At 66.1% G+C, this 55,539-nt stretch carries 57 protein-coding genes and 1 tRNA gene (1 of these 58 only partly in view); 27 read left to right on the forward strand and 31 right to left on the reverse strand.

Annotation, left to right across the window (positions count from 1 at the left end):
- Positions 1–905, forward strand: a 905-nt coding sequence (locus ABC977_RS11590) for an amino acid ABC transporter ATP-binding/permease protein (protein WP_369667424.1), incomplete at its 5' end; no start/stop codon positions are given.
- Between the two features lie 17 nt (positions 906–922).
- Here the strand turns inward: ABC977_RS11590 and glgX are convergent.
- Positions 923–3,001 carry a glycogen debranching protein GlgX gene (gene glgX / locus ABC977_RS11595; protein WP_369667425.1) on the reverse strand — a complete coding sequence of 693 codons (2,079 nt, stop codon included), beginning with the start codon at positions 2,999–3,001 and terminating at the stop codon, positions 923–925.
- 212 nt (positions 3,002–3,213) lie between these two features.
- On the opposite strand from glgX, the gene chlG reads away from it, so the two are divergent.
- Positions 3,214–4,125, forward strand: a complete 912-nt coding sequence (gene chlG / locus ABC977_RS11600; RefSeq protein WP_369667426.1) for a chlorophyll synthase ChlG — start codon at positions 3,214–3,216, stop codon at positions 4,123–4,125.
- Between the two features lie 36 nt (positions 4,126–4,161).
- Complete coding sequence (locus ABC977_RS11605) at positions 4,162–5,349, forward strand: geranylgeranyl diphosphate reductase (protein ID WP_369667427.1); 1,188 nt, start codon at positions 4,162–4,164, stop codon at positions 5,347–5,349.
- 48 nt (positions 5,350–5,397) lie between these two features.
- Here the strand turns inward: ABC977_RS11605 and ABC977_RS11610 are convergent, their stop codons facing one another.
- The 4 genes from ABC977_RS11610 to ABC977_RS11625 all read right to left on the reverse strand — a co-directional run bounded on the left by ABC977_RS11610 (position 5,398) and on the right by ABC977_RS11625 (position 10,683).
- Positions 5,398–6,417, reverse strand: a complete 1,020-nt coding sequence (locus ABC977_RS11610) for a TAXI family TRAP transporter solute-binding subunit (protein ID WP_369667428.1) — start codon at positions 6,415–6,417, stop codon at positions 5,398–5,400.
- 162 nt (positions 6,418–6,579) lie between these two features.
- Positions 6,580–7,017 (reverse strand): universal stress protein, encoded by a 438-nt coding sequence (locus tag ABC977_RS11615; RefSeq protein ID WP_369667429.1) that lies wholly within the window; start codon positions 7,015–7,017, stop codon positions 6,580–6,582.
- Between the two features lie 12 nt (positions 7,018–7,029).
- A complete protein-coding gene (locus ABC977_RS11620) occupies positions 7,030–9,234 on the reverse strand; it encodes a TRAP transporter permease (RefSeq protein WP_369667430.1) in 2,205 nt (734 codons plus the stop codon).
- Positions 9,235–9,432: 198 nt separating this feature from the next.
- Complete coding sequence (locus tag ABC977_RS11625) at positions 9,433–10,683, reverse strand: AmpG family muropeptide MFS transporter (protein ID WP_369667431.1); 1,251 nt, start codon at positions 10,681–10,683, stop codon at positions 9,433–9,435.
- Positions 10,684–10,763: 80 nt separating this feature from the next.
- Between ABC977_RS11625 and ABC977_RS11630 the strand changes: the two genes are divergently transcribed.
- Positions 10,764–11,729, forward strand: a complete 966-nt coding sequence (locus tag ABC977_RS11630) for a recombination-associated protein RdgC (protein ID WP_369667432.1) — start codon at positions 10,764–10,766, stop codon at positions 11,727–11,729.
- Here the strand turns inward: ABC977_RS11630 and ABC977_RS11635 are convergent.
- The 5 genes from ABC977_RS11635 to zapD all read right to left on the reverse strand — a co-directional run bounded on the left by ABC977_RS11635 (position 11,717) and on the right by zapD (position 15,617).
- Complete coding sequence (locus ABC977_RS11635; protein ID WP_369667433.1) at positions 11,717–12,724, reverse strand: NAD-dependent epimerase; 1,008 nt, start codon at positions 12,722–12,724, stop codon at positions 11,717–11,719. The genes ABC977_RS11630 and ABC977_RS11635 overlap by 13 nt on opposite strands.
- 80 nt (positions 12,725–12,804) lie before the next feature.
- Complete coding sequence (locus tag ABC977_RS11640) at positions 12,805–14,160, reverse strand: FGGY-family carbohydrate kinase (RefSeq protein ID WP_369667434.1); 1,356 nt, start codon at positions 14,158–14,160, stop codon at positions 12,805–12,807.
- Between the two features lies 1 nt (position 14,161).
- Positions 14,162–14,551 (reverse strand): preQ(1) synthase, encoded by a 390-nt coding sequence (gene queF / locus ABC977_RS11645; protein WP_369667435.1) that lies wholly within the window; start codon positions 14,549–14,551, stop codon positions 14,162–14,164.
- A 53-nt stretch (positions 14,552–14,604) separates the two neighbouring features.
- The gene (gene yacG / locus ABC977_RS11650) at positions 14,605–14,826 is read right to left on the reverse strand and encodes a DNA gyrase inhibitor YacG (protein ID WP_369667436.1); all 222 of its coding nucleotides are present in this window, start codon (positions 14,824–14,826) and stop codon (positions 14,605–14,607) included.
- Positions 14,827–14,849: 23 nt separating this feature from the next.
- On the reverse strand, positions 14,850–15,617 hold the full coding sequence (gene zapD / locus ABC977_RS11655) for a cell division protein ZapD (protein WP_369667437.1): 768 nt from the start codon (positions 15,615–15,617) through the stop codon (positions 14,850–14,852).
- Positions 15,618–15,809: 192 nt separating this feature from the next.
- Here zapD and ABC977_RS11660 point away from each other — a divergent pair, with 192 nt between their 5' ends.
- From ABC977_RS11660 to ruvA, 5 genes are all read left to right on the forward strand, one after another.
- The gene (locus ABC977_RS11660) at positions 15,810–17,348 is read left to right on the forward strand and encodes a thymidine phosphorylase family protein (RefSeq protein ID WP_369667438.1); all 1,539 of its coding nucleotides are present in this window, start codon (positions 15,810–15,812) and stop codon (positions 17,346–17,348) included.
- Positions 17,345–18,262, forward strand: a complete 918-nt coding sequence (locus ABC977_RS11665; RefSeq protein WP_369667439.1) for a ribose-phosphate diphosphokinase — start codon at positions 17,345–17,347, stop codon at positions 18,260–18,262. Before ABC977_RS11660 ends, ABC977_RS11665 begins: the two co-directional genes overlap by 4 nt.
- Before the next feature lie 91 nt (positions 18,263–18,353).
- On the forward strand, positions 18,354–19,103 hold the full coding sequence (locus tag ABC977_RS11670) for a YebC/PmpR family DNA-binding transcriptional regulator (protein WP_369667440.1): 750 nt from the start codon (positions 18,354–18,356) through the stop codon (positions 19,101–19,103).
- 5 nt (positions 19,104–19,108) lie between these two features.
- Entirely contained in the window at positions 19,109–19,675 is a 567-nt protein-coding gene (gene ruvC / locus ABC977_RS11675; protein ID WP_369667504.1) for a crossover junction endodeoxyribonuclease RuvC, read from the forward strand.
- Positions 19,672–20,277: a Holliday junction branch migration protein RuvA gene (ruvA, locus tag ABC977_RS11680; protein WP_369667441.1), complete on the forward strand. Its 606-nt coding sequence runs from the start codon at positions 19,672–19,674 to the stop codon at positions 20,275–20,277. The genes ruvC and ruvA overlap by 4 nt, the downstream gene beginning before the upstream one ends.
- A gap of 26 nt (positions 20,278–20,303) precedes the next feature.
- Here ruvA and ABC977_RS11685 read toward each other — a convergent pair whose 3' ends face one another.
- A complete protein-coding gene (locus ABC977_RS11685) occupies positions 20,304–20,873 on the reverse strand; it encodes a Uma2 family endonuclease (RefSeq protein ID WP_369667442.1) in 570 nt (189 codons plus the stop codon).
- 531 nt (positions 20,874–21,404) lie between these two features.
- Here ABC977_RS11685 and ABC977_RS11690 point away from each other — a divergent pair.
- Positions 21,405–21,899 (forward strand): thermonuclease family protein, encoded by a 495-nt coding sequence (locus tag ABC977_RS11690; RefSeq protein WP_369667443.1) that lies wholly within the window; start codon positions 21,405–21,407, stop codon positions 21,897–21,899.
- Positions 21,900–22,073: 174 nt separating this feature from the next.
- On the opposite strand, the gene ABC977_RS11695 is transcribed toward ABC977_RS11690, so the two are convergent.
- Complete coding sequence (locus ABC977_RS11695) at positions 22,074–22,637, reverse strand: hypothetical protein (protein WP_369667444.1); 564 nt, start codon at positions 22,635–22,637, stop codon at positions 22,074–22,076.
- Positions 22,638–22,661: 24 nt separating this feature from the next.
- Between ABC977_RS11695 and ABC977_RS11700 the strand changes: the two genes are divergently transcribed.
- Positions 22,662–22,940: a hypothetical protein gene (locus ABC977_RS11700; protein WP_369667445.1), complete on the forward strand. Its 279-nt coding sequence runs from the start codon at positions 22,662–22,664 to the stop codon at positions 22,938–22,940.
- 71 nt (positions 22,941–23,011) lie between these two features.
- On the opposite strand, the gene ABC977_RS11705 is transcribed toward ABC977_RS11700, so the two are convergent.
- From ABC977_RS11705 to ABC977_RS11735, 7 genes are all read right to left on the reverse strand, one after another.
- Positions 23,012–23,521, reverse strand: a complete 510-nt coding sequence (locus tag ABC977_RS11705) for a hydrogenase maturation protease (protein ID WP_369667446.1) — start codon at positions 23,519–23,521, stop codon at positions 23,012–23,014.
- A gap of 2 nt (positions 23,522–23,523) precedes the next feature.
- On the reverse strand, positions 23,524–24,951 hold the full coding sequence (locus ABC977_RS11710; RefSeq protein WP_369667447.1) for a Ni/Fe hydrogenase subunit alpha: 1,428 nt from the start codon (positions 24,949–24,951) through the stop codon (positions 23,524–23,526).
- Between the two features lie 131 nt (positions 24,952–25,082).
- On the reverse strand, positions 25,083–25,634 hold the full coding sequence (locus tag ABC977_RS11715) for an NADH-quinone oxidoreductase subunit B family protein (RefSeq protein ID WP_369667448.1): 552 nt from the start codon (positions 25,632–25,634) through the stop codon (positions 25,083–25,085).
- The gene (hoxU, locus tag ABC977_RS11720; protein WP_369667449.1) at positions 25,631–26,362 is read right to left on the reverse strand and encodes a bidirectional hydrogenase complex protein HoxU; all 732 of its coding nucleotides are present in this window, start codon (positions 26,360–26,362) and stop codon (positions 25,631–25,633) included. Before hoxU ends, ABC977_RS11715 begins: the two co-directional genes overlap by 4 nt.
- 209 nt (positions 26,363–26,571) lie before the next feature.
- A complete protein-coding gene (gene nuoF / locus ABC977_RS11725; protein WP_369667450.1) occupies positions 26,572–28,185 on the reverse strand; it encodes an NADH-quinone oxidoreductase subunit NuoF in 1,614 nt (537 codons plus the stop codon).
- A 3-nt stretch (positions 28,186–28,188) separates the two neighbouring features.
- The gene (hoxE, locus tag ABC977_RS11730) at positions 28,189–28,677 is read right to left on the reverse strand and encodes a bidirectional hydrogenase complex protein HoxE (RefSeq protein WP_369667451.1); all 489 of its coding nucleotides are present in this window, start codon (positions 28,675–28,677) and stop codon (positions 28,189–28,191) included.
- Positions 28,678–28,830: 153 nt separating this feature from the next.
- Positions 28,831–29,001, reverse strand: a complete 171-nt coding sequence (locus ABC977_RS11735) for a hypothetical protein (protein ID WP_369667452.1) — start codon at positions 28,999–29,001, stop codon at positions 28,831–28,833.
- Between ABC977_RS11735 and pssA the strand changes: the two genes are divergently transcribed.
- Positions 28,990–29,745, forward strand: a complete 756-nt coding sequence (gene pssA, locus ABC977_RS11740) for a CDP-diacylglycerol--serine O-phosphatidyltransferase (protein WP_369667453.1) — start codon at positions 28,990–28,992, stop codon at positions 29,743–29,745. The two genes, ABC977_RS11735 and pssA, sit on opposite strands and share 12 nt — an antisense overlap.
- A gap of 23 nt (positions 29,746–29,768) precedes the next feature.
- The gene (locus ABC977_RS11745) at positions 29,769–30,182 is read left to right on the forward strand and encodes a hypothetical protein (RefSeq protein ID WP_369667454.1); all 414 of its coding nucleotides are present in this window, start codon (positions 29,769–29,771) and stop codon (positions 30,180–30,182) included.
- Between the two features lie 6 nt (positions 30,183–30,188).
- Here ABC977_RS11745 and ABC977_RS11750 read toward each other — a convergent pair.
- Positions 30,189–30,273, reverse strand: a tRNA-Leu gene (locus ABC977_RS11750).
- A 413-nt stretch (positions 30,274–30,686) separates the two neighbouring features.
- Between ABC977_RS11750 and ABC977_RS11755 the strand changes: the two genes are divergently transcribed.
- Positions 30,687–31,262: a D-sedoheptulose-7-phosphate isomerase gene (locus ABC977_RS11755; protein WP_369667455.1), complete on the forward strand. Its 576-nt coding sequence runs from the start codon at positions 30,687–30,689 to the stop codon at positions 31,260–31,262.
- Positions 31,243–32,811 (forward strand): D-glycero-beta-D-manno-heptose-7-phosphate kinase, encoded by a 1,569-nt coding sequence (gene rfaE1, locus ABC977_RS11760; RefSeq protein ID WP_369667456.1) that lies wholly within the window; start codon positions 31,243–31,245, stop codon positions 32,809–32,811. Before ABC977_RS11755 ends, rfaE1 begins: the two co-directional genes overlap by 20 nt.
- A 22-nt stretch (positions 32,812–32,833) precedes the next feature.
- On the opposite strand, the gene ABC977_RS11765 is transcribed toward rfaE1, so the two are convergent.
- Positions 32,834–33,856, reverse strand: a complete 1,023-nt coding sequence (locus ABC977_RS11765) for a DUF21 domain-containing protein (protein WP_369667457.1) — start codon at positions 33,854–33,856, stop codon at positions 32,834–32,836.
- Between the two features lie 92 nt (positions 33,857–33,948).
- The gene (locus ABC977_RS11770; protein WP_369667458.1) at positions 33,949–34,359 is read right to left on the reverse strand and encodes an OsmC family protein; all 411 of its coding nucleotides are present in this window, start codon (positions 34,357–34,359) and stop codon (positions 33,949–33,951) included.
- Positions 34,360–34,593: 234 nt separating this feature from the next.
- On the opposite strand from ABC977_RS11770, the gene ABC977_RS11775 reads away from it, so the two are divergent.
- A complete protein-coding gene (locus tag ABC977_RS11775) occupies positions 34,594–35,040 on the forward strand; it encodes a cache domain-containing protein (protein WP_369667459.1) in 447 nt (148 codons plus the stop codon).
- A 137-nt stretch (positions 35,041–35,177) separates the two neighbouring features.
- Here ABC977_RS11775 and ABC977_RS11780 read toward each other — a convergent pair whose 3' ends face one another.
- Entirely contained in the window at positions 35,178–35,549 is a 372-nt protein-coding gene (locus tag ABC977_RS11780) for a hypothetical protein (RefSeq protein WP_369667460.1), read from the reverse strand.
- Between the two features lie 81 nt (positions 35,550–35,630).
- Here ABC977_RS11780 and ABC977_RS11785 point away from each other — a divergent pair, with 81 nt between their 5' ends.
- Complete coding sequence (locus ABC977_RS11785; RefSeq protein ID WP_369667461.1) at positions 35,631–36,830, forward strand: glycosyltransferase; 1,200 nt, start codon at positions 35,631–35,633, stop codon at positions 36,828–36,830.
- 116 nt (positions 36,831–36,946) lie between these two features.
- Here ABC977_RS11785 and ABC977_RS11790 read toward each other — a convergent pair whose 3' ends face one another.
- Genes ABC977_RS11790 through ABC977_RS11800 form a run of 3 tightly spaced genes read right to left on the reverse strand, consistent with a single transcriptional unit; the run spans position 36,947 to position 39,809 of the window.
- Entirely contained in the window at positions 36,947–37,270 is a 324-nt protein-coding gene (locus ABC977_RS11790; protein WP_369667462.1) for a chaperone modulator CbpM, read from the reverse strand.
- 4 nt (positions 37,271–37,274) lie between these two features.
- Positions 37,275–38,201, reverse strand: coding sequence for a DnaJ C-terminal domain-containing protein (locus ABC977_RS11795; RefSeq protein ID WP_369667463.1), 927 nt, complete (start codon positions 38,199–38,201; stop codon positions 37,275–37,277).
- Between the two features lie 57 nt (positions 38,202–38,258).
- Entirely contained in the window at positions 38,259–39,809 is a 1,551-nt protein-coding gene (locus tag ABC977_RS11800) for an AAA family ATPase (RefSeq protein ID WP_369667464.1), read from the reverse strand.
- Between the two features lie 224 nt (positions 39,810–40,033).
- On the opposite strand from ABC977_RS11800, the gene ABC977_RS11805 reads away from it, so the two are divergent.
- The 5 genes from ABC977_RS11805 to ABC977_RS11825 all read left to right on the forward strand — a co-directional run bounded on the left by ABC977_RS11805 (position 40,034) and on the right by ABC977_RS11825 (position 45,456).
- A complete protein-coding gene (locus ABC977_RS11805) occupies positions 40,034–41,584 on the forward strand; it encodes a 2-isopropylmalate synthase (RefSeq protein WP_369667465.1) in 1,551 nt (516 codons plus the stop codon).
- An 8-nt stretch (positions 41,585–41,592) separates the two neighbouring features.
- Entirely contained in the window at positions 41,593–42,402 is an 810-nt protein-coding gene (locus ABC977_RS11810) for a uracil-DNA glycosylase (protein ID WP_369667505.1), read from the forward strand.
- A 378-nt stretch (positions 42,403–42,780) separates the two neighbouring features.
- Positions 42,781–43,914 carry a cobalamin B12-binding domain-containing protein gene (locus ABC977_RS11815; protein WP_369667466.1) on the forward strand — a complete coding sequence of 378 codons (1,134 nt, stop codon included), beginning with the start codon at positions 42,781–42,783 and terminating at the stop codon, positions 43,912–43,914.
- Positions 43,901–44,848 carry a GGDEF domain-containing protein gene (locus ABC977_RS11820; protein ID WP_369667467.1) on the forward strand — a complete coding sequence of 316 codons (948 nt, stop codon included), beginning with the start codon at positions 43,901–43,903 and terminating at the stop codon, positions 44,846–44,848. Before ABC977_RS11815 ends, ABC977_RS11820 begins: the two co-directional genes overlap by 14 nt.
- Positions 44,849–45,075: 227 nt before the next feature.
- Positions 45,076–45,456 (forward strand): sulfur globule family protein, encoded by a 381-nt coding sequence (locus tag ABC977_RS11825; protein WP_369667468.1) that lies wholly within the window; start codon positions 45,076–45,078, stop codon positions 45,454–45,456.
- Between the two features lie 308 nt (positions 45,457–45,764).
- Here ABC977_RS11825 and ABC977_RS11830 read toward each other — a convergent pair whose 3' ends face one another.
- Positions 45,765–47,057, reverse strand: coding sequence for an arsenic transporter (locus tag ABC977_RS11830; RefSeq protein ID WP_439849186.1), 1,293 nt, complete (start codon positions 47,055–47,057; stop codon positions 45,765–45,767).
- 75 nt (positions 47,058–47,132) lie between these two features.
- The gene (locus ABC977_RS11835; protein WP_369667469.1) at positions 47,133–47,618 is read right to left on the reverse strand and encodes a CBS domain-containing protein; all 486 of its coding nucleotides are present in this window, start codon (positions 47,616–47,618) and stop codon (positions 47,133–47,135) included.
- 243 nt (positions 47,619–47,861) lie between these two features.
- Here ABC977_RS11835 and ABC977_RS11840 point away from each other — a divergent pair, with 243 nt between their 5' ends.
- From ABC977_RS11840 to nifM, 5 genes are all read left to right on the forward strand, one after another.
- Entirely contained in the window at positions 47,862–48,392 is a 531-nt protein-coding gene (locus ABC977_RS11840) for a disulfide bond formation protein B (protein WP_369667470.1), read from the forward strand.
- 210 nt (positions 48,393–48,602) lie between these two features.
- Complete coding sequence (nifV, locus tag ABC977_RS11845; protein WP_369667471.1) at positions 48,603–49,847, forward strand: homocitrate synthase; 1,245 nt, start codon at positions 48,603–48,605, stop codon at positions 49,845–49,847.
- 23 nt (positions 49,848–49,870) lie between these two features.
- Entirely contained in the window at positions 49,871–50,215 is a 345-nt protein-coding gene (nifW, locus tag ABC977_RS11850; protein ID WP_369667472.1) for a nitrogenase-stabilizing/protective protein NifW, read from the forward strand.
- Positions 50,199–50,660 carry a nitrogen fixation protein NifZ gene (locus ABC977_RS11855; protein WP_369667473.1) on the forward strand — a complete coding sequence of 154 codons (462 nt, stop codon included), beginning with the start codon at positions 50,199–50,201 and terminating at the stop codon, positions 50,658–50,660. The genes nifW and ABC977_RS11855 overlap by 17 nt, the downstream gene beginning before the upstream one ends.
- Positions 50,657–51,553 (forward strand): nitrogen fixation protein NifM, encoded by an 897-nt coding sequence (nifM, locus tag ABC977_RS11860; RefSeq protein WP_369667474.1) that lies wholly within the window; start codon positions 50,657–50,659, stop codon positions 51,551–51,553. Before ABC977_RS11855 ends, nifM begins: the two co-directional genes overlap by 4 nt.
- A gap of 103 nt (positions 51,554–51,656) precedes the next feature.
- Here nifM and ABC977_RS11865 read toward each other — a convergent pair whose 3' ends face one another.
- The 3 genes from ABC977_RS11865 to ABC977_RS11875 form a co-directional block, all read right to left on the reverse strand.
- A complete protein-coding gene (locus ABC977_RS11865) occupies positions 51,657–52,310 on the reverse strand; it encodes a cytochrome b/b6 domain-containing protein (protein WP_369667507.1) in 654 nt (217 codons plus the stop codon).
- On the reverse strand, positions 52,297–53,895 hold the full coding sequence (locus tag ABC977_RS11870) for a tetrathionate reductase family octaheme c-type cytochrome (RefSeq protein ID WP_369667508.1): 1,599 nt from the start codon (positions 53,893–53,895) through the stop codon (positions 52,297–52,299). Before ABC977_RS11870 ends, ABC977_RS11865 begins: the two co-directional genes overlap by 14 nt.
- Positions 53,896–54,349: 454 nt before the next feature.
- Positions 54,350–55,539, reverse strand: partial view of an MFS transporter gene (locus ABC977_RS11875; RefSeq protein ID WP_369667475.1) — the 3' portion only. 148 nt of this gene lie beyond the right edge of the window; the window shows 1,190 of its 1,338 coding nt (coding positions 149–1,338); the start codon falls outside the window, past its right edge; the stop codon is at positions 54,350–54,352.

Here is a 55,539-nt window from a genome sequence, read left to right on the forward strand (position 1 = left end):
TGGTCGTGCTCGTCGTCCTTGCGGTGTTTGGATTGAGCGAGGCCGTGGGCCTGCTGCCGGGCGCCTATCAGCGCGTCGGCCAGATGCGGCGCGCCGCGCAGCGCCTGCGCGAGGTCGCCGAGACCCGCCCGGCCCTGCCGGAACCGGCGGTCGCCAGTGCGCCGGGCGCGACACCGGATCTCCACTTCGAGCAGGTCCGCCTGCGCTACCGTGCCGATGGCCCACTGGTCCTCGATGGGATCGATCTCGCGATCCCTCCTGGCGAGACGGTCCTGATCACCGGGCGCAGCGGCGCCGGCAAGACGAGCCTGGCCGCCGTGGCCCTGCGCCTGGTCGCGCCGGAAACCGGCGAGGCCCGAGTTGGCGGCGTGCCGGTTGCACAGCTGCGCTACCATGACCTGTATGCGCAGTTCGGCGCCCTGACCCAGGAGACGACCCTGTTCGCGGACAGCCTAGCCGAGAACCTGCGGCTGGTGGATCCCGACGCCACCGACGCGGCACTGCGGGCGGCCTTGTTCACGGCTGGTCTCGACGATTTCGTCGCGACGCTGGCCGACGGCCTCGACACCCGCGTCGGCGAGGGCGGGGCCAAGCTGTCCGGCGGTCAGGCCCGCCGGCTCGCGCTGACCCGCGTGATCCTGCGCGATCCGCCGCTGGTGATCCTCGACGAACCCTTTCGCGGGCTCGACCACGACACCATCGCCCGATTGCGCGAGCGCCTCGCACCCTGGCTCGCAACACGCGCGGCGCTCATCATCGCCCACGACACGAGCACGGCCCCGCCGGCCACCCGACACTACCGTCTTCGCGCCGGCCGCCTGGTCGAAGCCGCGCCGTCTCGCGACGGGCCACCGCCCACTGCCGCGAGGTCGATCGCAACGGGTTCGCCGCCACCGACCGGTTGACAAGCCGATACCGCCGATCAGCCGCGACGCGCCTCCAGCACGACCAAGCTCCTAGCGCCAACCGGGTAGCGATCGCCGTCGACCGGAGCCTGCTCAGCGGGCGCCCGCGGTGGGTCGCCGCGCGCGGTATCGACGGCCAGGCCCCAACGCAGGCCCGGGAGGCGGGGCAGCGCGAAGCGGACCTCCGCGTCGGACATGTTCAACATCACGTGCAGCGGCGCTTCGTCGTTCGTGGTCCCGGCGAGTGTGAAGGCCAGCGTCCGGGCCTCCGGGTCATCCCACAGCGGGGCTCCGAGCTCCGGACCGTGCCACTGGATATCCGGCAAGGCCTGGCCGTTGGTGACCTGACCGGTCAGAAAGCGCGTCCGGCGCAGGTTTGGATGGCGGCGACGCAGCGCGATCAACCCGCGCACGAAGTCGAGCATGTCATCATTGCGCTCGAGCAACCCCCAATCGAGCCACGACAAGGGGTTGTTATGACAGTAGGTATTGTTGTTGCCCTTCTTGGTCCTCAGCACCTCGTCACCGCTCAGCACCATCGGCACGCCCTGGCTCAGCATCAGGATCGCGATGAAGTTTCGTGCCTGGCGGCGACGCAGTTGGTTGACCGCTGGGTCATCGGTCTCTCCCTCGACACCGCAGTTCCAGCTCAGGTTATGGTTGTGGCCATCCTGATTATCCTCGCCATTGGCGAGGTTGTGCTTGTCGTTGTAGCTGACCAGATCGTAGAGGCTGAACCCGTCATGGCAGGTGACGAAATTCACCGAGTTGAACGGCAGGCGCCAACGGTGCGCGTACAGGTCGCTACTGCCGGCGAGCCGGGTGGCGACCTCCGCGGTCAGGCCCTTGTCGCCGCGGACGAAGGACCGAATCAGGTCGCGGTAGCGGCCGTTCCATTCCGCCCAGCGGAAACCCGGAAAGTCGCCGACCTGATAGAGGCCGGCGGCATCCCAGGCCTCGGCGATCAGATGGGTGCGCGCCAGTCCCGGGGTCAGCTCGGTGCTCCAGAGCACCGGCGCGTGGTATTGCGGCCGGCCATCCTCGCCGCGGGCCAGGGCGCTCGCGAGATCGAACCGGAAACCGTCGACATGCATCGTGCGCACCCAGTACAACAGGCAATCGAGCAGGTAACGGGTCACGAGCGGGTGGTTGCAGTTGACGGTATTGCCGCACCCCGTGTAATCACGGTACCGGCGCTTGTCGAGGAAATCGAGGTGGTAGAAGATCTCGTTGCCGATGCCCTTGAAGCTGATCGTGGGTCCACCCTCCCCCCCTTCGGCGGTATGGTTGAACACCACATCCATGATCACGCCGATGCCGGCCCCGTGCAGGGCCTTGACCATGCTTCGAAACTCATCCCGCGCCCGCGAGGGCTCAACGCTGTAGTTCGGGTGCGGGGCAAAGAAGCTATGGGTGCTGTAACCCCAGTAGTTTTCGAGCCCGAGCGAGGCCGTGTGCGGCGGGACGTCCTGGGTATCGAAGGCCATCACCGGCATCAATTCGACATGAGTGATCCCGAGTGACTGCAGATACGGGATCTTTTCGACGACACCGAGGAAGGTCCCGGGATGCCGAACCCCGGAAGACGGATGACGGGTGAAGCCACCGACATGCAACTCGTAGATGATCGCATCGTGCAACGGGATGTGCAGCCGGCTGTCATCACCCCAGTCGAAGGTGTCGCGCACCGCCTGCGAGCGCATCGCCTTCGCCGTGTTATCCCCCTCCCGACAGGCCGCACCCCGGTCCCACAGCCGATGACTGACCGTCGTGCCCCAGGGATCGATCAGCGCCTTGTCGGGATCGCAACGACCACCACTGAACTGGGTGTCGTTCGCCCCGGTGACCCGCCAGCCGTAATAGATGCCGTCGGGCAGCCCTTCCACGAACACATGCCAGAAGAAGAAGGTCCGGTTGACCGCCGGGTCCAGCACGACGACCTGAAATGGAACAAGACTGTCGTCCTGCTCGAACAACAGGAGCTCGACATGGGTCGCCTGCCGGGAAAAGATGCAGAAATTGACGCCTCGATCAGAAAACACGGCGCCCGCCTGGTTCCAGTTACCAGGACTTGTCGCGTAGGGAACCGCTACCATGGGGCTTCCTTCTGAAGGCCGAGCGACGGTGCGCTCGGCGTGCTGTCGGTCTTGGAAGGGCGCCGTTCTCTGAATCAGACGGAGCGTCACCCACGAGAAAACGTTAGACCATGTGCGTTGGAAATCCAAATTGGTGGCTCGGATCGGCCTGTCAACTCGCCAAGTGTAAATATGGGTTGACGATCGTCAAGGGTCGCGGGTAACGTTTCCGGATGAACGAGCCGACGCTGAATCCGGAATTGGGGGTACGGCCGCCGCGACCCGCGGCCGTACTCGAACTATTGAAGCCCATCACCTGGTTCCCGCCGATGTGGGCCTTCGCCTGCGGCGTCATCGCCGCCGGCGTGCCGCTCGAGGGGCAATGGTGGCTGCTGGCGGTAGGGGTAATCCTGGCCGGCCCCCTGGCGTGTGGCAACAGCCAAGCGATCAACGACTGGTTCGATCGCCACGTCGACGCGATCAACGAGCCGGGTCGGCCGATCCCATCGGGGCGCGTCGGCGGTCGATGGGGGCTCTATATCGCGATCATCACGAGTCTACTGACGCTGGCCGTCGCGTCGTTTCTCGGACCCTGGGTGTTGGCGGCGACGACCTTGGGCGTCCTGTTGGCCTGGGCCTACAGTGCGCCGCCGATCCGCCTCAAGCGCAATGGTTGGTGGGGCAACACCGCGGTCGGGTTTTCGTATGAAGGGCTGGCCTGGGTCACGGGCACCGCGCTGATGCTCGGCGGGGCCATGCCCGGCTGGCAGAGTGTGACCCTGGCCGTGCTCTACAGCATCGGCGCCCACGGCATCATGACGCTCAATGATTTCAAGTCGGTCGAGGGTGATCGGCGCATGGGGCTGCGTTCGCTTCCGGTGCAATTGGGCGTTACACGCGCCGCCCAACTGGCCTGTTGGGTCATGGCCCTGCCCCAGGTGGTCGTGATTGGACTCCTCGTCGCCTGGGATCAACCCTGGCACGCGGCGGGGGTAGCGGCGGTCCTGGCGGCCCAGGTGGCGCTGATGTTCCGGCTGCTGCAACGCCCGCGCGAACTGGCCCCCTGGTACAACGCCACCGGCGTGACCCTGTACGTAACCGGCATGATGATCAGCGCCTGGGCGCTGCATGTCGCGGCGACCTGATCCTGACAGCGCCGGCCATCCGGCGCGGAGCCCTCGATGAGCAACTCAGAGACCTATGAAGCGGTGGTGGTTGGCGGCGGCCCGGCGGGCGCGACGGCGGCGACCGAATTGGCCCGCGCCGGACGGCGGGTGTTGATGCTGGACCGCAGCGGCCGGATCAAACCCTGCGGAGGGGCCATCCCACCGCGCCTGATGCGTGACTTCGCGATCCCCGAGTCGCTGCTCGCGGCCCGGATCACCAGCGCGCGGATGATCTCGCCGGCCGGCAAGCGCGTCGACATGCCGATCGACGGCGGTTACGTCGGCATGGTCGATCGCGAGGTGTTCGACGAATGGCTGCGCGAGCGTGCGGTAGCGAACGGCGCCGAGCGCGTGAACGGTACTTTCGAACGGTTCGAGCGCGACCCCGATGGGCAAGTGACGCTGCATTACAGAACCGACGATGGCGACGAGCCACGCACGGTCCGCGCACGCGCGCTGATCGGTGCCGACGGCGCGCGCTCGCGGGTCGGTAGCCAGGCCATCCCTGGCGCCGCCGACATCCCCTGTGTCAGCGCCTACCATGAGATCCTGCGCACCCCGGAAGGCGCGGCCGATTATGAGCCTACCCGCTGCGACGTCTACTACCAAGGGAAGCTGTCGCCGGATTTCTACGCCTGGGTCTTCCCGCATGGCGACACCTTGAGCATCGGTGTCGGCACCGCTGAACGCGGCTTTTCGTTGCGCGGCGCCGTCAAGGCATTGCGCGCCGAGACCGGGCTCGCCGAGGCCGAGACCCTGCGCTGCGAGGGCGCACCGATCCCGTTGCGGCCGCTGCGCCGCTGGGATGACGGGCACAACGTGGTGCTCGCCGGTGATGCCGCCGGGGTCGTCGCCCCGGCCTCGGGCGAAGGGATCTACTACGCGATGGTCGGCGGCCAACTGGCGGCCGAGGCCGTGGCCGGCTTCTGTTCCACTGGCGATGCGCGCGAACTGGCCCAGGCCCGGGCGCGCTTCATGAAGGCCCACGGCCGGGTATTCCAGGTGCTTGGGATCATGCAGCGCTTCTGGTACACCAACGACAAGCGGCGCGAACGCTTCGTCGCCATGTGCCGGGACCCGGACGTCCAACACATCACCTGGGATGCCTACATGAACAAGCGTCTGGTCAAGGCCAAACCGGGCGCCCACATACGCATCTTCTTCAAGGACCTCGCCCACCTGCTCGGCATCGCCCGGGTCTGAGATCTTTGCGACACCACGGCCCGGGGCCACCGCCCCGGGCCCTCTTCGTTATTTCTGCGCGTCGGTCAGGGTCTTGCCCTGTTCGACCCAGAAGCCTTGCGCCCCGCCGTGGACCGGCGTGACGACGCCGTTCAAGCCGCTTTCGATCGTCATCGCCTTGGCTGCTTCGGACACCGAATGCATGAAGGCCAAACCCTCGGCCGAGTAGATGGTGCTTACGGCCCGCGCGACCAGATCGTCGGACAAGTGCCGTCCGGCCACCCACAGCGCGCCGTCCTCGATCGTATCCACGTCGTAATCGACACCCGGATAGGTCCCGGCCGGGATCGTGACCTTGACGTAGTAGGGATGCTCGTCGAACAGCGTACCCTGTTGCGCGGCCTCGTAGACTTGGAGCAACCGCACCCGGTTGCTGGTCGCGGCCTGGATCACCGACGCATTCGGGAAGCCGGCGAAGACCCACAGGGCGTCGATCTGACGATCGCCGAGCGCCGAGGCGCCCTGGTTATAGCCGATGAATTGCGGCCGGATCTTGTCCCACAGGCCGAGACTCTCGAAGAAGCGTTGCGCGGAGGCCGCCGCGCCTGACCCGGCCGGACCCACGGCCACGCGCTTGTCGGCCAGTTGCTGCACCTCGTTGATGCCCGAGTCGGCTCGGACCACGAGATGCGCCGGCGCCCCGTAGAGATAAGACACGGCGCGGACATTACGGTAACGCGCCGTGTCATTCGTCAAGTTTCCGGCTATTCCGAGGTACAGATCGCCCGAATAGACGATGCCGAAATCCGCATCGCGCGCATTGACCCGTCGCAGATTCTCGACCGAGCCGGCCGAGGCCATGTTCGAGACATCGACGCCATCGAGGTGGCGCGACAGGTAGGTCGCGATGCCATTGGAGAAGAACTGGAAGGTGCCGCCATCGGGGCCGCCCGAGAAGGCCAGACGCTGGACCTGAGCCGAGCCGAGCAGCGGCACCGCCAGCAAGGCGATGATCGCCGCGGCGGCGAGCAGGCCGCCGACGGCGGACCTGGTCCCCGCTCGGCCGGGGTACTTCTGGTTTTTTTTCATAGTTTCATCCTCTTCGTGGGGGACCTTGAAAGACTGCCATCCGGGCAATCTTTCAAGACGCAAAGCGGGAACGTGCTCTCCGCTTTGCTTCGATGTCAGTCGCTCAGGCGACTGCAAATGGCGTGGCATTCCAGCCGCGCGAAGGCTCGTTGGCTTGGCCCGCTATTCGCGGACGGTCAGAACCGGGATCGGCGAACTGCGAATCACCTTCTCCGCGGTCGACCCGAGCAACATCTTCTCGAGGCCGGCCCGACCATGGGTACCCATGACGATCAGATCGGCCTGGACCTTGTGCGCCTGGCGAATGATCTCGATGTGGGCGCGACCGATCACGATCTCGGTGACGACCGGCGCATCCTGGAAATGCTGGTCGCGAAACCGGTGCATGTCCTCGACGGCATGGCGCTCGACCTCGGCCGTCAGGCGCTCGATAACCTCCGCAGACACGAGCCGGGCGTGGCGATCGGCCAACTCCGTGACCACGTGCAGCAAGACGAGCTCGGCCCCATGGGCCTGCACCAGCGCGCGGGCCATATCGCAGGCGCGCGCCGCGCCCGGCGAGAAGTCCGTGGCGAACAAGATGGTCTTGATCTGGATCATCGTGGTTACCCCCTAATTGGTCGACACCAGCCCGGCTGCCGGTGGCGTTTTGGCATCGCGCTGGAGCCACCAGACGACGGCAACCAGCGCGAGGCCCGCCGCGTCCGACACGAGATTCGGCCAATATAGCAGCAAGGTCGCCGTACCCAGTATCAGCCATTCGTGCAGTCTGGTCCGGCGCCGCAGATAGCCCATCGCGAAGGCACCGAAGGCGATGGTCCCGAGGGTCGCCGAGAAATAAGCGACGATGATCTCGGTTGGCGAGCCGTCGAGCAAGATCGCTGGGACATAGGCAAACAAGAGCGGCATCACGTACAGCATCTTCGCGAAACGGAACGCGGTCCAGCCCGTTTTCCAGGGATCCGACCCGGCGATGGCAGCCCCGGCATAGGCGGCCACGCAGACCGGCGGCGTGATGTTCGAATCCTGCGACAGCCAATAGACGATCATGTGCGCGGCGATCACCGCGACCCCGTAGTTGCCGAGCGCCGGAACGGCGAGCACCGCGATGATCAGATAGGCCGCCGTGACCGGCACCCCCATGCCCAACACCAGCGACGCGATCGCGATCAGGACCAGGGCGACGAACAGGCTGTTGCCGGCAAGCGAAATCACCAAGTCCGAGAACTTGAGCCCCATGCCGGTCAACGAGATGACCCCGACGATGACACCGATGACACCGATGGTCGCGCCGATGATCAGCGTGTTGCGCGCCCCGATCTGGATGGCCTCCCAGATCTCACGCGGTCCCATCCGGGTCTCTGGTCGGACCCAGCTGACCGCGATGCACGACAGCGTGGCCCAGAAGGCGGCATTGCCCGGCGAGCGCCCGCTGAGCATCAAGACTGTGATGATCACCAGCGGCAGCGCGTAGAACCAGCCGTCGCGCAGGACCTGCTGCCAATGCGGAAGACCCTCGTCGGTGAGGCCCGTCAAGCCTTGCTTCTTGGCCTCGAAATGCACCATGAAGAAGACCGACAGGAAGTACAACAGGGCCGGACCGACCGACAAGAGCATGATCTGCGAATAGGGCATGCCGGTCAGCTCGGCCATCAGGAATCCGCCGGCCCCCATGATCGGCGGCAAGAACATCCCGCCGATCGACGCCGCCGGCTCGATCGCGCCGGCGACATGGGGTTTGAAACCGGCGCGTTTCATCATCGGGATCGTGAAGGAGCCGGACGACACCGTGTTGGCGATGGCGCTGCCGGACACCGACCCGAACAGCGCCGACGACATCACCGCGACCTTCGCCGGACCGCCGGCGGAGCGCCCAGTCAGCGCCAGTGGCAGCTCGATGAAGAACTTGCCGGCCCCGGATTTCTGCAGAAAGGCGCCGAAGAAGATGAATAGGATCACATAGGTCGCCAGCACGCTGGCCATGATCCCGAAGACCCCGTTGGTCGTCAGGAACAGCGAGGTCGCCAGCCGCTCGAACCGGAAGCCGCGGTGCGCGAACAGCTCGGGTAGATAGGGGCCAAACAACGCGAAGGCGATCATCGCGATGCCGATCAACGTGATGGCCCAGCCGAGCACACGCCGGCAGACCTCGAGCGCGAGCAGCAGGCCGACGATGCTGACCAGCCGGTCGAGCTGATTCTCGGCCCCGGCGCGGTAGTTCAGCGCCTCGAACTGGCTGATCCAGTAGAGGATGGCCGCGGCGATCACCAGGGCCATGATCAGATCGCTCGCCGTCGGCGCGTGGCGAAAGCGCCGCGACAGCCACTGGTCGAGCGGCCAGAGCACGGCCGCGAACGGCACGATCAGCAGCAGCGACAGGTGCAGATCGCCGCGGTCGTTGGCCCAGGCCTCGGCCAAGCCGTCGTACTCCCAGGTCTCGCGAAACAGCGTGATCTGATCGTAGAAGGCCGTTGGCGAGTCGAAGAGCCAAAAGCTGCTCGCAACGACGGCCAGCAGAGCACCGGCCCACAGCGACATCGCCGCGACCGCAACACGTCCCCCGGCCGGATAGAGCAGGAAGATCAACACGAAGGTGATCAGGACGTAAACACCCAGGTGGTACTGGGTATCCAGTGCCTGAACCCCGGCACCGTAAAAATACGTCAGCACCATGGCGGCGCCGAGCAGCGATGTCAGCCACAGCCAGGGCCCGCGCACCCGACGCTCGGCCTTGACATCCTGCTGCATCAGTTCTTCGACCTTCCTGCGCTCCTCCGGACTCAGATCCGCGAGCGACGATGGGTCCGCTTTCGCCATCAGGGCCTCCCCGGGTTGAGAAGAAGCGGCCGTCCAGCGGGGCTCGCGCCAGGCGCCAGCCCCCGCGTCCGGCCGGGACACGGGGTCGCAAGATCCCGGGCGTCATCACCCTTCGGTGCCGTGCCCATCGGCTTTGTCTGTCCGCGTCATCCGATACGGCCTCCATTGGTCGGGCCGGTGTTCGAGGTGGGCGGTATTCTAGCCACCCGCGCGAGGATCCGCCCAGGATTTGAAATGGCGAAGTATCATCAGGCCCGGGATCGCGACCAGGGTACAGAAGATGAAGAAGCCGATCCAACCGAGACCCTCCGCGAGGAAGCCGGTCGGGGCCGAAGCCAGGACCCGAGGCACCCCCATCAGGCTCGACAGCAAGGCATACTGAGTGGCGGTGAAGCGTCGGTCGGTCAGCGTGGCCATGAAACCGACGAAGGCCGCCGTGCCCAACCCCCCGCTCAGATTCTCGATCGCGATCACGATCGCCAAGGCCGACCCGTTCGGCCCGAGCGTCGCGAGGACCGCGAAGCCGGCGGTCGAGAAGGCTTGCAGCAGGCCGAAGAACCAGAGCGCCCGGTACAGACCGATGCGCAGGATCAGGAGACCACCAATCAACCCGCCGGCGACCGTGGCCCAGAAGCCGAACAGCTTGACGACGGCGCCGATCTCGCTCATCGAGAACCCGATATCGAGCAGGAAGGGGGTCGTCATCGCACTCGCCATCGAATCACCGAGCTTGTACAGCAAGATGAAGGCCAGGATCCACAGGGCGCCGCCACGCCGGAAGAACTCGGCGAAGGGCTCGATGACGGCCTCGCGCAGCGATCGCGGCGTGCCGGCCGTCAGAGGTGGTTCCGGTGCCAGGAGCGTCGTCAGGATGCCGATCAGCATGGTCAGACCGAGCAACAGATAGACGGTCTGGAAGGTCGCGAAATCGGCCAGGATCAGCCCGCCGCCCCCGGCCAGCAGCATCCCGAAGCGATAGCCGTTGACGTACAGCGACGCGCCCAATCCCTGTTCGTCGTCGGCCAAGGCCTCGCGCCGATAGGCGTCGACGACGATGTCCTGCGAGGCCGAGAAGAAGGTCACCAGCAGGGCGCAGAGGGCCACGAGCCAAGGATTGGCAGCGGGACTGGTCAGACCAAGGCCGATGATCGCGAACATCAGCGCGATCTGGAAGACCAACAACCAACCGCGGCGGCGCCCGAGGAACGGTAACTGGAAACGATCGGTCAACGGTGCCCAGACGAACTTCAGCGTATAGGGCAGTTGCACGAGCGCGAACAGCCCGATCGTAGCCAGATCGACGCCCTCCAGCGTCATCCAGGCCTGCAGGACCGACAAGGTCAACAGCAAAGGCAGGCCGCACGAGAAACCCATGACGAGGGCCACCAGCATCCGGGTGCTGACGATGACCCGCAAGGTATCGGCGCGAGTGGTCCGACTCGAGATCATGGTCGGTCCCGTCGAGGGGTTTGGAAAACGACCCGGCCGTGCGCATAATGCGCGGCTTTTGCCATCGCAGGAGGCTTGAGATGTTCAAGAATGCCAGGCTGTATCGGCTGCACGAGCCCTTCCCGCTCGCCGCGGCGGCGCTTGAAGAACGGCTGGCGGCGCGGCGCTTTCGTCCCTGCGGACCACTCGAGACCGCGACATTGGGCTGGACACCACCGTTTCGCGACGGGCCCGATGAACACGGCCGTCTCGTCCACGCCTCGAGCGGTTGTCTCTTGATCTGCGCGCGACGCCAGGAACGGCTGCTGCCGGGCTCGGTCGTGACCGAAGCCCTCGAGGAACGCGTCAGCGAGATCGAAGGCAACGAGGTCCGCACGGTCGGTCGCAGCGAACGGCGGCGTCTGCGCGAAGGGATCCTCGCGGAGCTGCTGCCGCGGGCCTTCACCCGGTCGCGGCGGATCCTCGCCTATCTCGATACCGTCGCCGGCTGGCTGGTCGTCGATGCCGCCAGCGACAAGGTCGCCGAGGACCTGGTCAGCCTGCTGCGCGAGACCCTCGACTCCTTGCCGGCGACGCCGCCTCGGCCGCCCGGCGTGCCCGCGACCCGGATGACCGACTGGCTGAAGGGCGGACGTGGACCCCAGGGATTCGAGCTCGGCGATGCCTGCGAACTGCGCGACCCGCGCGACACCCAGTCGGTGATCCGCTGCCGTGGTCAGGATCTCGCGGGCGAGGAGATCGCCACCCACCTGCGCGCCGGCAAACAGGCGGTCCAGCTCGCGCTCGACTGGCACGAACGGCTGGCCTTCGTGCTCGGCGAGGATCTCGCGCTGAAGCGGCTCCGGCTCGCGGACGAGTTGCTCGAGGGGGCCGAGGAGCAGGACGAAGAAGACCCGCTGGTCCGTTTCGAAGCTGGATTCACGCTGCTGGCCGGCGAACTGCGCGGCCTGATCGAGGAACTCGCCCAGGTCTTCGAGCTGACCGACCAAGGTGCGCAAACCGCACCGCGAGCCGAGGACCAGGCCGCAGCCGGTCAAACCCGATAGTAGTCGCGATACCAGGCGACGAACCGCTCGACGCCGACGGCGACCGGCGTCGACGGCCGATAGCCGGTGTCGGCGACCAGGTCGGCGACATCGGCGTAGGTGTCCGGCACATCGCCGGGCTGCAACGGCAGCAGCCGCTTCTCGGCGGTGCGGCCGAGGCACCGCTCGAGCAACTCGATGTAGTCCATCAACTCGACCGGCTGGTTGTTGCCGATATTGTAGAGGCGGTACGGCGCCAGGCTGGTGGCCGCATCGGGGGCCGCGCCGGACCACGTGGGGTTCGGTTCCGGTGGCCGGTCCAGGACCCGGATCACCCCCTCGACGATGTCATCGACATAGGTGAAGTCACGCCGGTGGCGTCCGTAATTGAAGACCTCGATCGGTTCACCGGCGAGGATCGCCCGCGTGAACTTGAACAGGGCCATGTCCGGCCGCCCCCAGGGGCCGTAGACGGTGAAGAAGCGCAGACCGGTGGTCGGGATCCGGTACAGATGGCTATAGGTGTGGGCCATCAGCTCGTTGGCCTTCTTGCTCGCCGCATAGAGGCTCAGCGGGTGATCGACGTTGTCATGGACCGAAAAGGGCATCCGGGTATTCGCACCATAGACCGAGCTGCTGGAGGCGTACACCAGATGCTCGACCCCGGTCTGCCGGCAGCCTTCGAGGATATGGGCGAAGCCGACCAGGTTGCTGTCGACGTAGGCCATCGGGTTCTCGATCGAATAGCGCACGCCGGCTTGCGCGGCCAGGTTGACGACGCGGTCCGGCCGGTAGCGCTCGAAGGCCGCCGCGACGCCCGCGCGATCCTCGATGTCGAGGCGCAGATCGGTGAAGCACGGATGATCCAGCGTGCGCGCCAAACGGGCGCGTTTCAAGGCCACATCGTAATAGTCGTTGAGGTTATCGACGCCGACGACCTCATCACCACGGTCCAACAGCCGTATTGCCAGCGCCGAACCGATGAAGCCGGCGCTCCCTGTGATCAATACCTTCATGGATGCCCCTGGAACAGGTTGGAAAGGACGGATGGCTCGGATAGGACGGTTACTATAACCGAGTCCAACCTTTGCGCCGCCTAAGACAGGCCGGGAACCGACGCCGGCCGCGATGACCCGCTGCTCGCGGTCAGCGCCAAACGAGCCGCGCCGTAGGCGGCCTCCTGCTGCCGGGCCTGGCCGACCGGCACGCCGAGCTTGCGGGCACGAATCCTCGCCCAAGCCGAGTTGCCGGCGCCGCCGCCGACGGTCAGGATCCGTGTCGGGCGCGGCGCGCCGAGCTCCGCGAGACGTCGATAGCCCGCGGCCTCGATCGCCGCGATGCCCTCGAACAGCCCTTGCAGGAACATCAGGTCGTCGGCCGGGCGCGGCGTCAGCCGCGGGGCACAGGTCGGATCGGCGATCGGGAAGCGCTCGCCCGGCGCCGGCAGCGGATAATAATCGAGCCCGGTCGATCCCTCTGGGTCCATCCGCGCCGACAGCTGCGCGATCCGGTCGTCGTCGAAGAAGCGGCGCAGGACGGCCCCGCCGCTGTTCGAAGCCCCGCCGGCCAGCCACAGATCGCCGAACCGGTGGCTGTAGACACCGCTCGATGGATCGGCGACCGGCGTGCCACTCAGCACCTTGACGACCAGCGTGCTGCCGAGACTGGTGACGGCCTCGCCCGGTGTCGCGATCCCGGTCGCGATGACGGCGGCCGTGCTGTCGGTGGTGCCGGCAACCAGTGCGGTCCCGGCCGCGAGACCGGTCGGCTCGACAAGACGGGGATCAAGCACACCGATCGGCGTGCCGGGCGCGACGACATCCGGCAGGCGCACCGGTGCCAGCGCAAGGCCGTCCAGCCAATCGGGCCAGGCCTCGGCAACCTGGTCGAAGCCGAGCTTCAGCGCGTTGTTCCAATCGCTGATGCCGTAGCGCGCGCCCAAGCGTCCCAGAACCCAGTCGGCCTGGTGCAACACCAGAACCTCCCGATCCACGGCAAGACGCTCGCGCAGATACAACACCTTGGCCAGGCTCGCGCTCGCCCCGCGCGCCGGGCTCGCCGATGGCGCGAGCGCCGCAACCCGCTCAGCCGCGGCCACCGCCCGGCGATCGTCGTACATCAACGCCGACCCCAATGGGTGGCCGTCGGGCGTCGCCAACAGCACCGTGGCCGAGGTCGCATCGACGGATAGCGCCCGGCAGCGGTGGCCCAGCAGCCGCCCCGTCAGGTCACGCAGGACCGCGACGGTCGCGCTCCACCAATCCTCTGGATCCTGCTCGCGGCCGCCGTCGGCACCGCTGCGTGACGGTGGCAACGAGGCTCGGGCCGCGGCCAGGAGCGCGCCCGCCGCATCGATGGCGACGGCGCGACAGCCTGAGGTACCCAGATCGATCCCAATCCAGCAGGGTGCCCGCGCCTCGCCCGCGACGCCGAATCGATCGGCGGCCGGCACCTCAGGGCAGTTCCACGCGTGGCGGGATGGCCCAACCGGCCGCCCGGTGTTCGGCGACAACGGTCGTATAGATGCCGCCGCGGACATTGAAATCGGCGGTCAGTCGCATGAAGCGCGGCGCGATCGCCGCGACCAGATCCGCGAGGATGCGGTTCGTGACGGCCTCATGAAAGGCCCCTTCGTCGCGGAACGACCAGACATAGAGCTTCAGCGATTTCAGCTCCACGCAAAGGGCTTCGGGAACGTATTCGAGCGTCAGCTCCGCGAAATCGGGCTGGCCGGTCTTCGGGCATAGGCAGGTGAATTCCGGCACCCGGATACGGATCGTATAATCACGGCCCGGTTCCGGGTTGGCGAAGGTCTCGAGGTCTCGGCTCGGCGTGCTGGGCATTGCAGGTCTCTCTATTCGGTTACTCGCCGGGCATCGGCGTGATCGCGCCGATATCAGCGACGATCGTCGTCAGTGTCGGCCTCGGGCCAGGACGTCGTGGATTCATCGTCGGACCCCGGTACGGGGATACGCCGCTCTTCATTCAGCCATTCGCCGAGGTCGATCAGCCGGCAGCGCTTGCTGCAGAAGGGCCGCCATGTGGACGCCTCGATCCACGGCACCAACCGGCCGCAGGTCGGACAAGGAACGCTGGCCGGAGTGGTGGTCGAGGTCATCGCGATGAACCGCCGAACGAGGGTCAGAACACGCAGCAGGCCAGGGTAAAGGCCACCTCGTCTCGACACTGGACCGGCTTCTCGCCAGCGGGGGCCTCCATGAAGCGGATGCTGAAGCGGTTTTTATGGCCGCTGATCTCCGGGTACAGGATGCCGTCGCCATCGAGTCCGACGCGCACCATCTGGGCCGGCGCCTGTGGATCCAGCGCCTCTTGGAAGAAGCCCAGAGGCGCCGTCATCGGCCGCGGCGCCGCACTGGTCCTCGTCAGCGACAGGATCAGTTCGATCGCATCGCTGGCCGGGTGCAGATCCGCCATCCAGTCGGCGAGCGCCTGACGCCGCGCCGCAGCCGGTTGCGACAACCAACGGTGGTACAGAGGCAGGTCGAAGCCGCAAGTTCCGCCAGGGATCGCCACGCGCTGGGCGACGCTCTTCAACAGACTGTCCTCGCGCGCGCGCTGACCGAGCTGGCTGGCGCGGTCATGCAGGCGGCTGGTGACGTCACCGAGATCAGCCAGGATCCGGTCGAGCGTCCCCTTGTGCACGCCGGGTTGATGGCGAACCCGGTTCAGCGTGGCGATGAGCCGATCGAGTTCCTTCAACAACTCGTTCCTCACATCGGCGCGGGCGCTGATCGCGACGATGTCGAGCAGTGCCTCGATCGCACCGCGGGTATCCCATGGGTCATCGCCACCCATGAAATGCTGGGTCTTCGCAAACAGATGCTCGAGCCGCAACAGGGTCCGGGTACGTTCGTTGAGCGGGTGTTCGTATACAATCTGTGAGGACACGTGGTCGACCTGCGGTGACTCGGCACGGAGAGGGTTGGTGGGCTGGATCCTGCCTTGGATTCTCCGGAATAATCGGGTCGGGGTAAATAGGGGGGCCTTGGTCAGGGGCACGAGCCGCTCGATGCCAATCGCAGATCATTGGCCCTATTTCGGACGCATCCGAGGCCGACCCGATCCTTAGGAGTACGCTTCATGCCAGAGACCTTGAGGTTGCGCCGAGTCGCGATCGACACCTACCACGAGAACGTCGCCTATCTGCATCGGGATTGTCTAGCCTACCGCAGCGAGGGTTTTCAGGCCTTGAACAAGCTGGAGATCCACGTCAACGGCGATGGGCCACCGGTGCTCGCCGTGCTCAATGTCGTCGACGACCCCGCGATCACGGCCCGCGACGAGCTCGGCCTGTCCGAGCAGGCCTTCGCCCAGCTCGGCGTCGCCGAAGGGACGCCGGCACGAATCGCCCAGGCGCAGCCGCCGGACTCGCTCGGCGCCGTGCATCGCAAGATCCACGGCGAGCGGCTCGACCAGGCCGAGTACCACGCGATCGCCCAAGATATCGTCGGCAACCGCTACTCCAAGATCGAGATGTCGGCGTTCATCGTCGCCTGTGCCCAAACCGGGCTCGAACGCGACGAGGTCCTAGCACTGACCCGCGCAATGCTCGACAGTGGCGAGCGGCTCGACTGGGGCGAACCGCTGGTCGTCGACAAGCACTGCATCGGCGGCGTCCCCGGTAATCGCACGTCGCTGATCGTCGTGCCGATCGTCGCGGCCCATGGCCTCTTGTGTCCGAAGACCTCGAGCCGCGCGATCACGTCGCCGGCCGGCACCGCCGACACGATGGAATGCCTGGCCCGGGTCACGCTGGATCCGCGCGAACTGCGCGCGATCGCGCAGCGCGAACGTGGCTTTCTCGCGTGGGGTGGCACGGCCCGGCTGGCTCCGGCCGACGATGTGCTGATCGCGGTCGAGCGCCCGCTGTCGCTCGATTCGCCGGGCCAGATGGTCGCGTCGATTCTGGCGAAAAAGCTCGCGGCCGGTTCGACGCACTTGATCGTCGACATCCCGATCGGCCCCAGCGCGAAGATCCGCCACACCCGGGATGCGCTGCGGCTGCGCAAGCTCTTCGAGTTCGTCGGCGACAGCCTCGGGCTGACACTCGAGGTCCTGCTGACCGACGGCCGCCAGCCCATCGGTCGCGGCGTGGGGCCGGTCCTCGAGGTCCGCGACGCACTTCAGGTTCTGCGCAACGACCCGCAGGCCCCGGCCGATCTGCGCGCGAAATCGCTGCTACTGGCCGGGCATCTGCTGGAACTGGACCCGCAGGTTCGCGGCGGGGCCGGGCAAGCCCTGGCCGAGGAGATCCTGGTGTCCGGGCGCGCCTGGGCGAAGATGGAGGCGCTGATCGACGCCCAGGGCCGCAACCGCGAGCCGCCGACCCTCGGCGCGTTGCGCCACGAGGTCGTCGCGGACAACGACGGCATCGTCTGCGCGATCGACAACCGCCAGATCGCGCGCATTGCGCGCCTCGCGGGCGCGCCGCTCGACCCGGGGGCCGGCGTCGACCTCTACCGCCGACTCGGCGAGCCGGTCCGCGCCGGCGACGCCCTCTATGCGATCCACGCCGAGTTCCCGGCGGACTTTCGTTTTGCCCGCGCGCAGGCCGCGCGCCATCCCGGCTATCGGATCGGGGAGCCCGGGACCACAATCGCCGAAGAAGGTGTCGCATGACCGCCGGCCACGCCCCCCTGGTCCTCGCCTTCCCCGAAGGGCTCGCCGCCGCGCAGCGCCTCGCACAGGCCGCCGGTGGCCGCTGCGCGGCGATCGGCCACCATCGCTTTCCCGATGGCGAAACCCGTCTGCGGCTGCCGACACCGCTGCCGCCCGACCTGATCTTCTACCGCAGCCTCGATCACCCGAACCCGAAACTGATCGAACTGGCGATCGCTGCGCGGACCGCGCGCGAACTCGGCGCGCGGCACCTGACGCTGGTGGCCCCTTATCTATGCTACATGCGTCAGGACCAGGCCTTCGTCCCCGGCGAAGCGGTCAGCCAGCGCATCGTCGGCGCCTTGCTCGCCGATTGGTTCGACGCGCTGATCACCGTCGATCCACACCTGCATCGAATCCATCACCTGACCGAGGCCGTCCCGCTCGCACGCGCCGAGAGCCTGACCGCGGCCGCGCTGATGGCGGACTTTCTCGACCAACGCTTTCGCGCCGCCGGGCTTCCGCCGCCCCATCTCGTCGGGCCCGATCAAGAATCCGAGCAATGGGTCGCGGCGGTCGCCGCGCCGCATCGGCTCACCTATGGCGTCGGCGTCAAGGAACGCCGTGGCGATCGCGAAGTCGCGATCCGCTTCGCCCGTCAGGATTGCGCGGGACGTCACCTGGTACTGATCGACGACGTCGCGAGCACCGGCCATACCCTCGAGGTCGCGGCCCGGGCGTTGGCCGAGCACCGGCCCGCATCGATCTCGGTCCTGGTGACGCACGCGCTGTTCGTCGACGACGCGGTGGCGCGGCTCGGCACGGCCGGCGTCTCTGAGATCTGGAGCAGCGACAGCATCCCGCACGCGACGAACCAGCTGGCGCTGGCCCCGCTCCTCGCTCGGGCCTTGGTCCCGTCCGTGGCGGTGCGATGATAGAATCGAGTGATTTCCGTATCTGATCACGTCATTGACTGCCGCCGACCCGAGGCCGGGCGCGCGGCCCTGCCAGCACGAGAGAGACACCATGGCCGGTCACAGCAAATGGGCCAACATCAAGCACCGCAAGGCGGCCCAAGACAAGCAACGCGGTAAGGTCTGGACCAAACTGATCCGCGAGGTCACGGTCGCGGCCCGCGAGGGTGGAGCGGATCCGACCGCCAACCCGCGTCTGCGCCTGGCGATGGACAAGGCGTTCGGCGCCAACATGCCGCGCGACACGGTCGAGCGCGCGATCAAACGGGGTGCCGGCGACACCGAGGGCGAGAACTACGAGGAGATCCGCTACGAAGGCTACGGCCCCGGCGGCACCGCGCTGATGGTCGACTGCCTGACCGACAACCGCAACCGCACCGCCGCCGAGGTCCGCCACGCCTTCAGCAAGCACGGCGGCAACCTCGGCACCGACGGTTCGGTCGCCTACCTTTTCACGAAACAGGGCATCATCAGCTTCCAGCCCGGAACCAATGAAGACGCCGTGATCGAGGTCGCCCTGGAGGCCGGTGCCGACGACGTGGTCGTCAACGACGACAGCTCGCTCGACGTGATTACGACGCCGGACGGCTTCGCCGCGGTCAAGGAAGCCCTAACCGCGGCCGGCTTCGACACCGAGGCCGCCGAGATCACCTTCAACGCCTCGACCCAAGCTGAATTGGACGCCGACACCGCCGAACGCCTGCTCAAACTGGTCGAGGTCCTCGAGGATCTCGACGATGTCCAGGAGGTCTATCACAACGCCGACATCGCCGACGAAATCATGGCCGCGCTCGACGCGTGAGCGCGCTGTCCACCTGCGGCGAACCATCGGTGCCGAGCGACCGGCCGCGCGATCTGCGCCACCGTATCCTCGGCATCGACCCCGGCTCGCGCACGACCGGCTACGGGCTCATCGATACCGACGGCCAACGCAGCATCCGACGCGCGAGCGGCTGCATCCGGGTCGGCCATCAGCCTTGGCCGCAGCGGCTCGGGCTCATCTTCGACGCGGTCGCGGCCCTGGTCGCCGCGCACGAGCCCGATGAGCTGGCCGTCGAACAGCTGATCTTCGCCCGCGACCCGACCGCCGCGCTCAAGATCGGCCAGGCCCGCGGTGCGGTGCTGTGCGCCGCGCTCAAAGGCGGCGTCACGGTCCACGAATACAGCCCCAAATCGGTCAAGCTCGCCGTCGTCGGGACCGGCGGGGCCGACAAGCACCAGGTCCAACAGATGGTCCGCATCCTGCTCGCGCTGCCTGACACCCCGGCCGAGGACGAGGCCGACGCGCTGGCGCTGGCGCTCTGCCATGCCCACTCGATGGGGATCCCGGCGCGCCGCCGGGCCGTGGCCTCCTGGCGGGACTGGCGGCCATGATCGGGCGGCTGCGCGGTGAGATCCTCGCCAAACAACCCCCGCTGCTGCTGATCGACGTCCAGGGCGTCGGGTACGAGCTCGAGGCACCGATGACGACCTTCTACGACCTCCCCGCGGTCGGCGAACAGGTGACCTTGGTCACGCATCTGGTGGTCCGCGAGGACGCCCACGTACTGTACGGCTTTCGCAACGAATCGGACCGCACGCTGTTCCGCCATCTGCTCAAGGTCACCGGCGTCGGCGCGCGCCTCGCGCTCGGGATCCTGTCCGGCATGGATGCCCGCCAGTTCGCCCGATGCATCGCCGACGAGGATATCGCGGCCCTGATCAGACTGCCCGGCATCGGCCGCAAGACCGCGCAGCGATTGGTCATCGACATGAAGGAACGGGTCGACGGGCTCGCCGATGGCCTCCCGCCCGCACCTGGCGGCGCAACCGCGCCCTTCGGCGCCGATGCCGACCTCGCCGACGCGATCAGTGCCCTCGTCGCGCTCGGCTACCGACCGCTGGATGCCAACCGCATGGCCCGCACCGCGGCCGAGGGCGCGACCTCGTCCGAGGAGATCATCCGCGCCGCGTTGAAGGCCGTGAACAGCCGGTGAGCGACGCGCGAACGGACCATGTCCCGTCACGGACCGGCGTCGAGCGCGACCTCCTCGTAGATGGTCGCGAGCGGCAGGTCATAGCCGAGGCAATCGAGCCGCACGGCACCGTCCGTGACCAATTCCCCCGCCCAGTCCCGCGCCCGCCGATGGACCCACACCTCCGGCCGATGCTGAGCGATCAGCAGGTACTCTTGCAAGCTGGCGATGGTCTGATAGGCCAAGAGTTTCTCGATCCGGTCGATGCGCTCGGTGGACTCGGAGAGCACCTCGACGATCAGGCACGGCCGCGAGCGAAAATAGACCTCCCGGTCGCTCGGATCGCAGCTCAACAACACATCGGGATAATAGAAGAGGTCATCGGCGCCGACGCGCAAACGCACCTTCATATCGTTGGCAAAGAGCTGACAACCGGTACCTCGGACCCGCGGTCGCAGGGCCGTGGCAATATTGAGCGTGATCAGCCCATGCCGGTCGCTCGCGCCGGTCATGGCGTAGACCTGCCCGGCGATGTATTCGTGGCGGACATCGCTGCCATCCTCGCCGGCGAGGTAGGCATCGACCGTCAGGCTCGTGTGCAAGGCGGGCTGCGTCATCCGGATATCCCCCTGTTGAACCATCAAGGGCCATCATAGCCCAAGCTGCCGCGATGTCAGGAAGCGCATTCGTCGCCTGACGCGTTCGTCGCGAGCGGGGCCGAGTTTGCACAACCGCTTCTCAGGCATGGCGGTCAGCGGGCACCCACCGGTGGCCTTGGTCTCGATGTCATCGAAAATGACACGTCAAAGGGTACGGCATCTTTTTCGTCCTGTTCTGACCGGCCGGCGAGCGGATAAGGCAAGGGCGGCGGCTCGGCAATCTTCTGAGTCCAGAGACTGGCGATGATCTCGTTCAGATCCCCCCAGGCGTGGACGGCCTCGGCGACGCGGGCAAGCTTTACTACAGTCTGCACTGCGATTGACCTCCGTGACACTCATTCACTGAGCAGATCATCATCCGTAAGCGCCCTCGGGGCCAAAGCCACTCATCCTTCAATCAGAATTGGCATGCCGCATGCTGATTATCGATTCAGCCAGTCCCTTCGGCTCCATGTTCGCCACCGTGTCGCTGAGAACGCTCGCGGGCCAGTGAGGACCTGGATCTGCGGAGCGCTCGTCTGCGGGCTTGCCGTCGCCGGATCGAGCGGTTGCGATGTCATCGACTGGGGTCTCGGCGAGCCGCACTCGTGTCGCCTGTCGAGCATCCACGACGGCGACACGGTCAGCGTGCGATGCGCCGGCGACACATTGCGCGTGCGCCTCTATTGCATCGATGCCCCCGAGATGAGTCAGTCCCCGTGGGGCGCGGCGAGTCGCGACCATCTGCGCCGCCTTGCGCCAGAGCGGGTTGACCTGTGGATTCTCGACCGCGACCGCTATGGCCGCAAGGTCGGCGAATTGCTTGATCCGCGCAGCGGACAAAGCCTGAACCTGGCCATGGTCCGGGCCGGACAGGCGGCCGTCTACCGTCAATTTTGCGATGATTGGCACTTTCACATCGCCGAGTTCCAAGCGCGGCGCGAGGGCTTGGGGATCTGGTCGCAACCCGGTCTCCATCCACGGCCTTGGGCGTACCGACGGTAGCCAGGCCGCTGCGATCCGCAACCCGGGATGGAAAAAATCAGGTCGTACCAGACGCCCTGAACTCTCCGTTCGTCGGGCGCGCGACACGCAAGGATTGGGCCTTCCGCGGTCCAGCACCATGATTCCGGGATAGGGCCGTCGACCAACGGGCCATCACCGTGTGGAATGGGTCGGTCACCGCTCCTGACGACGGGGCGGCTGCCACCAGCAAGGATCCGTGACGACGGGTCCTCGGCCGCGCAACTGGTACGCCCGTTGGCCCTGGTGACCTGGATCCCCGGCGCGCGGTCCGCGCTGCCGCGGCTCGCGCGCCCAGACTGGTCGCAGGTCGTCATCGCTTCGCAGGCGGGTCTCCTGGTCGGCGATGGTGACCGTGATGGCGACGAAATGGTCGGGCGGCATCGAGTCGGTGCGAAAGACGCGCGCGGCAATGCGGATGCCATCGTCGACGTTGGTGACCAGGTCGGCGAGAACATCGAAGGGCCCCAGATGGACGTTCAGCGTGCGCCCGTCGTCGGTGTCGACAAACACATGGGCGCCGACATCGGCCCGGCCGGTCGTCTGTTCGCATTGGGCGATCTTGACGTCGCTGACGCGGCCGGCGATGCGTTGTATCGCGGGCTGCTCGGGCCAGCGCGCGACCCCGGTGTCGTCACCAACGCCGCGCTGCGCCCAGGCGTTCACGGCCGCGAAGAGCGCAATTGTGATAGCCACGATAATGAGTGTCGCGTGTTTCATCCGGATCCTCCCTCGTCTCGGAACTTGAACAGAGCCCCAGGCTACCAGGACTTCCTCGAGGTGGTCGAATGGCCACGACCACGTGTCGCAGCCCTGGGGCACGCCGAAGCGCCCTTCTTCGAGCTGTTCCGCACCCTGTGCTTGCCGCCATCGATGGCAGGCGAGAAGATCCGGGCGCCGGCCGAGATGCCCGATGTCGCGACCGATATCCGGGCCGAGATCGAGCAGAAGCAAAGGCAACGCAAATCCCGACCGGCCTCGCGCCACAGCAAAAGGAGCACAAGGAGCACAAGAACCCCATAGAAGGGCACATCGAGCGTGCCGCTTTGCGCGCGGGCCAAGAACGAGAGGATCAGGCAACGAGCCCGGCCAGGTTAGATCGAGGTCCGATCGCCAGGGATGGTGGCATGGTCGTAGCCATCGAGCAAGCTACGGACGTTCCTGATCAAGGCCTCGACGGCGGCAGCGACCGGCGGGCTCAGTTCGGCATGCGAAAAAGCGAACTGCTGGCCGGCCGTCGACACCAGATAGGCGCGCGGGGCGCAGCCGTAGAGCGCCCGCGTCCAGGCGAGTAGTTCGCGCGGGTCGAGAAAGTGGACCAGGGTCGCGGCCGGACCCGGGCGCGGTTCCAGCGGTTGACACAGGATCTCGCCGGGGGTCCCCTGCTCGGCGGCGTCGATGAAGATCACCAGCTCGACCGCGGCAATCTCGGGGGCCAGATCGGGCGTCAGGATATGGCGGGCGTGGACATCGACCCAGGCCGGGACACCGTCACGTCGCAGCCGCTCGGCGAGAAGCGGTCCGAGTGCGTCGTCGCCGCGGATCGGACTGCCGTAGCCGATCACCAGCGCCCGGCGGACCCGGACCACGGGGGAGCCGTCCATCGTCAATCCCGACGTTGGGTCGCCACGAGCCGTCCGGCGGCGTCCCGGAGCTCGATCGACAGTGGCATCTGGCCGAACGCGTGCGAGGCGCAGGACAGGCAAGGATCGTAGCAACGAATCACCGCCTCGACCCGGTTGAGCATACCTTCCGCGAGCTTCGTGCCATCGACATAGGCCGCAGCCACCTGCTGGATGCTCGCGTTCATCGCCAGGTTGTTGTGGCCGGTCGCGATGATCAGGTTCATCCAGGTCATCAGGCCATCGTCGTCGATCTGGTAGTGGTGGATCAGGGTGCCGCGCGGTGCCTCGGCGACACCGATGCCCTCGTTCTGGTTGCTGCGGGCACGGGCGCGGACCCGGTGATCGAGGATCTGCGGATCCTTGAGCAGCCGTTTCATCATCTCGATCGCGAAGATGATCTCGACGAGGCGCGCATAGTGGTAATGGAAGCTGCTGCTGATCGGACCGGATTCCTGAAGCATCCGGAATTCGGCCAGCGCGACATCGGCGAACGGGGTGCCGCAGGCTTCGGCGTTGTTCAGCCGCGCGAGCGGCCCGACGCGATACATCCCGCGCGGGTAGCCATGCGGCTTGTAGTACGGGAACTTCATGTAGGTGAAGTCCTCGACCGCCTCGCCGATCAGGCGCTGATAGTCGCTCGGTGGCACCTTGTCCTCGAGGATCCGGCCCTGGGCGTCGGTGACCCGCAGCACGCCATCATAGTGTTCGAGGTCGCCGTCCGGCGTAACCAGGCTCAGGAACAGCGTCGACAAATCGCCGAAGTGGCTGGCCTCCTGCTGGAACCTGGGAACCAGGGTCTTGTAGAAGGCATAGGTCTCCTTTGCGATCTCGAGCGCCTCCGGCAGCAGCGTCAGCATCTGGTCGCGCTTGAACGCGGTCAGGGGCTCGTTGACGCCACCCGGGACGACCCATGTCGGATGGATCTTCTTGCCACCGAGCGTCTCGATGATCTGCTGGCCGATCTGGCGCAACCGGATACCTCGGCGCGCCAATTCCGGATGACTCTGCATCACGCCGAAGATGTTGCGGCTCACCGGATCGGCATCCCAGCCGAGCAGCAGGTCCGGCGACGACAAATGGAAGAAGGACAGCGCGTGGGACTGCACAAGTTGCGCCAGGTTCATGATCCGGCGCAGCTTCTCCCCGGTCGGCGGGATCGCGACACTGAGCAGATCGTCGCACGCCTTGTTCGAGGCGAGCAGGTGGCTGACCGGACAGATGCCGCAGGTGCGCGCGGTCAGCGCCGGCATCTCGCGATAGGGCCGGCCCTCGCAGAACTTCTCGAAGCCGCGGAACTGCGTCAGATGGAACTTGGCATCGGCGACGCGGCCGGCGTCGTCGAGTTGCAGCGTGATCCGCGCATGACCCTCGATACGGGTCACGGGTTCGATCGTGATGGTACGGCTCATGGCATGTATCCGTTGATCAAGGACCGGATCCGGCCCAGTATCGAACCGACCCCGCTCGGGGCGGCGCGGTGATTGGCAACACCGGCGGGACGGCCCGCCGGCGAGATCCGGTGACTGGGGAATGACCCTCGCTAGGCGCCGAACCGGGTGACCTCGCTCGGATTCGGCGCGCGCCCGGCAAACAACTCGCTCAAGACGTACCAGATGGTGTCGGCCGAAGGCGGACAACCGGGGATGTAGACGTCGACCGCGACGACGCCATGGACCGGCAGGACCATCTTCAAGAGTTTCGGCACGCCCTGGCTCGGCACCATCGGTTGCAGCGTCACGGTCTCGCGGAAGGCACGATCCGTCACCTCGGCGAGCGGAAACCGGTTGCGCAGCGCCGGCACGTTGCCGTTGACCGCGCAATCGCCCAGGCTGACGAGCCGTGTGCAGCGGCGGCGGAAGGCACGCGCCTTCACCAAGTCCTCCTCGGTACTGATCGAGCCCTCGATGATGCCGATATCGACCCGTTCGGGCAGGGATTTTGTGTCGACGAGCGGTCCATGGACCATCTCGACCCGCTGCGCCAGCTCGAACAGCCGCTCATCGAGATCGAGGAACGACATATGGCAGCCGGAGCAACCATCCAGCCAGGTGGTGGCGACCCGGATCTTCGGAGAGGCGCTCGTGCTGCTCATCGGATGTGTCTCCTGCGGGTGATGTAGGGCAGAAAGTGCAGATCCTTGGTCATCTCCCCGACCGAGGTCCCCTGTTTGACCAGGGCCCCGGTCGGACAGGCGTGGACGCATTTGCCACAACTGGTGCAGGTCTCGCTCTGGCCCCAGGGCTGATGCATATCGGTGATCACCAGACAGTCGCTGCCCCGCCCCATCACGTCCCAGGTGTGGGCGCCCTCGATCTCGTCACAGACCCGGACACATCGAGTGCAAAGCACGCAGCGGTTGTGATCGAGCCGAAACATCTCGTGCGACGCATCGACCCGATACGACGCATGGCGGTATGGCACCTGCACATGGTCGACGCCGCAGCGCTGGGCGAGATCCTGGAGCTCGCAATGCCCGTTCGACACGCATACCGAGCAGATATGGTTACGTTCGGCGAACAGCAACTCGACAATCGTGCGGCGATAATGCCGCAGCCGCTCGGTATCGGTCAGAATCTGCATGTCCTCGGCGACACGTGTCGAACAGGCGGCGACCAGCCGGTTCGACCCGACGAGCTCGACGAGACAGAGCCGGCAGCCGCCCCACACGCTCAGCCCCTCCAGGTAACAGAGGCTCGGGATCGGGATCCGGTTCTCGCGCGCGACCTCGATGATGGTCTCGTCCTCGCGGCCCGAGTAGTCCCGACCATCGATCTGGAAGGTGACGACGCGGACGCTCGATTGCGGGACTGGCATGGACATAACGAACTCCAGTGCTCATGGGGACCGGGTGAAATCCCTTGCATGTAAGCGTTCAGGCTGCAATCCGAAGCCGCCACGACTCGACACGCGAGATCGGCGATCACTGACGAGTGCAGCGATCAGACCTCGCGCAGCCACCATGGCTTGTTCAAGCCGCCCTTGCTGGAATCATCGGATCCAGCCGGGATCAGCTCGGCCCGATCGTCTCCTCAGGCCTCGGCGGCCATCAGCCGCTCTTCGTATTCGTTGCGAAAATAGCGCAAGGTGCTCAAGACCGGGTTCGGCGCCGTCTGGCCGAGCCCGCACAGGCTGGTCGCCTGGACCACGTCGCACAGGTCCTCGAGCAGGGCCAGGTCGCGCCGCGTGCCCTGGGCCTTGGCGATCCGATCGAGCAGTTCGTGCATCTGCAGCGTACCGGCCCGACAGGGCACGCACTTGCCGCAGGATTCGGTCATGCAGAACTCCATGAAGTAACGCGCCACGTCGACCATCGACGAATCCTCGTCCATGACGATCATACCGCCGGAGCCCATGATGGTGCCGAGATCGCGCAGACTGTCGTAATCGACCGGGATGTCGAGCTTGTCGGCCGGCAGACAGCCGCCGGACGGCCCACCGGTCTGCACCGCCTTGAAGGCCTTGCCACCGGGAATGCCACCGCCGATGACCTCGATGATGTCACGCAGTGTCGTGCCCATCGGCACCTCGATCAGGCCGGTGTTGCGGATCGTGCCGGCGAGCGCGAAGACCTTGGTACCCTTGGACTTGTCGGTGCCGATCGACGCGAACCAGGCACCACCCTCGCGCAGGATCGGGGCGATGTTCGCAAAGGTCTCGACGTTGTTGATCAGCGTCGGATAGCCCCAAAGACCAGCCTGTGCCGGATAAGGCGGCCGCGGCCGCGGCTGACCACGCTGCCCCTCGATGGACGCCATCAGCGCCGTCTCCTCGCCACAGACGAAGGCGCCCGCGCCGAGACGGATCTCGATATCGAAGCTGAACTCGGTCTCGGCGATGTGGTGACCGAGGAAACCGGCGCGCCGGGCCTTGCGGATCGCGGTCTGGATCCGTTCGACGGCCAACGGATACTCGGCGCGCACGTAGACGTAGCCCTTGTCGGCCCCGATCGCGTAGGCAGCGATCGCCATGCCTTCGAGGATTCGATGCGGGTCCGACTCGAGAACCGCCCGATCCATGAAGGCCCCGGGGTCGCCCTCGTCGGCGTTGCAGATCACGAACTTCTGCCCGCGCGGCATCTTCGCGACCGTAGACCACTTGAGGCCCGTCGGGTAGCCACCGCCGCCGCGGCCACGCAGTCCGCTCGCGGTCACCTCGTTCAGCACCTCCGCCGGTGTCATCTCGGTCAGGGCCTGGACCAGCGCGACATAACCGCCAACGGCGACATAGCCGCTGAAGCTGTCCGGATCGATAATGCCTGAGTTAGCCAGCACGATCTTGCGCTGGCGGGCGAAGAACGGCTGGTCGGTCGGGCAGTGCCGCCGCGTGACTGGCTGGCCACCGATACTGGCCAGGATGTCGGCGGCGTCGGCCGGTTTCACGTCGCGGTACAGGACCGGTTCCGGCGCATCCTCAGCGGTTTCGGCGACCGCGACCAGCGGACCGGCCGAGCACAGGCCCATGCAGCCGACCGATTTCACCTGGCAGGTACCGGCGCCCGAACAGTGCTGGGACAGGGCGTCGAGCACCGCGGCCGCACCGGAGGACTGGCAGCTCGCGGCCATACAGACCCGCACCTCGTGCTTGATCCCGGCCCGTTCGGCCCGGATCGCCTCGGCGCGTTCGATCATGTCTTCGACATGCATGCCCTACTCCAATCCTGACAAGCGGTTGGCCAGTTCCTCGACGGTCTGCCGGCCGAGGACATCGCCATCGAGGACCACGGCTGGGGCCAGGCCACACGCCCCAACGCAGCGAGCGGTCAACACCGACAGGCGATCATCCGGGGTCGTCTCGCCCGGATGGACGCCAAAACGCTCCTCGATACCCTCGACCAACCCACCCGCGCCCTTGATATAGCAGGCGGTACCGGTGCAGACGACGCAGGCGTGGCGACCCTTCGGCTTCAGCGCGAACAAGTGATAGAAGGTCGCAACGCCAAACACCTTGCTCGGCGGCAGATCGAGCGATTCGGCAACGAAACGCAACGAGGTCTCGTCAAGGAAGCCGAACGCGTCCTGGACGCTGTGCAAGGTCTCGATCAAGGCCTGCCCCGCGTAGCCATTGCGGCGCATCGTGGCGTTGACGAGCTTCCAGCGCTTGTCCGCGCTCGGCAGCGGTGGTTTGTTCGGCAGCACGAGATCGACTCCTTAGCATCGCTGGGCGGGGTCGCAACGTGGCCCCATCGATTCGTCGGTCGGATCGAGGCGGCGCGCTAGGCAGGGGCGTCACCCCGTTCGATACGAGAAGACCATTATGACCGGTCAACATGACAACGGGAATGGCGGCGGTCACTCATCAAAACCGAACCGCAACCAAGCGATCCCCGTGATGATGGCGTTCGACGGGAACAGCCGACCGAACAGGGCGGCCCACAGGCGAAGCCATTTGCCGACCGAGCCGGCCCGGCTATACTGAGCGGCGAACCCAACCGCCGGATCGCCGTATCGATGGACGACCAAGCCCTCCAGCCGAGGCGCCGCCGCGGCATCTATCTGTTGCCGAATCTCTTTACCACTGCCGCGCTGTTCGCCGGCTTCTACGCAATCCTGGCCGCCAATCAGGGTCGCTTCGAGGCCGCGGCCCTGGCCATCTTCGCGGCCATGGTGCTCGATGGCTTCGACGGCCGCATCGCGCGCATGACCCGCACCCAGAGTGACTTCGGCGCCGAGTACGACAGCCTATCGGACATGGTCGCCTTCGGCGTCGCGCCCGCGCTGGTCATCTATCACTGGGTACTCGAAGGGCTCGGCCAGGTGGGCTGGCTCGTGGCCTTCGTCTATACTGCCGCTGCCGCGCTGCGGCTGGCCCGCTTCAATACACAGATCGGCATCGCCGATAAGCGCTACTTCCAAGGGTTGCCGAGCCCGGCGGCCGCCGCGATCATTGCCGCCGGCGTCTGGATCGGCGCCGTCTACGAGATTCCGGACGACTCGCTGTTCGTGGCCGGCCTCGCCGGCCTGATCACGACCACTGTCGGCCTGTTGATGGTCAGCAACTTCCGCTTCTACAGCTTCAAGGGCCCAGAGTTGCGGGGTCGTGTTTCCTTCATCCTCGCCGTCGTCGTGATGCTGGCCTTCGCCGTGATCCTGATCAACCCGCCGGTGGTCCTGTTTCTCGGCTTCCTGGCCTATGTGATCTCGGGACCGACCTGGACCCTGATCCGCCGCCGGCAACACCTCGCACAGCGCCACAGGGACCGCTGAGCGATCCAGTTCGAAACAGAGGCGTGAACAGCGACATGACACCCTTCGACTACCGCTATCAACGTACCGGACGGCTAGGCCATGTCGAGCTGACGGGTTCCAAGACCTTCGCGGATGCGATCGAGATGTGGGAGCGAGTCCGTCAAGCGATCGAACGGGAGAGGCTCGACGGGGTGCTGGTCGTTGATCGCACCAAGACCGAACTGACCCTCGACCAGGTCATGGAATTGGAGCAACAGGTCACGGCCCGTGGGTTTCCGCGCGAGATCCGCATCGCGATCGTCCCGACGGAAACCCGGACCCTTGGCAACTATCGGTTTGGCGAGACGGTGGCGCGCAACCGCGGCTGGCCCCGGATCGCGGTCTTCGCGAGCGAGGCCGAGGCACGCGCCTGGCTGGCGGAAGCGCCGTCCAACCATCAGAATACGAACGACTGATTTATTTGGTGCGCAGAGGGGGACTCGAACCCCCACGCCTTGCGGCACTGGAACCTAAATCCAGCGCGTCTACCGATTCCGCCATCTGCGCCCGGACGCCGAATTCTAACGCACATGACGCAGCTCCACCGCAAAAAACACGCCTCGTCGGACCGCGGCGTCCCGTCTGCCCGGCGTCCTTGCCATGCGTAACGATGGCGCACAACGCAAGCCGCGCGTGACCTCTCGGCAAGGATCGGGTCGCCGGGGGTCCGCCGCAGACCGGGCGAGCCGCCCGGCGCCCCTCGACGATCGCGGCATTCAGCGCGACGGAGAAGGCCACCAGTCTGGGGGCTGAATTGCGACTCGATTTCTGCCCCAGTTGATTCGGCGACTCTTCGACCAGCATACTCGGTCGGTGTGACCTTCGAGGCGCCGCTGAAGCGCTCGACACGCGGTTTCGAACGACGCGCGGCGCGGAGACCCTGGAGCCATGGCCTGGCGGCCTCCCCTTTGGAGCAATCCATGCAAAGACACATCCGTGCCACCCTCGCGACCCACATCGAGATCATTCGCCAACTGGAGGCACTGACCGCCGATATCGAACGCCTCGCGCTGCGCATCGCCGCAACCCTGTCCAGCGGCGGTCGCGTGTTCTGGATCGGCAATGGCGGCAGCGCTGCCGACTGCCAGCACCTTGCCGCCGAGATGGTCGGACGCTTCCAACGCGAACGCGATGGGCTCTCGGCCATCGCCTTGACGACCGATACCTCGATCCTGACCTCGGTCGCGAACGATTTCGGCTTCGAGGCGATCTTCGCCCGCCAGATCGAGGCCCTAGGCCGGCCAGGCGATCTGCTGATGGGCCTCTCGACCTCGGGCAACAGCCCGAACGTCCTGGCCGCGATGCAACGCGCCGCCGACCTCGGCCTCTATCGCGCCGGCCTGACCGGAGCGCGCGGGGGACGCCTGGTCGAACACACGGACCACTGCCTGATCGTACCGAGCACCAACACTGCGCGCATCCAGGAGGCACACATCCTGATCGGTCATCTGCTCTGCGACCTGGTCGAGACGCGTTTTGCGACCGCCACACCATGACTGGCGATCCAAACCCGCAGAGCCCCTCTACGAGCGGACGCCGGACCGGCGCGGATTGCTGATGTTGCGGGATCCGGATCCGGTTCTCGACGCCGTTCGGCGGCGTTTCGATCGCCGCCGCGTACTGGTCGTCGGGGACGTGATGCTCGATCGCTACATCTGGGGCCGGGTCCGGCGCATCTCGCCCGAGGCGCCGATCCCGGTGCTGCAGCTCGAACGCGAGACCGAGGTTCCAGGCGGGGCCGCGAACGTGGCGCGGAATCTCGCCGGTCTCGGCATGACGGTCGAGCTGGCCGGGGCGACCGGCGACGACAGCGCGCGCGTAAGCCTGCTGCGCGCGCTGACCGCCGAAGGGATCGATCCGGATGCCCTGCTGATCGTCGGCGACCGGGGCACCACGACCAAATCCCGCGTGATCGGCAACCACCAGCAGATGCTGCGGATCGACGACGAATCTACCGCCTCGCTATCCGACGGCGATCAGGAACGGCTGCTTGCCGCCGTGATACCACGGCTGCGGGGCCTCGGGGCGCTGGTCTTGTCCGATTATGCCAAAGGCGTGTTGACCCCTGTGCTCTGCGCGGAACTGATCGGCCGCGCCAAGGCCTTGGGGATCCCAGTCCTGGTCGATCCCAAAGGCCGGGATTTCCGCCGCTATGCGGGGGCGACCCTGATCACCCCGAACAGGGCGGAATTGGCCGGCGCGACCGGGGTAGCGCTCGACGATCATCCCGGACTCCTGAGCGCAGCGGTCCAGATGCGTGCCGACCTCGGCCTAGCCGCGATGGTCCTGACCCTGAGCGAACAGGGGCTGGCCCTGATCGACGAGACCGGGACCGCCTTGATCCCGGCGATGGCGAAGGAGGTCTTCGACGTCTCGGGTGCCGGCGATACCGTGATTGCCGCCTTCGCCGCGGGTTTGGCGGTCGGCCTCGGATTCCCCGACACGGCGCATTTGGCCAACCTCGCGGCCGGCGTCGTCGTGGGTCGTGTCGGGACCGCGGTGATCGGCACCGACGATCTGCTCGCGACCATCTCGACCGAACAGGCGCTGGGGCAAGCGGCCAAGGTCTGCGATCTCGCGAACCTGGCCGACCAGGTTCGCCGCTGGCAGGCCACCGGGGAACGCGTAGTCTTCACGAATGGCTGCTTCGATCTGCTCCATGTCGGTCACGTCACCTATCTGGAGCGAGCGCGGCGCCAGGGTCAGCGCCTCGTCGTCGGGCTCAATACCGATCGTTCGGTCCGCGAGCTCAAGGGGCCGGATCGACCGGTGATCAGCGAGGACGATCGCGCCCGGGTCGTCGCCGCGCTCGCGGTCGTCGACGCCGTCGTCCTGTTCGATGAGCCGACGCCGCTGACGCTGATCGAGACGCTCAGGCCCGATGTACTGGTCAAGGGGGCCGACTACCGGGAAGACGAGGTGGTCGGTGCCCGCCAGATCCGCGCCTGGGGCGGACAGGTGGTCCTGATACCTCTGGTCCCGGAACGCAGCACGACCGCGATCATTCGGCGTCTCGGTGCCGATGACGGGACGAGCCGGGGCTGAGGGTCCACCGGTCGGCACCGCCCTACTGGTCGGCCGGAATCGGGCGCGCGATGCCGCGCAGCAGACGTCCGAGGATATCGGTTCCGGTCACGACGCGCGGCTGATCGCACCATAACAGGATCACGTCGTTATCGAGGATGTCGTCACCGAGGTGACGCGGCAGGATACGGAACCGCGGGATCAGGCCACCCAATTTGGTATCGGCTTCACGAACGATGATGGGTCGGTGGCAATGGCGGATGGGACTGAAGAGCTTCGGCGCGAACAGCGCGTCGCGCAGGAAATCGTCGGCGCGGATCACGAGGCGCGGCTCGCCCGACGGATCGACGATCAGGATCCAGCTCTTGCCGGACCGATTGACCGCGCGCAGAAAGGGATGATCGATGTCGGGTTCGATCCGCGGAAACAGCGGGCGATCGCCATCGAACGGCAGGCACAGGACGCTGCGCGGGTCGATCGGCTCGCCTTCGTCGCGCAGCGGCACGTCGTCGATCTCGAGGAAGTTCAGCGCCCCCTGACCCTCGATCCGGGCGATGTCGCTGTCATCCGACGCCATGTGCAGCTCTATCACGCGGCGCAGATCCCGTTCCCGAAAATAGCGGATCTCCTCGCCACCGAGCCACGCGTCCAGCACCCAGGCCGTCGGGCGCGCGACCGGATAGAGAAGCACCTGATAGAATCTGAGCAGCGGCGCCAGGCGGGCGGCCATCGCTAGGGCGTGGCGGGTGAAATAGGCTTGCGGGATGATCTCGGCGAAGAGGGTGATCACGACCGTCGAAAACAGGAAGGCCACTACACCGCTCAAGACGGATCCGGACAGCAGCGCCAGCATCACGTTCACGCTGACGTTGCCCCAGAGGATGGTCACCAGCGCGAAATTGGCCTGGTCGCGCAGGGCGAGGACCTGACGAGCCTTCGGGTTGCCCTTGCGCGTCTCGACCTCGAGCTCCAGCTTGCTCAGAGAAAATAGCGCCAGATTCAGGCCTGACAAGATCGCCGACTGCGACAAGCACAGCAGAACGCCCAGCCAGATCCAGATGGTCATGTCGACGCAGCGCCCATCAGGGATCTCCCCGAGAGGCCGGGACCAGGCCGTCGCCCGAGACGAGCAACGCACTCACATCCGCCGATGCGGCCTCACTCGGCGGAGACGAGCTCGGTGACGAAGCGCGGCGGCTGCTCGATCGTCCGTTTCACCGCGCATTGGTTCATCGCCTTGACGATGCCGTCGCGATACTTGTCCGGAAAACCCTCCGGCAAGGTCAGCCGCAACACGGCCTGGGCTGCCGCAGGGTCGGTCTTATGCCCCTGCCAATCCATCCGAAGATGCAGGCCCTCGGTCGGCAGATTGCGGGCCTGGCAGAACTTGAGGGCGAAGATGCCGGCGCAAGTCGCGATCGACGCAAGGAACAGGTCGAAAGGTTGCGGTGCCGCGTTCGTACCCCCGTGCTCGACCAATTGGTCGGTTTGGATCCGGAATCCACGAAGCTCAGCGTCGACGCGTTGTCCACCGGGAAAACCGATCTCGATCCGTTCTGTCAAAGCCATCGCGACGGCTCCTTCATTTCTCGACCCGCACAGATCATACCGGAGGTCGAGGAGCCCATGCATCACCTCTTTCGTCCCTTCACCCGAACCGCGAGACGCGGATCGCGATCACCACGCAGCTCGAGAGTGCGTTCCGCGCGGGCTGCGCGAGGCCGTCAAACGCCCCTATGGACCGCGAACTCGACTTGTAATAGTGTTGGCGCTCCCGAAGAACAATATGATGAGGAGACAGAGATGAAACAGGTCCTAGTTGGTGTCGCCGCGTTGACCCTGATGACCTCGGCGCTGGCCTTCGAGATGGCGTCCCCGGATGAGGCCAAGGCGATGAGCGAGCGCGCCCAAGCCGTGGTCAACGAGATGGGCAGTGAAAAGGCCTTCGAGATGTTCGCCGATCCGGATGGCGAGTTCATCGATCGCGACCTGTATGTCTTCTGCATGGACATGGAGGGCGTGATGCTGTCCCACCCGCTGCGGCCGGAATTGGTCGGTCAGAACCTCATCGATTTCAACCGCTACGGCGATCTGCTCTTTCAGAACATGATCGCGAAGGCCAAGGAATCGGGCTCCGGCTGGGTCGATTACAACTGGACCTATCCAGGAACCGACGAGATCCGCGAGAAGACCAGCTATATCGCGACCAACGATGAGGAGTTCTTCTGTGGCGTTGGGGCCTATAAGTAAGTAGCCCGAACGGCGTCGGCGGCCCCGCCCCCGCGGAGCCGCCTCCCGATGTGCGGCGCACGTCCTCGGGAGAAGGCGGCCAGACCGTGCGCCCCGACTGCCGACAACTCACGATCGAGAGCGACCCGTTCGAAGGTTCAGGATCGGCCGTCATCAAGCCGCATCAGAAAACGCACGAAACCCATCGCGGCATTGAAAAAATCCATCCGTGGCTCGCCGCGGCAATCGGCCGCGATCCGTACGAGCGCCGCCTCGAGCTCGGCGCCGCGCAAGACGTCCTGGCCGGTCGCCAGATTGACCCCCGAGATGAACCCGGCCAACCATTCGCGATAACGACGGTATTCGTCGGTCTGATCGCCCCGCTCGAAGCCCGCGGCGGCGTCCAAGAACTTCTCGCAACTGTTGACGCCATAACCCCATAGGGTAGATGCCGCCGTCGGAGCCGGCGCCAACACGACCAGCAGAGCCACCGCACCGACCCGCCGCAACCATCGAGGTGTGACCTTCACTTTTGTGTAACCATTCATTCATGCGCCCCAGCCGGGCGTCCGCTAACATCCGTCGATTTGCCAATGCCAGGGAGCCGCGCGATGCGTGTGTTGATGATCTCCGACGTCTATTTCCCGCGCGTGAACGGGGTCTCGACGTCGATCCAGACCTTTGCCCGCGAATTCGTGGCGAAGGGCCATGAGGTCACCTTGATCGCCCCCGACTATGGGCATGGCAGCGACGACGACCCCTTCGAGATCATCCGCATCGGGTCGCGCTATCTACCGATCGACCCCGAAGACCGCATCCTGCGCTTCCGGCAGATCCGACGTCACCCGGCGCTCCGCGAACGCGGGTTCGACCTGGTCCATATCCAGACGCCCTTTATCGCCCATTACGCCGGGTTGGGCCTCGCCCGTCGGCTCGGGGTCCCCCCATTGGCCAGTTATCATACCTTCTTCGAGCAGTACCTGGACAAGTACGTACCCTTGGTCCCGGCCGCTTGGCTGCGGTTTCTGGCGCGCCGCTTCTCGGCCGCCCAATGCGCGGATGTGGCGGGACTGATCGTGCCGTCGCAAGCGATGCTCCGAATCCTCCGCCGGTACGGTGTCGAGACGCCGGCTCGCGTGATCCCGACCGGCATCGAATTGGATCGCTTCCGCCGCGGCGACGGCGACGGCTTCCGCGCGCGATGGGGCATCCCGCGCGAACGGCCAGTCATCGTGCACGTGGGACGCTTGGCGTTCGAGAAGAACATCGAGTTCTTGCTACGGACGCTCGTCCGGGTCAAGGACGCGGTTCCCGACGTGCTCCTCGTCGTCGCCGGTGCCGGGCCAGCGCGCCGATCATTGGAGGCGCTGGCCAGTGAGCTGGGCCTCGAGGCACACACGCAGTTCGTCGGATATCTGGATCGCGGCGGGCCGCTCGAGGACTGCTACAGTGCCGGCGACGTCTTCGTCTTCGCCTCGCGCACCGAGACGCAGGGGCTCGTCGTGCTCGAGGCCCTCGCCCTCGGCATACCGGTCGTCTCGACCGCGGTCCTGGGCACCCGCGAGGTCCTGGTCGAAGGGCGCGGCTGTCTGATCGCCGACGAAGACGAAGGAGATTTTTCGGCGAAGGTGGTCCAGCTGCTCGGCGACCCGGAACGGCGTCGCCAGCTGCGCGTTGCCGCCGAGGAATACGCCCGCGGCTGGTCAGCCCCGGCGCTCGCCGACCGGATGCTCGACTTCTACGGCCAGATTCTGGCGTGGCATGAAGACCCACGTGTCGTCCCGATGCCGGTTGACGAAGTCAAAGGGTGATGGGGGACAATGCGGGGATGATGGGCACGGCTGGTCGTGTAACGGAAAGCGGCTGGCAGCACTGATTTGTTCTGGGTCGGCATCGCAAGGTCCGACCGTCGCGCTGAGCTACGGGATCACAAGCGCAGGCGTCGCTCCAACACCCGTAGTCGGGCGCGCAGGGTCTCGATCTCTTCGATCAGTTCCAGTGCGAGTGCGGTGCCGGCGGGGTTCAGTTCGAGGTCTCGCTGCAGTCGCAGCGCGCGACGGGCGCGTCGGACCTCGCGACCACTGAAGCGCCATTCGTCCGGTCGCCGCCCCTGTGGACACAATACGCCTTCGTCGACCAGGTATTCGAGCATCTGGTCGCTCGATCCGCAGAGTTGCTTCAGTTCGGTCAGGGTGACGATCAAGCCCTCATCGAGCACAACGCCCTCGATGTCGATCACCATTCTTACCATGACGTCAGACTCCGAGTGAGGCCCGCGGATTGAACGCGAAGGTCTCGGCCATGCGGCGATACAGGGCCTTTTGTTCGTCCGTGTGGGCTACGGGGGCAAGGATCTCGAGCTCGACGAATTCGTCGCCGGGCGGATGACCGGGCAGACCCCGCCCCTTGAGCCGCAAGCGGCGCCCACCCTGGGAGCCGGCCGGAATCTTCAGGTTGACCGGGCCGGCCAGCGTCGGCACCTGGATCGACGCGCCGAGCGCCGCCTCCCACGGGGCGATCGGCACCTGGACATGGATGTCCTTGCCATCGGCACGAAAAAACGGGTGGGTGTCCAGCTCGATCTCGAGGTACAGGTCCCCGGCCGCTCCGCTGCCGCCCCCCGGGGCGCCCTGCCCCGCCAGGCGGATCTGCTGCCCCTGGGTCACACCGGCCGGGATGCGCACGTTCAGGGTCCTGGTCCGCGTCGTCAGACGGCCGTTCGGCTCGACGACCGGTTCCGAGAGCGTCAGTTGCCGCGTGGTGCCGGAGAAGGCCTCCGCCAGCCCGATGCGCAGCCGCGCGTTCTGATCCTCGCCACGCCGCGCCCGGGCCTCGCTCGCGCGCGCGCGGCGCCCGAACAGGCTTGCGAAGAAGTCGCTGAATTGGGCCATGTCCTCGGGTCGAAAATGGAACTCACGCTGCTCGAAGCCACCGCCTGGCGGCGGATGGAACTCCTGTCCCGCCTGCCAGCCGCGCCCGAGGGCGTCGTAGGCCGCGCGCTTCTCGGGGTCTTTGAGGACCTCGTTGGCTTCGTTGACCTCCTTGAAGCGGGCTTCGGCGTCTGTCTCCTTGCTGACATCGGGATGATACTTACGGGCCAGTCGACGGTAAGCCCGCTTGATGTCGTCGGGCGTCGCGTCGCGCGCGACGCCGAGGATCTTGTAATAGTCCTTGTATTCCATTGCGCTTGAACCTGTCGCACCTCATCACGCGATTGGACCGCCAGAACCGCGACCAGACTAGCCTGGCGCCGGGGGCGATTCAAGGTCGCGGCGGGTTCCGTCCGACCAATCGCCATCGTCGGGCGTCGGCTCGCGATGGGCCGGCACCGTCCGGCCTCGCGCCCAGCCACGCAACGCATCGATTTGGGCATCCATGACCACCGACAAGGGCTGGGTGCGCCGCAGCTCGTCCAGGATCATCGCGGTCGTGGGCTCGTCGCCGCCCTCCTTGGCCGCATAGCGGGCCGAGACCACCGCCTGTTCGATGCCGGCACCGGTGAAGCCCCGGCTGTGTTCGGCCAGGCGCGCGAGATCGAAGCGGTCCGGATCCAATCCGCGCCGCCGCAGGTGGATCGCGAAGATCTCGCGTCGGACCTCGGCATCGGGCAGATCGACGAAGAAGATCTCGTCGAGCCGTCCCTTGCGCACCAGTTCCGCGGGCAGACGTTGGATGTCGTTCGAGGTCGCGACGATGAAGACCGCGGTCTGGCGCTCGGCCATCCAGGTCAAGAGCGTGCCCAACACCCGCTGCCCGAGGCCGTCGCGATCGCCGCCGGTCGCGAGACCCTTCTCGATCTCGTCCATCCAGAGCACGCAGGGGGCCATCAGGTCGGCGGTCGAAAGGGCCTGGCGCAGGTTGCGCTCGGTCTCGCCGTAGTATTTATCGTAGAGGGCACCGAAGTCGACCCGCAGCAGCGGGATCCCGAGCTGACCGGCGACGGCCTTCGCCGCGAGGCTCTTGCCACCGCCCTGCACGCCGAGCAGCATGATCCCCTTGGGGAGATCGGTCGGATCGCCACCGCCGAGCAAGCCGACTCGACGGCGCGCGATCCAGTCCTTGAGGTTTTGCAGGCCGGCGACCTCGGCGAAGCTGGAGAGATCGTATTCGAACCCAATCACGCCGCCGGGACTGAGCAGCTCGTACTTGGCGCGCGTCACCTCTCGGACATCCTCGGCCGTGATCGCGCCGTCCTTGCGGATCGCGTTGCGGATCAGCCGGCGCGCGTCGGATTCCGTAACGCCAAGGAGGTTGCGCGCGAGCTGATCGACGGCCTCGCGGTTGGCGCGGAAGGCCCGCCCATCGATCGCGTGCTGCCAGGCCTGCGCCTCCTCCCGGATCAGCGCCAGCAGGCGGTTGCGATCCGGCAGACGCAGATCGAACCGCGCGCACAGGTGACGAACCTCGTCCGGCGCCGTCAGCGCATGGCTGATCAGCACCAGGGTTCGATTGAGCCGCTCGTACTCCTGCGCGATCTCCTTGATTAGGCGCACATTGACCGCCTCGTCGAGGAACGGGTGCAGATCCAGCAACAGATAGAGGCCGCGCTGCGATGTCGCCTTGATATGCCGCAGCACCGCGGTCGCTGGCGCCAGGTCGCGCTGCGGCCCGAGGCCGTCGAGCTCGATCCGCCGCAGGCCATCGGTCAGGGTCCAGCAAAAGGCCGGCTCGCCGAGACGCAACGCCAGTCGAGTGAAAAGCTGGACGATACGCGGCTCCTCGCGCGACTCGATCAGCAGGATCGGCGTCGTCGAGCGCAGCAGCAATTCCAGATCATGGGCGTCGGACATGGGCGGCAGGCAACCGGACGGGGGATCGACGGGACGAATGGTACCGCAAAGCGTCGAATCGGCCGCGGCTCGCCGCCGCCGTGCGCCAAAAAGAGGCATAATGATTCCATTTCGAGCCGGCCCGCGTCGCGCGACCGCGCGGCGCTCGGCAGGGACCGCCTTGCGGCCGTCACCGCGGTCGCGCCGGGCCGGAAACCGAACCGCTGACCCTGACCGAGGACACCATGAGCGACAAGTCCCACCTGATCATTTTCGACACGACGCTGCGCGACGGCGAGCAGAGTCCTGGCGCCTCGATGACCCGCGACGAAAAGGTCCGGATCGCGCGGGCCCTGGAGCGGCTCAAGGTGGATGTGATCGAGGCCGGCTTCCCGGCCGCGAGCCCGGGCGATGCCGAAGCGGTCAAGGCGGTCGCCGATAACGTTCGCGACAGCATCGTCTGCGGCCTCGCGCGCGCGCTCGATCAGGACATCGATTGTGCCGGGCAGGCGCTGTCCGGCGCCGCGGCCCCGCGAATCCACACCTTCATCGCAACCTCACCGATCCACATGGAGAAGAAGCTGCGAATGACGCCCGACCAGGTCGTCGAGCAGGCGGTGCGCGCAGTCAAGCGCGCGCGCCGTTACACTGACGACGTCGAATTCTCGCCGGAGGACGCCGGACGCTCGGAGCTCGACTTTCTGTGCCGGGTTCTCGAGGCCGTGATCGCGGCCGGGGCACGCACCGTCAACATCCCCGACACCGTCGGCTACAACATCCCCGATCAGTTCGGCGCGCTGATCGCGGCGCTGCGCGAGCGGGTGCCGAATGCCGACCAGGCCGTCTTCTCGGTCCATTGCCACAACGACCTGGGGCTTGCGGTCGCGAACTCGCTCGCTGCCGTCCGCCAGGGAGCGCGCCAGGTCGAATGCACGATCAACGGCCTCGGCGAGCGGGCCGGCAACTCGGCGCTCGAAGAGATCGTGATGGCCGTGCGCACGCGCCAGGACCTGTTCGACTGCGATACGCGCCTGGACACGACGCAGATCGTTCCTTGTTCACGGCTGGTCTCCAGCATCACCGGTTTCGCGATCCAACCGAACAAGGCCGTGGTCGGTGCCAACGCCTTCGCCCACGAGTCTGGCATCCATCAGGACGGCGTCCTCAAGCACCGCGAAACCTACGAGATCATGCGCGCCGAGGACGTCGGCTGGACGCAGAACCGCATGGTGCTCGGCAAGCACTCGGGCCGCAATGCCTTTCGCGCGCGTCTGCAGGAGCTCGGCATCCGCTTCGCGGCGGAAGATGAGCTCAATGCCGCCTTCGCCCGCTTCAAGGACCTGGCCGACAAAAAACACGAGATCTTCGACGAGGACCTCCAAGCCCTGGTGACCGACACCAACCTCGATGCGACCTACGAACGGATCAAGCTGGTCTCGCTGCGGGTCTGCTCGGAGACTGGCGAGACACCGATCGCGGACCTGGTGCTCGCGGTCGACGGGGTCGAGCGGACCGGCCGCGCCAGCGGCAGCGGCCCGGTCGACGCCACCTTCCGCGCCATCGAATCGGTCGTCGCGACCGGCACCCTGCTCAAGCTCTACTCGGTCAACGCGATCACCAGCGGAACCGATGCGCAGGGCGAGGTCACGGTCCGCCTCGAGCGCGGCGGGCGGATCGTCAACGGCCAGGGGGCCGACACCGATATCGTCATCGCGTCGGCCAAGGCCTATATCCACGCCTGCAATCGGATCCTCGAGCCGCAGCAGCGCGCGCACCCACAGAGCGCCGACGTGTGAACCGAACCATGGATGCCGATCGCCGGCTCGCGTATCTGGAGGCCATGGGCATCCAAGTCTGGGAGCGCCGCGACGCCGCAGCCGAGGCGACACCAGCTGCCAGGCTGCGAGTCGAGCCCATGGCCGCGCCGTCGGCCCCGATGGCGACCGTGCTCGAGGCACCCGCATCGCGCCAACCGAACGGCGCTCCGCCCCGGCCGGCGGCCGGAGACGCCGCGTCGGCGATCAGCACGATGGACTGGCCGACGCTGCGCGCCACCGTGCGCGAATGCCGCGCTTGCGCCCTGTGCGAGACCCGCACGCAAGCGGTGTTCGGTGTCGGCGATCCCCGAGCCGATCTGATGGTCATCGGCGAGGCCCCCGGCGCCGACGAGGATCGCGTCGGTGAACCCTTCGTCGGCCGTGCCGGACAATTGCTCACGCTGATGCTCCAGGCCATCGGCTTGCGCCGTGACCAGGTCTTCATCGCCAACGTCCTCAAGTGCCGACCACCGGGCAACCGCGATCCGCGACCGGACGAAGCCCGGGAATGCGAGCCCTATCTGCTGCGCCAGATCGAGCTGGTGGCGCCACGCGTGATCCTCGCGGTCGGCCGCATCGCGGCGCAGAACCTGTTGCGCACCGACGCCCCGATCGGCCGGCTGCGCGGCCGCTGGCATCAATTCGGGGAACCACCGCGACCGCTGTACATCACCTATCATCCGGCCTATCTTCTGCGCTCACCGGACAAGAAGGGCACGGCTTGGCACGACCTGATCGAGGTTTTGCGCCGACTGCACCAAACGCGAGTCGAGAATGCGCCTCCTGTGCCACTCTGACCGATTCGCCACTGCGCTGAGTCGTTGCTGACCCAGCCCGTGGTCGTGGCGCGGATGATCACCCGGGAGGGCTAGGGGCTCGATGCGCTCGCCATCCGGCCAGCGCAGGCGGAGGTGATCTGGCTCGCGGCGGCGGGTGGCGATAGCGGTACGGCTCGTCGTTTGCGCATGAGATCCCGATCTGACCTCGGGGTCGTCAGAACCAACAACCACCAGGATTCGCAATCGGATCAGGGGGCTAGCGGCATGTTGCGCATCTTCAGAACCAGGTGTTGCGGCTCGCGCGAGACACGGTTCGTCACGCTACCCGCTTAGGCACTTATCCGGTTTATATTGAACCTGTTTCTCCCATAGTCAGAGTCAATCCTCGTCGCAGCCATGACCAAACAAACAGCGAGGCTCTCGGATCTGGTGATCCAGGCTGTCGCGTTGCCAGCTGTTCCTGCGGCCGCGGTCGATGCCTATCGGTCGCTCATGCATCCGCTCGTGGTCGAGGTGACCCAGGGGCTGGCCAGCCATCCGCGTTACACGGAGTTTCTCGGCGGGAACCCGCCGTCGCTGCTCGCCGACAACCATCGCCATCACGCCCAGTTCATCGAGGAGATCCTCAGCAGCGGACGCTACGACCTACTGGCGGTCACCCTGCCCTGGGTCTATCACGCCTATCATGCCCGCGGCGTCCACTACGACTATTTTCCGGCTGAACTCGCGCTGTGGCGGCGCGCCATCGCCAAGGCATTACCGGCGACCGCCGAACCGATCAACCTGATTTACGACTGGATGCTCGAACACCACGACCAAGTCGTGCAACTGGCCGAGCAGCGTGCCGCCCGGCAACCGACTGTCGCCCCCGCTGTCGCTGAACTGTTCGAAGGCCTGAGCAACGCGCTCCTCGAGGGCGACGATGCCCGGGTTCTGGCCCTCTGTCGCGACGCCCGGGACGGCGGTGCCTCGCTGCCCGAACTGCTTCGACAACTGATCTATCCGGCCTTGCAACGGGTCGGCGATCTTTGGGAGGACGGCCGCATCTCGGTCGCCGACGAGCACCAGGCCACGGCGATCGTCAATCGCGTGCTGGCCGCGCTCTATTACGAGGAGGCATTCCCGGACGTGGCGCGTGGACGGGCCTTGGTGGCGGCCAGCGTGAACCAGTTTCACGAGATCGGCGCCTGGATGGTCGCCACCTGCCTGGAACTCGATGGCTGGGATGTCGACTATCTCGGCGCCAATGTCCCCACCGATGCGCTCCTTGATAAGGCGAGGCAAATCCAGCCCGATCTGATTGCCCTATCGATCTCGATGGCGTTCGGTCTGCGCGAGACACGCGCGCTCATCGCCGCCCTGCGCGAACAGCTCCCCGGGGTCAAGATCCTGATCGGCGGTCAGGTGTTCCAATGGCTGCCGACGCTGGCGGACGACATGGGGGCCGACGGCTGCCAATCGGATTGCGACGCGGCCGTCCGTTGGGCGCGGGAACACTGCGACGCGGCGCGCAGCCATGCACCAGGCTGATACCGCGGATTTCCAGCGCGCGCTCCATGATTTCGCGCTCGCCTCCGGCCACATCGTCGCGCTCGAGATCGACGCGACAGGTCGGATCCTGGACTACAACAAGGGCTTCAGCTTTGCCGTAGCGGCCGCCGGCGAACCACGCGGTCAACCCTTGCAGGCATTCTTTCCGCCCCAGAAGGGCAACCCGAGCGAGATCGTGCCCGGTCTGCCTGGAGGCCTAGCGGTGCCTTACCGACTCGTGTCGTGGGATGGCCAGGCATTTCTGCTATTCGCCTATCCGCTGGCCGAAGAACATGCCTTGTTGCTCGGGATGCGCTTGAACCCCGACGAATCCTTGGCGATGCAGCGCATGTCGGGCTTGACCACCGAGATGGGCAATCTGTTGCGCGAGCTACGACGGGCCAATCGGCGCATCCTCGACCTGGCACGCACCGATGCACTCACCGGCCTGCCCAATCGTCGCTATTTCTTCGAGCAATTGCGCGAGAGGGTGGTCCAGTCCCAGCATTTGAGGCGCCCGCTGTCGGTGCTGATGATCGACCTCGACCACTTCAAGCAGGTCAATGACCGATTTGGCCACGCCGGCGGTGATGCCGTGCTCAGGTCCATTGCCGCACTGCTGCGCGAGCAGGCCCGCGCGGGCGACTTTCCCGGGCGCTTGGGCGGCGAAGAGTTGGCCCTGCTGCTCCCGGGCACCGACGCCGAGCAAGCGCGCCGCGTCGCCGAGCGCTTGCGTGCCGATATGGCCGGGCTCCGCCCGCTCGGTGACGAGAATGCCGTCACCGCGAGCATCGGCGTGGCGACGCACCGTTCCGACGAATCCGAGGACGCCTTCCTGGCACGGGCCGACGCGGCCCTGTATGCCGCCAAAACCGCAGGGCGCAACCGGGTCGTAGTCGCTGGCGACGTCGCGGATCCCGCCACTTCCAACTGAAGACCAGAAGGCTCGAAAGTCATGCCGAGTTTAGCCAGGCGCCTGTCGGGCCGGGCGAGCATCGACCAGACGAGCGCGACAGTCGAGACGACATCTATCAATCAGCATAAACACATCGATATTTGCTTCTTGCTATTTTAGAATTTTCTTATATTCTTGTGAACTGTTGGCGCCGCAAACGCCTCCTCGTCACGACGAACGACAACCAACGATATCTGGAGAACTGTATGAAGAAGCTTGCTACTGCCGCCGCGATCGCCGCCCTGCTGGGCGTTTCCGCCTCCGCCAGCGCTTGGTGGGGCGGCCCGGGTTGGGGTGGCCCCGGTTACGGCGGCAACGACTGGTTCAACGACATGTTCGGCGACGGCTACGGCGATTTCAACATGAGCATGAGCGGTGGTGGCCGTGGCTGGGGCCGCGGTAACAACCGTTATCGTGACTACTATGGCTATGGCCCGTACGGCTACGGCGCCCCGCATGGCTGGGGTGCGCCCTACGGTTGGGGTGGTGCTCCCTACTATGGCGGTGGTCACCCGTACGGCTACCCTTACGGCGCGCCGATGGCCCCTGGCGCCCCGGTGGCCCCGGCCCAGCCTGACGCGAAGTAAGGCTTAGGCCAGTGGAGACTCGCAGTCCGAGATCACTCGGGCTGCGGTGGATTCGGACGGCCGCCGCCCCCTGTCGGGGTCGGCGGCCGTTTTCTTTTGGTCACCGCCAGTCTGGCGGAACCGCGCCGTTCCAGGACGGTGCATCGCGAATCGAGCGCTGGCCAGGACCAGCTCCGTGTCGCTGGTCGCGAGCATCGCGCAAACACCGGCGACGCGCCGTGAATGCATCCTCGCCGACGCGACCGCGATGTCACGCCCGCCGATGATCGCGCCATACGGCAGCGTTCGGGCCATTCAGAACGCGGTGGTCACCGAATCAGCGTCAGCCAGCCGGCCAGTGCCAGCAGCGTCACCAGCAGCACCGGCGGCGTGATCAGGATGCCGATCTTGAAGTACTGCCCCCAGGTGATCTTGATGCCGCGGCGCGCGAGGACATGCAGCCACAGCAGGGTGGCGAGACTCCCGATCGGCGTGATCTTGGGTCCGAGGTCGGAGCCGATGACATTCGCATAGATCATCGCCTCCTTGACCAACCCGGTCGTGTTGGCCTCGTCGATGGACAGGGCTACGACCATGACCGCCGGCATGTTGTTCATGACCGAAGACAAGAAGGCGGCGATGAAACCAGTGCCGACCGCCGCGGCCGTGATGCCGAACTGGGCGATCCAGTCCAGAAGCCCGGCGATATTGGCGGTCAGACCAGCGTTGCGCAGCCCATAGACGACCAGGTACATGCCGATCGAGAAGATCACGACCTGCCACGGGGCGCTGACCAGGACCCGCCGGATCGAGATCGCGTGGCCGCGAGCGGCCACAACGAGCAGGATCGCGGCGCCAAGACCGACGATTGCCGAGATCGGCACCCCCATCGGCTCGATCACAAGGAACGAGATCAGCAGCAAGGCCAACACGGCCCACCCGGCCTTGAACACGGCCGGATCCTTGATCGCCTGCTCGGGACGGCGCAGCCCGGCCAGGGCGTAAGTCCGCGGGATCTGTTTGCGGAAGAAGAGATACAGGACTGCGAGCGATGCCGCGACCGACACGAGATTGACGACGACCATCACGGTTGCATACTCGAGGAAACCGATGCCGAAGAAGTCTGCCGAGACGATGTTGACGAGGTTCGAGATGACCAGCGGCAGACTCGCCGTGTCGGCGATGAAGCCGGCGGCGATCACGAAGGCGAAGGCCGCCCCGGCGGAGAAGCCGAGGGCCAACAGCATTTCGAGCACGATCGGGGTCAACATCAGTGCCGCCCCGTCGTTGGCGAACATCGCGGCGACGGCCGCGCCGAGCAGAACGATGAAGGCATAGAGCCGCGGCCCGCTGCCGCCCCCCCAACGCGCCACGTGCAGCGCCGCCCATTCGAAAAACCCGGCCTCATCGAGCAGCAACGAGATGATGATGATGAAGACGAAGGTCAGGGTCGCGTTCCAGACGATATCGACGACGATCGGCACATCCGAGAACTGCACGACACCGGTGGCGAGTGCCAGTGCCGCGCCGGCCAGCGCGCTCCAGCCGATCCCGAGCCCCTTCGGCTGCCAGATGACGAAGGTGATGGTGACGACGAAGATCGTCAGGGCTATCAACAACATGAGATGGTCCTTAGGCTTTTGCGGTCGATTCGAGCAACGGCCGGTCCGGGTTGCGACCGGCCACCAGGCGCAGGGTCAGGGGTCGGCCCGAAACGGATTGCAGCAATCGGGGTCGTCGGCCAGGCAGCGGAGCAGATCGAAACGCGACACCAGCCCGACCAGGCGGTCATCCTCGGTCACCGGCAGGGCCTGCACCCGGTGCTCGAGAAACATGCGGGCCGCGACCGTCATGTCGTCGTCCGGCGTCAATGTCACCGGTTTGCGCGTCATGACCTCGCCCGCGGTGCGACCGGAGGTCCGATTCGGCCCATTGTTCGAGGCGTCGCGGACCGGCGAGCGGTAATAGGACTCCTTCCACCAGGCCTCGCGCTCCTCGATCCGCTCGTCCGCGAGCCGGTGAGTCAGATCGCCGGAGGTCACGATACCGACCAGTCGACCCTGATCGTCGATGACGGGCACACCGTTGATCCGTTGCTGCACCAGCAGTCGCGCGACCTCCTGGATTGGCGTATCCGGCGTCACGCAGCACGGATCCGGGCTCATGAAATCACCTATACGCATCTCGAAGTCCTCGCCGTGAAAGAGCCTTTTCGCCAAAGAATACGATCTCTAGAATATACCGCAAATCATATTCACAGATATCCCGGCGACCTCGCAACGCCTTCTTGGTCAGGTTACATTGGGTCGCCCGACGCGGCCGTGGACCGAACAGCGGTCCGTGTCTCGCGCGAACCGCCGTACGATTTCCGGGTCCGAAGGCCCGTCGACGATGATTCTGAACCCCCTCTCCAATGGAGTTCCGCCATGCCCGTGCCCACCCCTCGCCTGATCTGGTCAAGCATAGCTTTGGGGGCAGGCGGTGTCGTGCTGCTGAGCATCGGCCTGACCGAGTGGTTCAACCTGCATCCTTGCCATCTGTGCATCTTCCAGCGCCTGCTGTTCATGATACTGGCTGTCCTGGCGCTGACCGCAGCGCTGTTTGCCACCGGTCGTGGCGGACGGATCCTGGGCTTCGCCGTGGCGCTGACGGCCGCTGCCGGGCTCGCCACGGCCCTCTACCAGAGCTTTCTGGAGCGTCAACCGCCATCGATGGACTTCTCGTGTGTGGGTGCGGAACCCACGCTCATCGAGCGCCTCGTCGAACGGCTCGGCGAATGGCAACCGCTGCTGTTCCTCGCGACCGGCTTCTGTGACGAGATGGGTCCGCAGTTTCTTGGCCTTTCGCTCGCCAACGCCGCACTGGTCGGCTTCCTGATGGCCCTGATCGCCGCCGTTGCCGCGCTGATGCGTCACGGGCAAGCCCCGAACGTGCAACCGAGGCGCGACGCGATCTGACCCGAAGCGCATCCCTCACGGGCAAGGGATGCTTGACTGGGCGGGGGCTTGTCGCAAAGCCGACAGGTGGTCAGCCAAGCGCTGTCACGAAGAGAGCAACAGGTGCCCGCGGCCGGCTGAACCGCCGCAGTGCCGCGGGCCGGCCGCGAAGGCCCAGAGATGGTCCGTGTTTTGCATGCCTCCCGCTATAGAACCGCGGGAGCCCCCTCGATGCACCAAAATCGACCCATCGTCACGATCAACGACACGACGCTACGCGATGGCGAGCAGTCGGCCGGTGTCGCCTTTTCGCTCGGCGAGAAGCTCGCGATCGCGCAGGGGCTCGACGCGCTCGGGGTCCCGGAACTCGAGGTCGGCATCCCGGCGATGGGCGACGAGGAGCGCGAATCGATCCGCGCCGTCGCCGATCTGGGCCTGCGGGCGCGCCTGATGGTCTGGAGCCGAATGCGTGCCGATGACCTTCGACATTGCGCCGATCTCGGCGTCGCCTTGATCGACCTGTCGATACCGGTCTCGGATCAGCAGATCGCCGGCAAGCTGCGCAGGGATCGCGCCTGGGTGCTGCGACAAATCGAGCAGCAGGTGGCGGCAGCCATGGATCTAGGGCTCGAGGTCTGCGTCGGTGCCGAGGATGCGTCGCGGGCCGATGTCGAATTCCTGTGGCGGGTCGCCGAGACGGCGCAAAAGGCCGGCGCCCGCCGGCTGCGATTCGCCGATACGCTGGGCCTCATGGAGCCCTTCGGCCTGTTCGAGCGAATCCGTGAACTTCGCGCGATCGTCGACCTGGAGATCGAGATGCACGCCCACGACGACCTGGGTCTCGCGACCGCGAACAGCCTGGCCGCGGCGCGGGGCGGTGCGACCCACATCAACACCACGGTCCATGGCCTCGGCGAGCGGGCCGGCAATGCGCCGCTCGAGGAGGTCGTCATGGGCCTGAAACACCTTCACGGGATCGCGACCGGCGTCGAGCTGGGCGGGTTCTCGGCCTTGTCGCGGCTGGTGGCCCGGGCCTCCGGCCGGCCCGTCGCCTGGCACAAGAGCCTGGTCGGGGCCGGGGCCTTCACGCACGAGTCGGGCATTCATGTCGATGGGCTGATCAAGGACCCGCTGAATTATCAGGGCGTCGACCCCAGCGAGATCGGACGCCGCCACCAACTGGTTCTCGGCAAGCATTCGGGGCGTCAAGGCGTGCGCCGCGCCTACGCCGATCTGTTGCAGATGGACCTCGACCCAGCCGAGGCGGAACGGCTGCTGCCGCTGGTCCGCCGCTACGTTACACGGACCAAGCGCCCGCCCAAGGCCGCAGCCTTGAAACGCTTCCTGCGCGAGGTCCGGCGCGCGCCATCGAACCACGCCTGGTCGTTGGGCAGGCTCGAGCGGCCAAACGATCCAGCCGCGGTCAAGGACGAAACGATCCGGCACCGCGTCGCAGCGACGGCCCCTATCTTCTGACCATGACCCGATCGGAGACCGATATGACCGACGACGAACTTGAACAAGACCTGAGCGAACTGACCAGCGCCGAGGACTTTCTCGACTATTTCGGTATCCATTACGAGCCGGCGGTGGTCCAGGTCTACCGCCTGCATATCCTGCAGCGCTTCCACGACTACCTCGCCGAGATCGACGAGATGCCAGACCAGGCCGCAATCCGTTGGAATCTCTACGCCGAACGGCTGGGCTGGGCCTACCGGGATTTCCTGATCTCGGATGCGCGCACCGAGAAGGTCTTTCGGGTGTTTCAACCCCGCCCGCCACGCTCGGTCAACGTGACCTTTGGCAAACTCGCCGAGCAGCGCTCCGATGCGTCCCAGGTTTGACTATGGCGACGAGGTGCGCGTGCGGCGCAACGTCCGCAACGACGGCACCTTTCCCGGCTCGGCGCGTGGAGCCCTGCTGGTCCGGCGCGGCCTGGTCGGCCATGTCCGGGATATCGGAACCTTCCTGCAGGATCAGATCATCTACTCGGTCCATTTCCTCGACGTCGATCTGGTCGTCGGCTGCCGCGAGGAAGAACTGCAGGCCGCCGACGACCCCTGGATCGCCAGCCGTTTCGAGTCCCGGGAGTTGGTTGCCGCGGCCAGACCCCTGGGGCGGAGCGGTCGGGTCCTGGTCGAGCCCGGCGAGGTCGGCGAGGTCATCAAGGTGATCCGTGACCAGGATCGAGGTGTCTGTTACCACGTCCATTTCGCCGGGCGCGGGACGCTTCAGGTAGCGGAGACCGCCCTGACCTGGCCCCATGACGCCGAGGAGGCCGCCCTATGACGTCCACCGTTCGGCCCGCGACCGCGCGATCGCCGGCCTATCGCTACCATCTGCTGCGCGCCGCCACCGAGCGCCATGGTCGCGACCCGGCCCATCTCGAGCCAGATGAGCTCGCGCGGGCCGCCCGCCAGGCCGATCAGAGCCTGCGACTGGAGACCATGGTCCTGGCCTCGGCCGAGGCCGGCGGGGTCGTTATCTCCGAGGGAGAACTCGATGCATCGGTCGCCGCGATCACGACCCGGTATGCCGACCCGGCCGAGATGGCCGAGGATCTCGCGCGCAACGGTCTCGACGAACCAGCGCTGCGCGCGGCCCTGCGTCGAGAGCTGGTCTTCGACGCCGTGATGCGCCGAGTCGGGGCGCGGCACGCCCTGGTCACCGACGACGAAATCCGCCAATTCCACGCCCGAGCGCCCGAGCGCTTCGCCCGCCCCGAGCGGCGCACCGTCAGCCAGATCCTGATCACGATCAACGCCGCCTTCGCCGAAAACCAGCGCGCCGTCGCGCTGGCCCGCAGCGAGGCGCTGGCCGCAGCGCTCGAGCTCGACCCGGAGAGCTTCGCCGATCTCGCCCGACGTCATTCGGAGTGCCCAAGCGCGCTGTCTGGCGGACAGCTCGGGACCGTGGCTCGTGGGCAACTGTACCCGGAACTCGACCGGGTGCTATTCCGTCTCGTTGAAGGGGAGATCGCCGGTCCGATCGAAAGCGAGATCGGTCTGCACCTGCTGCGTTGCGACCGGGTCCTGCCGGCCGCGTCGCCGAGTCTGGCCGAGATCCGCGAACAGATCCGCGCCTTTCTCGTTCAGCGTCGCCGCCGGGCCGCGCAGCAAGCCTGGATCACCGCGCTGAAACAGGAGTGCGGCGCGGCCGATTTCGCGACGACCGAAGGCTGACCCCGGCCGCCGGCCCGCCGAACCCCTCGGCCGCCCGGCGGATGTCGCCGGCCGACCCGCGTCCCGCTGAGATGTCGCAGACGAAGGCCGGCGATGGGCTCCGTCAGCGGATCATCGCCGGCTGATCCTTTTCGAGATAAGCCACCTCTTCCGGCGTCAATTCCACCTTGTCGAAACCGGTCAGCATCGGACGCACATGCTCCCGGAACGAGTGACCCGTGGTCAGCATATACACGTGGATCAGCGCGAAGACCAGGATCGCGAAGGCGGCGCCGGTATGAACCAGCGCGATGCCCTCGAGCCAGGCGCTCGCGTGCGGCAGGTCGCGCCACAGGAAATAGACCATATAGGCGATCCCGGTCACCCAGATCAGCGGAAAGAGCACGATCTTCAACATCAGATAGGCCAGCGCCTGAAGCGGATTGTGCTTGCGCCAGAAGGCCTTGCGATACGGATGGCGCTCGCCCTGGAAGATCCCATAGCTATAGAAACGCAGGACCTTCCACAGGCCCACGCCGGTCGGCAGGAAGTGTCGCCAGGTCTCGGTCGTGAACAGCCAGAAGACGCTGAAGGCCCAGAGCACCAACAGGGCGAATGCAGCATAGGTGTGCAGGGTCACCGCTGTCTCGAAATCCAGAAGTCCATGAAAGCCGTGCAGGCCGAAACCCGTGAACATCAGCACCAGGATCAACACCATCTGCGCCCAGTGCCAGAAGCGCTCGAAGCGCCCGAAGATCAGGACCTCACGCGTGACCATCATGTTGCTGTCCCCGGTTGGTGAAACGACGTATCAAGGCATGAACCAAAATCGCGAGCAAGGTGCCGAGAACCGCCAAGATGCCGATGACATCGAGCAAGCCGTGGCGATCGCGGCCGGGCAGATAGACACCGTCGAGGCCCGCAAGCCGTCCGTCTGCGGCGTGGCAATCACGACAGGCCAGCGCGTCTTCCTTCGGGGCAACCATGTGCGTGATCGGCCACCAGGACAGGGTCTCGGCATACCCGTACTGACCCGAATAGTCGAGGCCGAAATCCTTCATGCCCTGCTCGATCGACACACCCATGTCGTACCCGCCCCAATAGGCCGCCTCGTCCTCGCCCCATAGGTGGGCATAGACCAGGGTGCCGTTGCCGAGATCCACCGGCTGCCAGGTGCGCATCGGTTTGAAAGGCCAGATCCGTGACGCAGGATCGCCGCGCGAACCCCTGAACCCGTTGATCTCGATCGGTTGCGCTGCGAGATCGAAACGGGTGTCGATGGTCGTGTAATGCATCTGCCCGTCGAACCACGCGTATTCCGGCACCAAGTCCTCCGCGTAACGGAAGTCGCCCTTGATCGATTTGTAGGTATAGCGCTTTTCGCCGTTGCCTTGGACATAGCCCTTTTCGTAATAGCCCTCGCCGTCGCGAACCCGGCCGGCGGTTCGCCAATCCCAATCGGTCATGGTCGCCACGCCGCCGCGGGCGTACTCCGGGATATGACAGGTCTGGCAGGCGATGCTGGAGATGTGGTCGTTGAGCTTGAAGTTGGCCACCGAGGTCACCGGATGCGGCGCCAGGCCGTGGCAGGATTCGCAGGTGGCCACGTCGCGCCGCTGACCCGGTCGACCGGTGCCTTCGGTGTCCTTCGCGATCACGCGATAACGGCTGCCGGCCCAGATGTGTCGCGTCGTCACATGGCATGCGGTGCAGGCGAAATTCAGCCCGCCGGCAGCCATGTGGACATCGAGTTCGCGCGGGGGGTCGACCATCGCACTCGACAGGTCGCCGTGCTTGACGTTGTCGCCGCCACCGCCATGGAAATGGCAACTTCCGCAGTTCGCCCGCCGCGGCAGACCGACATTGCGCGCCACCCAAGACAGGTTCAGCGGCGGCATGTCCTCGAACATGACCGCACAGGCCGGGTGTCCTTCGCTGTTCGGCGTCTTGAAATAGGAACCGGTCGTATCGTGACAGACGAGGCAGTCGATGTTCGTCTCGTCGGTGAAATCGAAGTCCTCGTCGCGCCAACCGTAGCCGGCATGGCACTGGGCGCACATCCCCTCGTTGCCGCGGGCGTTGGTGCAGAAATTGTTAACCAGGTGCTTCTTGCCGAGGATCTGCCCGGTATCGGGGTTCTTGTATTCCCAACGCCAGTGAATGTTCTGCATGAAATGCTGCCCGGCTTCCGTGTGACAACTCAGGCAGGCCTTGGTGACCGATGGGCCGTCCGTGAACGGCTGTTGCAGGATCTCGAACTTCGTGTGGTCGGCGGTGCCGCCGGTCAGCGGGCCCGAGACCTGCAAGGGGCTCGGCGGGGGCTCGGCGACAGCGCCGCGCGGGGGGGACTCGGCGGATGCGATCGCGACGAAACCGATAGCCACGGCCAGGTGCAGACCGGCCAGGAGAATCAAGCGCAGGGAACGTATCACGGAGTTGCTCCCGGTGGTTTGGGTTCGGCCCGGGATACATGGTCTCGGACACGATCTTCTTTCGTCTCACGAGCACCACCCTTCGCGCCCGCTCCAGTGGAGAATAGCCCCCCGTCGCGGGGACGTAAACCACGACGACAGCGAGGTCGCTGGGTGACCCACTAAGGTACGATTCGAAAACACGCGGTAAGACGCGGGCTTCGATGTCGGGATGCGCTGCGCTCTCCCGACCTACGAGTGCTGCGATATCGGGATGCGCTGCGTTTTCCCGACCGACGAGTGCGCCTCTTTACGTCTCACGGGCGCCCTGCGCGCCCGTTCCAGCGGAAAATAGCCCCATTGCGGGGACGTGATCCAAGATCCCAGCGAGGTTGCACGACCACCGCTAACGGTCGGCGGGATCCTCCGGCCGCGCGTGAGGCGCCAGCAGGATGTCGCCCGGGGCACTGAGGCGCACGTAGACGCTCGCCGCCATCAGCAACAGATTGATGCAACCGACGACGACGAAGGGCGCACGGGGATCGATCACATCGAACAGGTAGCCGCCACTCGAGGTGATCATGAGGATTCCGAGCGCCCCGCTGATGTTGAAGGCACCGAGCACGGTCCCGCGTTTGGCCATCGGCGCTTCCTGCCCGATGAGCGACTGCGCGGACAGGAACACGCTGATCTGACCGATGCCAAGCAGGATGAAGAAAAAGATGCCATAGGACGCCAGCGGATTGTCCAACAGTATCACCGCCAGGTTACCGAGCGCGGCCAGGGCCATGCAGATCGCCAGCGCGGTGACCCGGTTGATGCGGTCGATCACGGGCCCCATGATCGGTGCCCAGATCAGCGCGGCGATCTGGGTCATGATGAAGATGAAGGTCCCGTGTTTGATCGCTTCGGCCGAATTCATACCGGTCGCGATCGCCGCCGTCGTCCCCCACAGGACGAGAAAGGTCGCGTTGATCGACTGATCGCCACGGGCGACGAAGGCCGCGCCGTACGCGAGCAGGATGCGCGGGTTGCGGGCCTCAGAGAAACCAGTAACGATCAGCTCGCGAAACGGCGGCCGCTCGGTCTTGACGACCGGGGTGCCGCCCTTCAGGCCCAGCGCGATGACGATCGCCGAGACACCGGCCAGAGCGGCGATGATCAGGTGCGTGTAGAGCCCGGCCTCGGTGCCACTGAATCCCTTTCCTGTGAAGAACTCCGGCAACAACCCGAAACCCTGGTTGATGAAGACGATCCCGAGCCCGTTCAGCACGCCGACGAGGGCGACCAGCTTGCCGCGCGAATGTTCGGCCGGATAGTCGGCAAGCACCGTCGACAGGCCGCCTGCGACCGCAACGATGCCCAACGCGTAGATCGTGCGGAACACGAACAACTCGAACGTCGAGTTGGCCAACGGATAGAGGATGTAGGTCAGCGCCAGCAACAGCAAACCCGCGACATAGATCGGGCGCCGGCCGATCCGATCGATCAGCATCCCGGCCGGGATGAAGAACAGCAGCGCGACGATCTCGGTCCAGAACACCAGTTGGCCGCTGATCCGGCCCTGCTCCTCGATCGGGATCTGAAGATGTTCGT

This window comes from Thioalkalicoccus limnaeus (assembly GCF_041197575.1).
Lineage (GTDB): Bacteria > Pseudomonadota > Gammaproteobacteria > Chromatiales > Chromatiaceae > Thioalkalicoccus > Thioalkalicoccus limnaeus.

Coding starts and splice junctions, on each gene's coding strand:
- ABC977_RS11825 (WP_369667468.1), top strand. CDS start 45,076: ATGAAGAAGCTTGCTACTGCCGCCGCGATCGCCGCCCTGCTGGGCGTT.
- ABC977_RS11840 (WP_369667470.1), top strand. CDS start 47,862: ATGCCCGTGCCCACCCCTCGCCTGATCTGGTCAAGCATAGCTTTGGGG.
- glgX (WP_369667425.1), bottom strand. CDS start 3,001: ATGGTAGCGGTTCCCTACGCGACAAGTCCTGGTAACTGGAACCAGGCG.
- ABC977_RS11695 (WP_369667444.1), bottom strand. CDS start 22,637: ATGAAACACGCGACACTCATTATCGTGGCTATCACAATTGCGCTCTTC.
- ABC977_RS11630 (WP_369667432.1), top strand. CDS start 10,764: ATGTTCAAGAATGCCAGGCTGTATCGGCTGCACGAGCCCTTCCCGCTC.
- ABC977_RS11785 (WP_369667461.1), top strand. CDS start 35,631: ATGCGTGTGTTGATGATCTCCGACGTCTATTTCCCGCGCGTGAACGGG.
- ruvA (WP_369667441.1), top strand. CDS start 19,672: ATGATCGGGCGGCTGCGCGGTGAGATCCTCGCCAAACAACCCCCGCTG.
- ABC977_RS11625 (WP_369667431.1), bottom strand. CDS start 10,683: ATGATCTCGAGTCGGACCACTCGCGCCGATACCTTGCGGGTCATCGTC.
- ABC977_RS11810 (WP_369667505.1), top strand. CDS start 41,593: ATGGATGCCGATCGCCGGCTCGCGTATCTGGAGGCCATGGGCATCCAA.
- nifM (WP_369667474.1), top strand. CDS start 50,657: ATGACGTCCACCGTTCGGCCCGCGACCGCGCGATCGCCGGCCTATCGC.
- ABC977_RS11775 (WP_369667459.1), top strand. CDS start 34,594: ATGAAACAGGTCCTAGTTGGTGTCGCCGCGTTGACCCTGATGACCTCG.
- ABC977_RS11615 (WP_369667429.1), bottom strand. CDS start 7,017: ATGATCCAGATCAAGACCATCTTGTTCGCCACGGACTTCTCGCCGGGC.
- ABC977_RS11830 (WP_439849186.1), bottom strand. CDS start 47,057: ATGTTGTTGATAGCCCTGACGATCTTCGTCGTCACCATCACCTTCGTC.
- ABC977_RS11855 (WP_369667473.1), top strand. CDS start 50,199: ATGCGTCCCAGGTTTGACTATGGCGACGAGGTGCGCGTGCGGCGCAAC.
- hoxU (WP_369667449.1), bottom strand. CDS start 26,362: ATGTCCATGCCAGTCCCGCAATCGAGCGTCCGCGTCGTCACCTTCCAG.
- ABC977_RS11660 (WP_369667438.1), top strand. CDS start 15,810: ATGCCAGAGACCTTGAGGTTGCGCCGAGTCGCGATCGACACCTACCAC.
- ABC977_RS11635 (WP_369667433.1), bottom strand. CDS start 12,724: ATGAAGGTATTGATCACAGGGAGCGCCGGCTTCATCGGTTCGGCGCTG.
- ABC977_RS11820 (WP_369667467.1), top strand. CDS start 43,901: ATGCACCAGGCTGATACCGCGGATTTCCAGCGCGCGCTCCATGATTTC.
- ABC977_RS11865 (WP_369667507.1), bottom strand. CDS start 52,310: ATGGTCACGCGTGAGGTCCTGATCTTCGGGCGCTTCGAGCGCTTCTGG.
- queF (WP_369667435.1), bottom strand. CDS start 14,551: ATGCCCAGCACGCCGAGCCGAGACCTCGAGACCTTCGCCAACCCGGAA.
- ABC977_RS11620 (WP_369667430.1), bottom strand. CDS start 9,234: ATGGCGAAAGCGGACCCATCGTCGCTCGCGGATCTGAGTCCGGAGGAG.
- ABC977_RS11670 (WP_369667440.1), top strand. CDS start 18,354: ATGGCCGGTCACAGCAAATGGGCCAACATCAAGCACCGCAAGGCGGCC.
- ABC977_RS11755 (WP_369667455.1), top strand. CDS start 30,687: ATGCAAAGACACATCCGTGCCACCCTCGCGACCCACATCGAGATCATT.
- ABC977_RS11835 (WP_369667469.1), bottom strand. CDS start 47,618: ATGCGTATAGGTGATTTCATGAGCCCGGATCCGTGCTGCGTGACGCCG.
- ABC977_RS11665 (WP_369667439.1), top strand. CDS start 17,345: ATGACCGCCGGCCACGCCCCCCTGGTCCTCGCCTTCCCCGAAGGGCTC.
- ABC977_RS11685 (WP_369667442.1), bottom strand. CDS start 20,873: ATGACGCAGCCCGCCTTGCACACGAGCCTGACGGTCGATGCCTACCTC.
- ABC977_RS11765 (WP_369667457.1), bottom strand. CDS start 33,856: ATGACCATCTGGATCTGGCTGGGCGTTCTGCTGTGCTTGTCGCAGTCG.
- chlG (WP_369667426.1), top strand. CDS start 3,214: ATGAACGAGCCGACGCTGAATCCGGAATTGGGGGTACGGCCGCCGCGA.
- ABC977_RS11710 (WP_369667447.1), bottom strand. CDS start 24,951: ATGAGCCGTACCATCACGATCGAACCCGTGACCCGTATCGAGGGTCAT.
- ABC977_RS11715 (WP_369667448.1), bottom strand. CDS start 25,634: ATGAGCAGCACGAGCGCCTCTCCGAAGATCCGGGTCGCCACCACCTGG.
- nifW (WP_369667472.1), top strand. CDS start 49,871: ATGACCGACGACGAACTTGAACAAGACCTGAGCGAACTGACCAGCGCC.
- ABC977_RS11605 (WP_369667427.1), top strand. CDS start 4,162: ATGAGCAACTCAGAGACCTATGAAGCGGTGGTGGTTGGCGGCGGCCCG.
- ABC977_RS11610 (WP_369667428.1), bottom strand. CDS start 6,417: ATGAAAAAAAACCAGAAGTACCCCGGCCGAGCGGGGACCAGGTCCGCC.
- ABC977_RS11705 (WP_369667446.1), bottom strand. CDS start 23,521: ATGGACGGCTCCCCCGTGGTCCGGGTCCGCCGGGCGCTGGTGATCGGC.
- ABC977_RS11795 (WP_369667463.1), bottom strand. CDS start 38,201: ATGGAATACAAGGACTATTACAAGATCCTCGGCGTCGCGCGCGACGCG.
- ABC977_RS11800 (WP_369667464.1), bottom strand. CDS start 39,809: ATGTCCGACGCCCATGATCTGGAATTGCTGCTGCGCTCGACGACGCCG.
- pssA (WP_369667453.1), top strand. CDS start 28,990: ATGGACGACCAAGCCCTCCAGCCGAGGCGCCGCCGCGGCATCTATCTG.
- ABC977_RS11770 (WP_369667458.1), bottom strand. CDS start 34,359: ATGGCTTTGACAGAACGGATCGAGATCGGTTTTCCCGGTGGACAACGC.
- nifV (WP_369667471.1), top strand. CDS start 48,603: ATGCACCAAAATCGACCCATCGTCACGATCAACGACACGACGCTACGC.
- nuoF (WP_369667450.1), bottom strand. CDS start 28,185: ATGCATGTCGAAGACATGATCGAACGCGCCGAGGCGATCCGGGCCGAA.
- yacG (WP_369667436.1), bottom strand. CDS start 14,826: ATGACCTCGACCACCACTCCGGCCAGCGTTCCTTGTCCGACCTGCGGC.
- ABC977_RS11805 (WP_369667465.1), top strand. CDS start 40,034: ATGAGCGACAAGTCCCACCTGATCATTTTCGACACGACGCTGCGCGAC.
- ABC977_RS11815 (WP_369667466.1), top strand. CDS start 42,781: ATGACCAAACAAACAGCGAGGCTCTCGGATCTGGTGATCCAGGCTGTC.
- ABC977_RS11790 (WP_369667462.1), bottom strand. CDS start 37,270: ATGGTAAGAATGGTGATCGACATCGAGGGCGTTGTGCTCGATGAGGGC.